Source organism: Dorea sp. 210702-DFI.3.125, from assembly GCF_020560945.1.
GTDB lineage: Bacteria > Bacillota > Clostridia > Lachnospirales > Lachnospiraceae > Dorea > Dorea formicigenerans.
In genome coordinates this window covers 1-57,671 of record NZ_JAJCNF010000020.1, presented here as the reverse complement: position 1 = coordinate 57,671, position 57,671 = coordinate 1, and the positions used below count along the sequence as shown (strand labels likewise).

Below are 57,671 nucleotides of genomic sequence, written 5' to 3'. Positions count from 1 at the left end.
TGGCTCAGGGATACAAAGACGTAAAAGAGCGTTCAGCAATCGTTCGTTTTAAAGTTAAAGACGAGGATGCATATATTCTTGCATGGACAACAACTCCATGGACTTTGCCATCTAACATTGCACTTTGTGTAAATCCGGAAGAGGATTATGCGAAGGTAAAAGCTGCTGACGGATATACTTACTACATGGCTGTTGCCCTTCTTGATACGGTTCTTGGTAAACTTGGCGATGAGGAGAATGGTGTAAAGGCTTATGAAGTTCTTGAGACATACAAAGGTCAGGATCTTGAGTACAAAGAGTATGAGCCGCTTTATCAGTGTGCTTATGACTGCGCCGCAAAGCAGAATAAAAAAGCATTTTATGTAACATGTGATACTTATGTAACATTGACAGATGGTACCGGAGTTGTTCATATCGCTCCTGCATTTGGTGAGGACGATGCGAAAGTCGGACGTAAATATGACATGCCATTTGTTCAGTTAGTAGATGAAAAAGGTGAGATGGGCAAGACAACTCCATTCGCCGGATTATTCGTGAAGAAGGCAGACCCGGAAGTGTTAAAAGACCTGGACGGACGAGGACTTCTTTTCGATGCACCGAAGTTCGAGCACAGCTATCCACACTGCTGGAGATGTGACACGCCGCTTATTTACTACGCTCGTGAGTCATGGTTCATTAAGATGACAGCGGTAAAGGATGATCTGATTGCGAATAATAATACGATCAACTGGATTCCGGAGAGTATCGGTAAAGGACGTTTTGGTGACTGGCTTGAAAATGTTCAGGACTGGGGCATCAGCCGTAACCGTTACTGGGGAACTCCTCTGAATATCTGGGAGTGTGAGTGTGGATGCCAGCATTCGATCGGAAGTATTGAAGAGCTGAAATCTATGTCTGATAACTGCCCGGATGAGATCGAGCTTCACCGTCCATATATTGATAATGTGACGATCAAGTGTCCGAAATGTGGAAAAGAGATGCACCGTGTACCAGAAGTGATCGACTGCTGGTTCGACAGTGGATCCATGCCATTTGCACAGTATCACTATCCATTTGAGAATCAGGAACTGTTCGAGAAACATTTCCCGGCAGACTTCATCTCAGAGGCGGTAGACCAGACTCGTGGATGGTTCTACTCACTGCTTGCGATTTCAACTCTGATCTTCAACAAAGCTCCTTATAAGAACGTTATTGTTCTTGGACATGTTCAGGATGAGAATGGTCAGAAGATGAGTAAGTCCAAGGGAAATGCGGTCGATCCGTTCGATGCACTGGAGAAATATGGAGCAGATGCGATCCGCTGGTATTTCTACATTAACAGTGCGCCGTGGCTGCCGAACCGTTTCCACGGAAAAGCAGTGACAGAGGGACAGCGTAAGTTCATGGGAACTCTGTGGAATACTTATGCATTCTTTGTACTGTATGCGAATATTGATGAATTTGATGCAACAAAATATACATTAGAGTATGAGAAGCTGTCTGTCATGGACAAATGGCTTCTGTCAAAGCTCAACTCTGCGATTAAAGCAGTAGATGAGGATCTGGCAAACTACAAGATCCCGGAGGCTGCAAAGGCACTTCAGAGTTTTGTTGATGACATGAGTAACTGGTATGTAAGACGCAGCCGTGAGCGTTTCTGGGCAAAGGGCATGGAGCAGGATAAGATCAATGCTTACATGACACTTTACACAGCACTGGTAGAGATCTGCAAGACTGCAGCTCCGATGATTCCGTTCATGACAGAAGACATTTACCAGAACCTCGTAAGAAGTATTGATGCAAATGCTCCTGAGAGTATCCACCTGTGTGATTTCCCGAAGGTAAATGAAGCACACATCGACAAAGAGCTTGAGGAGAATATGGACCGTGTTCTGAAACTGGTTGTTATGGGACGTGCCTGCAGAAATACTGCAAATATCAAGAACCGTCAGCCGATCGGACAGATGTATGTCAAAGCTGATTTTGAGCTTTCCGAGTTCTTTGATGCCATCGTTGCCGATGAATTGAATGTGAAAAATGTAACATTTACACAAGAAGTACGTGACTTTACGTCCTATTCTTTTAAACCTCAGCTAAAGACAGTCGGACCCAAATATGGTAAACTGTTAGGGGGAATCAAAAATGTACTCAGCGGACTGGATGGAAATGCTGCTATGGATGAGCTGAATGCAAATGGTTGCCTGAGATTTGAGGTAAATGGTGAAGAAGTAGTCCTGAACCGTGAAGATCTTCTGATCGATACTGCACAGATGGAAGGATATGTATCTGAGGATGACAACGGAATCACAGTTGTTATTGATACGAACTTATCCGAGGAACTTCTGGAAGAGGGATTCGTGCGTGAGATCATCAGCAAAGTACAGACGATGCGTAAGGAAGCTGATTTCGAGGTCATGGATAAGATCGTGATCACATATGAAGGAAGTGAGAAGGCAGAAACTGTATTTGCGAAAAATGCTGATGAGATCGGAGCTGAGACACTGGCTCTGGAGGTGAAAAAAGCGACACCTGCAGGTTATGTGAAAGAGTGGAAGATCAATGGTGAGGCAGTAACTCTTGGAGTAGAGAAGCAATAACAGATGTGAACAGGTCTGCTCCGGCAGACCTGTTCTTTTATCTTACATTTCCTGAAACAAGAGCAAGAAAGGATCAAAACAATATGATTAATCCGAGATTTGAAAAAAAAGCATTTAAGAAAGAAGTAGAACAGAATGTTAAGCAACTGTTCCGAAAAACTGTAGACGAAGTATCTCAGCAGGAGCTTTATCAGGCAGTTTCCTATGTCGTAAAAGATGCAATTATCGATGACTGGATCGCAACTCAGAAGCAGTACGAGAAAGATGATCCGAAAATCGTGTATTACATGTCCATGGAGTTCCTACTTGGAAGAGCTCTTGGCAATAACCTGATCAATATGACGGCATATAAAGAGGTGAAAGAGGCTCTGGAAGAAATGGGTCTGAACCTGAATGAACTTGAGGATCAGGAGCCGGACCCGGCACTTGGAAATGGTGGACTTGGTCGTCTCGCTGCATGTTTCCTAGATTCACTGGCATCTCTTGGCTATGCAGCTTACGGCTGTGGTATCCGCTACCGTTATGGTATGTTCAAGCAGAAGATCAAAGATGGCTATCAGGAAGAAAAACCGGATAACTGGCTGAAGAACGGCAATCCATTCGAACTTCGCAGACCGGAGTATGCAAAGGAAGTACGTTTCGGTGGAAATATCCGTGTAGAGTACGATGATAAGACCGGAGATATCCGTTTTAAACAGGAGAATTATGAGTCTGTTCTGGCAGTTCCGTATGATTATCCGATCGTAGGATATGATAATCATATTGTAAATACACTTCGTATCTGGGACGCAGAACCAATCGTAGATTTCCAGTTAGATTCATTTGACCGTGGTGACTATCACAAAGCGGTAGAGCAGCAGAATCTGGCAAAAACGATCGTAGAGGTCCTGTACCCGAACGATAACCACTATGCAGGAAAGGAACTGAGACTGAAACAGCAGTATTTCTTTGTATCTGCCAGTCTTCAGGCTGCGCTTGAAAAATATAAAAAGAACCATGATGATATCCATAAACTGCCGGAGAAGATGACGATTCAGATGAATGATACACATCCGACGGTAGCAGTTGCCGAGCTTATGAGACTTCTTCTTGATGAGGAAGGACTTGGCTGGGATGAGGCATGGGAGATCACAACAAAGACCTGTGCTTACACGAACCACACTATCATGGCAGAGGCTCTGGAAAAATGGCCAATCGATTTGTTCTCCAGGCTGCTTCCTCGTGTATACCAGATCATCCAGGAGATTGACCGCCGCTTTGTGGCTAAGATCCGTGAGATGTATCCGGGAAATGAAGAGAAAGTAGCAAAGATGCAGATTTTAAGAGATGGTCAGGTAAAGATGGCTCATCTTGCAATCGTAGCCGGATACTCTGTCAATGGAGTTGCAAGACTTCATACAGAAATCCTGAAAAAACAGGAGCTTCGTGATTTCTACGAAATGATGCCGCAGAAATTCAATAATAAGACAAACGGAATTACGCAGAGACGTTTCCTGATGCATGGAAATCCGCTGCTGGCTGACTGGGTAACAGATAAGCTTGGAACAAAGGACTGGATCACAGATCTGTCTCTGATGTCAGGATTGAAAAAATGGGTGGATGATGAGGAAGCTCTGAAGGAATTTATGAGCATCAAGTATGAGAATAAAGTCCGCCTGGCAAAATACATTAAAGAGCACAATGGCATTGAAGTGGATCCAAGATCTATCTTCGATGTACAGGTCAAGAGACTTCACGAGTACAAGAGACAGTTTCTTAACATTTTACATGTGATGTATTTGTACAACGAGATCAAGGAACATCCGGAAATAAGCTTCTATCCGAGAACATTTATCTTCGGAGCAAAAGCTTCTGCAGGATATATCCGTGCAAAACAGATCATCAAACTGATCAATTCCGTTGCGGATGTAGTCAATAACGACCGCAGTATCAACGGCAAACTGAAAGTTGTATTCATCGAAGATTATCGTGTGTCAAATGCTGAGATCATCTTCGCAGCAGCTGATGTAAGCGAGCAGATTTCCACAGCTTCCAAAGAGGCATCAGGAACCGGTAATATGAAGTTCATGCTCAACGGCGCACCGACACTTGGAACGATGGATGGAGCAAATGTGGAGATTGTTGAAGAAGTTGGTGCAGAGAATGCATTTATCTTCGGACTCAGCTCTGACGAGGTCATCAATTACGAGAACAATGGCGGCTACAATCCGATGGATATCTACAATAGTGATGCCGATATCCGACGCGTTGTGAACCAGCTTGTGGATGGAACATATTCACAAGGTGATAAGGAAATGTACCGTGACCTGTATAATTCACTTCTGACAGCTCAAGGTGGAAGCAAAGCCGATACGTATTTCATTCTGAAGGATTTCCGTTCTTATGCGGATACACAGAAGAAGGTTGAAGAAGCTTATCACGACAAAGACAGATGGGCTAAGATGGCACTTCTGAATACTGCAAGCTGTGGAAAATTCTCATCTGACAGAACGATTCAGGAGTATGTGGATGATATCTGGCATCTGGATAAAGTGACAGTAGAAGTTTAGTTCATGCAGAAACAATGCAAAGGCATTCTTGAAGAATAAAAAAGAACGTCTTCTCATATTTTATATGGGAGGGCGTTTTTTATATGAGATTTGCATATTTGAAATATAGATTAAAGAAACTGGGGTGCTATCTTCTGATTATTATATTGCTGCCCTATATTATCACCGTGCTCTTAAGCGGACCGGGAGCTTATGGAGCTTCCAGAGTGGACGAGACTATGGTAAATGTGAAGGCAGACGGGGAAAAGTCCGGCAGTGATGGTGGAAAACAGGAAGATTCTAATGCTGAAAATGTGGATAAAATTCAGATGCCGCTCAGTGAATACTGTATTGGAATTATGGCCAGAGAAATCCCTGCGGTTTATGAGGAGGAAGCTTTAAAAACCCAGGCAGTTCTTGTGCGGACCCAGGTATGTCTGGCGCTTGGCGCAGGGGCAGATACTATATTAGAAGAGAGATACTGGACAAAGAAAGATATGCAGGATTCCTGGGGAGCAGATCAATATTCCAAGTATTATAAGCGGCTTGAGCATGCATGGGAGGAGACCAACGGACAGGTGCTGACTTATGAAAATGCGCTGGCAAAGACACCATTTTGCAGACTCAGTAATGGAAGTACAAGGGATGGACGGGAGGCGCTGGGGAGCGAAGATTATCCGTATCTGAAGATTGTGGACTGTCCGTTAGATATTGAGTCGAAAGAACAAATTCAGACAATTACTATAGACGATATGGATGCAGAAGTGACTGGGGTAGACACTGCAGGATATGTACTTAGCGTCCGGGTTGGAAATGACACCGTGAGTGGAGAAGAATTCCGAACCAATTATCATCTCGCATCAAGCTGCTTTTCTTTTCAGAAATATGACGGAAAGCTGCGGATCACGACCCGGGGTATCGGGCATGGACTGGGCTTAAGCCAGTACACGGCAAATCAAATGGCAAAAGAAGGAAAAAGCATGGAAGAGATACTGGCACATTTTTTCGAAGGGACAGAACTGAAAGAAGGCGTGGAAATCGTGCAGGTGGAAGGCGGAGCAGGAGAGTAGCAAAATTTGTAAAGTCATAATAGTATTGTACAAAAAGCCGAGGCATTCTTGAAATTTCCATATAAGAAAGGCTAGAAAAAGTCAAAGACAATATTTTATATGTAGTTTGTATAGTACCATTACAATCTGGCAAGAATAGAGTCAGAGGTGGTGATGAAAATGAACGATAATAATAAGATGGATCGCGGCAAAGAACATGCCGGTCCGAAAAAAATGACGCCAAGGCAGAAGCAAAAGAGAAATCGTAAGGCGACACTGGCGGCAGTTCTGTGCTTTGTGGCAGCCATAGCAATTGTTGGAACATACACAATGCGGGATTACAAGACAGTGAAAAAAGAAGGGGAGCTCGCAAAAGCACAACTGGAGGAACAGAAGAAAGCACTGGAGGAAGCCAGTCAGGAAGCAAGTGGAAATGCACAGAAAGACAGTGCTTCCGAGTCAGGCACGGATGGTGCCGGAACCGGTGGAAAAGCCGAAAAGAGTGGCTCTGGTGCAGGAACGGCAGGGACTGCAAGCAAAAATGCTGCAACAGCCGGAAACACAGATGGATCCGGAAATAATGGCAACCAGGACGGCAATAGTCAGACTAACGGAAGTCAGCAGGCGGCAAGGACAGCGGGCAGTGCATCTTCCGCAAACTTTACAAGCGACAGCAAGATGATCTGGCCTGTAAGCGGCACGGTGCTTATGAATTACAGCATGGACAAAACAGTTTACTTTGCGACACTAGACCAATACAAGTATAATCCGGCATTGGTTATCAGCGGAGCAGAAGGAGACCAGGTTCTGTGCGGTGCACCGGGAATAATTAAATCCATTGATGTGACCGCACAGACAGGAACAACCGTGACCGTAGACCTTGGAAATGGTTACGAAGTCCTTTACGGACAGTTAAAAGAAGTGCCAGTAAAAGTCGGCGACCAGGTAGAAGCAAAAAGCATTCTCGGCTATATCGGACAGCCGACAAAGTATTACAGCGTGGAAGGATGCAACGTATATATGGAATTACGAAAAGATGGAACACCAGTAAACCCTGTAGATTATATGACAAAAAGATAAAGAATGTGTATAATTGGGGGCGTAGTAAAATGAAGTTTTGCTACGTCCCCAATTAAAGGAGAAATCATGAATTATACATATATTGTGGAGTGTGGGGATGGTAGTCTCTACACTGGCTGGACGAACAATCTGGAAAAAAGAATACAGGCTCATAATGCGGGAAAAGGCGCGAAATATACGAAGAGCCGTCTGCCGGTGAAACTGGTGTATTCGGAAACATTTGCCACGAAGGAAGAGGCAATGAGCCGGGAGTATGCGATTAAGCATATGAAAAGGAAAGAGAAGTTACAATTGATTGAGAATAGAGCTGAAATATTTAATATTTAAGGACTTGCTTTTTTGAAAATAACGGTTATAATATTGATATAAGAACAAGTAGTAATCAAAACTACGTATGGAAATACGAAAGAAGAATATAACATTATTTTCAGGAGGGGTAAGTTATGGCAAAAGTAATAGAAGAACATGTAAAAGATCCGGGAAGTGCGATCACACATTTTATTGGAATGCTGATGGCAATATTTGCAGCAATTCCGTTGCTTATCAAAGCAGCTCATGAGCCTGGCAGGATTTATCTTGTATCTATTGCAGTTTATGCGGTAAGTCTGATCCTGCTTTATGCAGCCAGCACGACATACCATACATTTAACATTTCCAAGAAGGTAAATACGATTCTGAAGAAAATTGACCATATGATGATCAGCGTATTGATTGCCGGAAGTTATACACCAATTTGTCTGTTAGTGCTCGGCGGACGTATGGGATGGATTCTATTGGCAATTGTATGGGGATTCGCAATTGCGGGAATTCTGATAAAGGCGTTTTGGGTATTTTGCCCGAAGTGGGTATCTTCCGTACTTTATATCGGAATGGGGTGGACTTGTGTACTTGCATTTACACAGCTGCTCAACTCCCTGTCACCGGCGGCATTTGGATGGCTTTTAGCAGGCGGAATCATTTATACAGTCGGCGGAGTGATCTATGCACTGAAACTTCCGATTTTTAACAGCAAGCATAAAAATTTTGGAAGCCATGAGATTTTTCATCTGTTCGTGATGGGAGGAAGCCTGTGCCACTTTGTAGTGATGTACGCATTTGTGCTGTAGCAGATGAAGATGAAGGAGCCGTGCAGCAGACATAATTTTCCTGTCAAAACAGCGAGGAAAGCAAAAAATAGCAGAGAATAAGAAACAGTCTGAGAGGAAAACTTTCAGGCTGTTTTTCGTATACGCAGAAAATGTAGTTTCCTGCGTATACGAAAGCTCTCTAGAGACTATAGCAGATGAGAGGGAATCTTATCAAGGATATATTAACGAATTATTAATTATTATTACTAAATGTAAAATACGCTTTATTTTTTGAATAATATATGTTATGCTACGTTCATCTTAGGAGAAAATCTAGTCTCCAGATATTCCCAAAGCCGTTAGGCGTTCATCTCGGTGTTTCGATTTCTGAAACAAATACCCGATATGAAAGAACAGATGACAAAATTATGAAGGAGGGTATAGCCTATGACCAACAAATTACGACAGTATTTTCCAATGATTCATACCAGACAAGAGGTATTAGCTGAAATTGAAGCAAAACCGAAATTAAAACAAGAATTTTATAGCTGGGAAAAAAGTACCGAAAGGAATTTTTGGATTTTTGCACGGGAGTAAAAGGTGTAAAAATTATGTATGATTTTATTAGTAAAGAAATCTTGAATCCGGAAACAGTGCCGGAACGAGTAGAAGAATTACTTTCATTATTGATAGGGCAGCAGGTACATATTAAGGAAGTGCTTCCGAACGATGGAACACGGATTTCGGACGAATCTACGCTTGTGATTATGGATATGGTAGTCGAGTTGGAAGATGGAAGTATTGTAAATCTGGAAGTTCAGAAAATCGGATATAAATTTCCAGGAGCAAGAAGTGCATGTTATTCAGCAGATTTGTTGTTACGTCAATACAAAAAAGTACGAAGTAAAAAAGGAAAGAAATTTAATTATACTGATGTAAAAGATGTATACACGATTGTTCTGTTTGAAAAAAGTCCAACCGAGTTTCATGAATTTCCGGACACATATATTCATTATTTTGAACAACATTCAAATACAGGAATCCAACTGAATCTTTTGCAAAAATATTTATTTATTTCTATTGACATATTTTTAAAATACCAGCAAAATATAGGTATACAACTGGAAACTAGACGAGATGCATGGCTTGCATTTATGGGTTCAGATGATCCGGATATTATTTTGAAGGTTATTGAAAAATATCCGGATTTCAAGGGAATGTATCAGCAAGTCTATGAAATCTGTCAGAATATTGAAGAGGTGATGAGAATGTTCTCGAAAGAATTAGCAGAAATGGATCGGAACACGGCACAGTTAATGATTGACGAGATGCAAGAAGATATAAAACAGAAGGAAGAAATACTTAAGGGACAGGATGATAGAATTAAAGATCAAATTAACAAACTTAAAGAACAGGACGATAGGATCAAAGAACAGGATGATAGGCTCAAAGAACAGGATGATAGGCTCAAAGAGCAGGATCAAGTAATTAGAGAATTAATGAAGAAAATTGAACAGTTAGAAAATAAATAATGAAAACAGGTATCTCCGCTCATTGGCGGAGATGCCTGCTTTGAGACTTAACTTTCAATAAGTGAAGAAAAATCGGTAAGTTCTTCCATCAAATTATGTACGGTAGTCATTTGATGAATTCTGCCAACATTGCTTCCGCAGAAGATAAGCCCATTTTCAATATCACCTTTTACAGCATTGATCAGCGCCTGAGTAATGCAATAAGGAACAGTGCCAGGATTGCACTGGGCAAGGCAGTTATAGCATTTTTTTATTGGCTGACGCTCTCGTTCTATATTCTTGATGAACTCATTGCGAAGTGCTCTGCCCGGCATTCCGACAGGGCTTTGGATTATTTGAATATCCTCTTCTCTGGCATGTATGTAAGCTTGCTTATATGCATCTGATGCGTCACATTCTTCTGTTGCAACAAAACGGCTTGCAATTTGAACACCATCTGCGCCAAGTTCCAATGCGTGGGCAATGTCTGCTGAGTCAAAGATACCACCGGCAACAATGACTGGTATTTTTTTGTTGTATTGTTTTTCATACTCTTTTTTACATTCAATTATATTTTTGATTTCTTCATCATAATTAAGAGAATTAATATCAACAAGTTCTTCCGTAGAAAATCCAAGATGTCCACCTGCTTTTGGACCTTCAATTACAATAAAATCAGCGGTTCTGTCATATCTGTGTGCCCAGCGTTTTAAAATAATCTGTAATGCTCTTTTAGACGATACAATTGGTGCAATCTTTGTACGGCAAGTTTCACTGACAAGAGCCGGAAGTTTCATCGGTAGTCCGGCACCACTGATAATGACATCGGCGCCAGCGGCAACGGCCTCTTTTACGTGTTCTTCATAATGCTTTAGAGCCACCATGATATTTACTCCGATAAGTCCGTTGCCACAGGCGATTTCTTTTGCTTTTTGGATATGTTTCCGTATAGCAAGACGATTACATCCTGCCTGATCTTTCTCGAAGCCTTCCTCGTCATAACCAATCTGGGCAGTGGAAATGATGCCGACTCCGCCTTCTTTTGCTACAGCTCCGGCAAGTTTACTCAGGCTGACACCGACGCCCATGCCACCTTGTATAATTGGGAGTCTGGCAGTCAGATCACCAATTTGAAGATGTTTTAATTTTGTATTCATAATATTTATCCTTTCCAGAATCATTTATGCTTGAAATTAAATAGTTTGAATTTCAAACTATTTAATTATAAAACACAATGTTTTCGATGTCAATATCTTGTAGTAATCTATTCTTTTATATATAGTATTAAATACTATATGCAAAAGGCGAGATTAAACAATAATAACTATGTTACAATAGAATAAAATGTTTCGAATGGATTGATGGAGAAGAAAATGAAAAAACATAAAGTTATATTTAGAATACTGTTAATTGTTATATGTTGCATGTGTTTTACGGTTACAGGATATGCACGGGCCGGTGGCGGAGGTTCCAGTGGAGGATCTGGGGGAGGATCTGGAAGCAGTTCGGGCAGTGGATCGCATAGTCATTATTACGGGCAAGGCGGAAGACGCGGAGGACCGGTTGAAATGATTATCTGGTGGGGCACATTTATTTGTATGGCCGGAGCCGGAACGATAGTATTTCATTATGGAATTCAAAAAGCAAAGCGAAAGAGCCTGCGTTCTATGAAATCATTTGAAAAACCAGGAGAAGAATGGAATCCGAAAAAGATGAAAAAATATGTGAAGCATGCATATTTTGTTATTCAGGAATGTTGGAGGCGTCAGGATACATCTTATGCGGAAAAATACCTGAGCAAAAATCTTATTCAAAATTGGAATTCGAAACTGGGTTGGATGGAAGTAAATCATGAAAAGCCAATACAAGAACGAGTCAGATTTTTAAATGCGGCTCCGGTATTTGCCTTTGATAAAGAAGGCGAAGAACACGATCGGGTGATTTATCTGATTCATGGAAGAATGATTGGATATTATATAAATATCGATACAGGAGAAGTTGTACGTGGAAAAACATCTCCGGAAACATTTTATGAGTATTGGGTATTTATCCGTGAAGATGGAAGATGGGTTCTGGATGAAATCCGGCAGAAAGATGAAGTGGATGTGAAGCGGTTGTAAGGCTGCGCCATGCCATTCGGAATCCGCTGGCGCTACTTCCTCATGTAGGGCTGTCGCCGTATAACTCAACGAGGCTACGCCGAGCCATTCGGAATCCGCTGGCGCTACTTCCTCATGTAGGGCTGTCGCCGCATAAGTTAATAAGGCTGCGCCATGCCCATTCATAGACCTGCGGTCTATTTCATGGACGGCTGTCGCCGTATAAGTCAACGAGGCTGCGCCGAGCCATTCGGAATCCGCTGGCGCTACTTCCTCATGTAGGGCTGTCGCCCAATAAGTCTAAAAAGAAAAGCTGACAGTCTGGTGAATAAATTCCCCATCCTGCCAGCTTTCTTTTTATCCTTGCTCAGCTTGTAGCTTAGCCAAAGTATCTCTTAAGCAGGCCTTCGAATGCTTTTCCGTGACGTGCCTCGTCTCTTGCCATCTCATGTACTGTGTCATGGATTGCGTCAAGGTTAGCTTCTTTTGCTCTTCTTGCGAGGTCGAATTTACCTTCTGTTGCACCGTGCTCAGCATCTACACGCATCTCAAGGTTTTTCTTTGTGCTGTCTGTGACAACTTCACCAAGTAATTCAGCGAATTTTGCAGCGTGCTCAGCTTCTTCATAAGCAGCTTTCTCCCAGTATAAACCAATCTCTGGGTATCCTTCTCTGTGTGCAACTCTTGCCATTGCCAGGTACATTCCTACTTCGGAACACTCTCCTGCGAAGTTTGCACGAAGATCCTCTAAGATATCCTCGCTTACGCCCTGTGCAACGCCTACTACATGCTCAGCAGCCCATGTTCTATCGGCTGACTGCTCTTTGAACTTAGAAGCTGGTGCGTGACAGACTGGACATTCAGCTGGTGCAGCCTCTCCTTCGTAAACATATCCACATACTGTACATACAAATTTTTTCATAATGATAATCTCCTTTTCTTTTTATTAAAATTTTTTGTTGTTCAAGTTAGTTTTGTGATTCAGAGCTTCGTTTGCATTTTTTGTAAATGAATTTATTTTTAAAACTCTAAATCGATATTAGTAATTGTTACTGATATTAAGATAGCATAATTACTTGTCATTGTCAATAATATTTTTTATTAAATTTATCTTTTTGATAAAATAGACTGACAAGCTTGTTATGACTCACGGGATGTTTTCCGTGTGAGACAGTCTTGACAAGTTCCATAGAATAATGTTGCATGTGAATCAATCGTGCCATCAAAATGCTCCTCGGCCAGTTTATTCATGGTATTGATGTGAGCTTCGTCGATATGCAGATCAAATACCCGGTTGCAACAAGTGCATACAACGTGATAGTGTGGGTGAGTATTGCCATCAAATCGGTCCCCACCGTCAGGAGTGGTAATCTTAATTGCTTCGCCCATGTCAGCAAGCAGATTCAGATTCCGGTAAACAGTTCCAAGACTGATACGGGGGAATTCTTCTCTTACATGAAGATATACAGTATCAGCAGTTGGATGCTCAGTTGTATGATCGAGATATTCTTTAATGGATGCTCGCTGTCTGCTGTATTTCAATGTAGCCATGCGATAACCTCCTTGATAATAATAATTGTTACTATAATTAGAATAATAGAAAATGTTCCATTTGTCAACTTTTAATTTATAAATGTAATACTTTTGTAACAATTGATTGTAAAATTTTGTAAAAAAAGTGAAGAAATGGATGTAATATGATGAGAAAAAGTCGGGATAATAGCCTTGACATGGGATTGTTGCGTGATATAATAAACACGTAACATATGTAACAATTCTGTAATATTTACAAAAGATAAGAAAAGAAAACATAAGGAGGGAGTTTATGGATTCGATTCTTAGAAAAGGATTGTTCCTAGTTACCTTGACAGGAGCTATTGGAGTTTTCCCAGCTACGGCATATGCTTCTGATATCGAGGATAATCAAACTATGCCAGGAGTGGGAATTGAGCAGGTGCTGAATGATTGTTATTCTTCACAGAAAGAGATTCAGGTGGAAGATTATCTGGCACCAGAAGATAAGGGTGAGTATTTAGATATGGCTTTTGCAGATGTTGAATCATTTTTATATATAAGAAGTGAACCGACAAAGCAGAGCGAATGGGTGGGTAAATTATATCCCGGTTATGCAGCAAAAATCGTAGGACCAGTTGGAGAATGGACGAAGATTGAATCTGGTTCGGTTACAGGGTATGTGTATTCGCAGTATATAATAATAGGAAGAAATGCTCAACAGAAGGCAGAGGAAGTCGTAGAAGCTTCTGCAAGCGCAGATCCAAAAGAAGCTTTTTCTTATGCAGAATCCAGAGAAGAAGAGGAAGCACGTTTGGCTGCGGAGGCAGAAGAAGCGGCCAGGAAAGCAGAGGAAGAGGCTCAGGCTGTGAGAGAGGCTGCCGGAAGTGGTCAGGCAGTGGTGGATTATGCATGTCAGTTTATCGGCAATCCATATGTCTGGGGAGGCACAAGCCTGACAAATGGAGCTGACTGCTCTGGTTTTGTGCAGTCTGTCTACGCACATTTTGGAGTGAATCTTCCAAGAACATCTTCAGAAATGCGAAGTGCCGGCAGGGGAGTCAGTTATTCGGAAGCACTTCCTGGGGACATCATTTGCTATGATGGACATGTCGGTATTTACATGGGAGACGGACAAATTGTAAATGCAATTAATAGCCGAAAAGGAATCGGGATATTGCCTGCCACGTATAAAGGAATCCTGACAGTAAGAAGATTACTTTAAATTGGTGCATATTGAACAGAAGCATAAAAGAACAGATTAAGTAAGTGAAAAATTGCCGGATGTACAAAATAGACAAAAATGTATAAAAAATTTGATTGCTGAAAAATAGTTAAAAATTTATCCACATTGAGTTATCCAAGTTTTCCACACTAAAAACGTGAAAAAAGGTGGAAAAATACATGATTTCTAAAAGTTTTCCACATTATCCACATAAAAAGGTGTGGAAACTGGGGATAATTCAAGGTAAATAAAAGAACGAATGTTTTGTGGAGTTATGATAAAAATAGTATTTTGTCGAAAAAAATCGGCAAACGTATTGACTTTTAAAAAATCAAATTTTAATGGAAAATTGTCATAAAATGTTTACACAATGGTGAAAAGCAATTATAATAAGAAAACGTAAAAGAAAAGGAGGTGCACACATGGCACGAGTTACAAAGGAAATGACTATGGGAGAACTGCTTCAGACATATTATGAGCAGTGCCCTGAAATTGTAGATGTTCTTACAGGATTAGGAATGCATTGCATCGGATGCCCAAGCTCTATCGGAGAATCACTTGCAGATGCTGCATATGTTCACGGAATTGATTCAGATCTTCTTGTTGAGAAACTGAATGCAACAATTAATGCAAAACTTGGTGAGTAATATTAGATTTGCAGAACAACAGAAAATAGAACAATAAAAAGCGGACTCCAATTGGAATCCGCTTTTTATTGTCAGGCATAAACCTGAATGATTTTTCTTAGTTTTGTTTAAACATTAGCCAGTTGCTGTACTGCATCATTTTCCAGTAGTACTTTGCAATGCTCTCCGAGGAAAGCAATTGTAGCGCCGGAGGTCTTCTCTAATGTACCGTATTCAGATAACATATTACAGAGTCGACTGAAATCCTTTCGTGTATGTTCTGACTGAGTCATCGCAAGGATATAAATATTTTCGGCAGTATCTTTATACAAAGTGTTCGCACCAAAGTACATATTTCCAAGTAATCGTGAGGCCGCAAGGACATTATCCATAGAGGCAAATGAAATCAGACGGATTGCAGGTTTCTTAGGTGCAGCGTCTTTTGGTATTTCATTCTCCAAAGCTTCAGTTTCAGGATCATCTAGAGATTCTGATGAAGAGCTGACTGGATTTTCCGGTTTGGAAGAACTTTGTGCAGCATTAATCTTCTCTTTGACTTTGCCAAGCAGATCAAGAAGAGATTCAGCACCTTCCAGTTTGTCCGGGAGTCCCTGACGGGAAGAATCTCCATCCTGCCCCGGAAGAGGTGCGAATTTCGAAAAACGCGTGTCGAGTTCCTCTGGATCCTCGACTTTAGTAATGATCAGCACGATTGAATCTGAGGAAGAAGGGATTGCCTCAATCATCAATGGCATATTCTCTGCTTCAAAACCAAATTCCTGTGCTGCCTGTTGCATCATATCGTGGAAAAGTGATCTCGCTTTTTCTGTACCATAAGCCAGTTCGCTGAGTTGGAGCTGACGTTCGGCCAGATCTGCGCGTGTTAATGTACAGCGTATCTGATTGTCACTTAATTTTTCAATCTTCATATTTATCACTTCCTTTCACATAGTATAGCATAGAAAAAGTTTTTTGTTCAATAAAATAAATATAAAATCAAAAAAGTGCTTGCTTTTAAAAAGAGTATCCATTATAATGACCGTACTAGAAAATAGTTTTCCCTGGTAACTATATTTTTAGAACATATTTCTTAAAAAGTAATTCTTAACAGTATCTAGCCAATCAGAATAAGAATTCGAGAAATAGCGCGAATTCCGCGCAAAGATTCAAGAGTAATAACAATCAGATAAAAACAACAATCAGAAAAAATCAGATAACAATTAGAGTACAATCAAATAACAATTAAATAACAACAGATCATGAAAAAATCAATCAGATAAGTAACAAAGCAACAGATAGTTGAATAGTAATGCACGGCTGTTTTCTAGCAGAAAAGTGGACGTGTCTGGATATGTGGGATAATGTATCACGGCATTTTATCCTTCTGGTTTGTCATATACAGATTTCGAAGACAATGCGACCGGGGAAGTGCATTATTGAGGAGGAGGTAAAGTCATGGGGGACCCCAGAGAAAGGAATTATCAAAGTCTTTTTTCAGAGTTGGCAGGTTATGAAAAAAAGGGAGTATATATGTTAATGAACGGGGTGCCGGCAAGTCCCATGCAGATTGTGCAGGCTCACATTGTGAGGGAGGATGCAGTCTATATGCGGGATTATGTGTTGAATGATAATGGAGATATAAAAGAATTGTGTTTTGATGACGTAGAGATGCAGGAACAAGATAGATGATATAGCCTCCGGCAGGGCGCACATTGTCCGGTGGACAATGGTTTTGCGCCGACCGAAACGGAGTGTAGACTTGCAGAGGTGCGCAGTAGAAGTATGTCATGCAATTGCATGACGCGCACCTCGCAGCAAGAATGCCGAGGCATTCTTGAAAAAAAGTGTGTAAGTACCCTCATAAGCAAGGCCTGAATTTGTCGAAAAAGGATGACGCATGTCCACTCGTTTGTTATAATAGCGAGTAGGAGGTGCAGCATGGACGAAAAGGAAATCAAGAGAACCACAGATCCGCGAAAAAAAACGGAGTGGGCAAAAAGCGCCAGCAATCTGCAGAATCAGCGACGCCAGGAGTCATCCGGCCGCACGGAGACTGAGGGCGGAGCGAGAGGACAAGTAAGTCGGGAGAATGCGGAAACTTTGTCAGGAAAGGCAGCCGTAGAAGATAGAGAACGCCGCAGAGCGAGAAATGCAGGATCGTCAGCGGGAAAATCTAAGGTGAGAAAAAGACCGGCGGTATCGGAAGACGGTCAGGAGAGACCGAAGAAGAGACGCCCGGTATCGGAAGATGGTCAGGAGAGACCGAAGAAGAGACGTCCGGTATCGGAAGACGGTCAGGAGAGACCGAAGAAGAGACGTCCGATACCAGAAGATGGTCAGGAGAGACCTAAGAAGAGACCGCAGAAGGCAGAAAAGATCTCTAAGAATCAGAAAAAGCAGGCGGCACGGCCGGCAGCAAGAAAAGCGCAGACAAAACGCAAGCGAAAAAGACGTGTAGGATTGATGATCCTATTATTGATCATACTTGGGATAGCCGCAATTGCAGGAGCATTTCTGTGGAAGAAGTACAGTCCGTCAAAGGAACGGATGGATGTAAAAAAATATTATGGAATTGAAAACGATAGTCAGATGGCTATTACGGTAGATGATCAGATTGTGGAACCTCACGGAATGATATCGGATGGGAAAGCGTATGTGCAATATGAAGTTGTAAGAGATTATATCAACAGCCGTTTTTACTGGGATGCCAATGAGAACAAGCTTTTGTACACACTGCCGACAGATATTGTAACTGTGGAAATCGGAAGCAAAGATTACAGTGTTTCCAAAGAAAAGAAAAGTGAAGATTATGTTATCCTGAAGACAGAAGGAAACACAACTTATGTCGCATTAGATTTTATTCAGCAATATACGAATATAGATTATGAAGTATATGATAGTCCGAACCGGGTGATGATTACTTGTGACTGGGGAAAGAAACAGGTTGCAACAGTGAAGTCAGATACACAGGTTCGATATCGCGGCGGGGTTAAGAGCCCAATCGTGACAGATGTGAAGAAAAAAGATGAAGTGATCGTTCTGGAGAATGAACAGAACTGGAAAAAGATTCTTACAAAAGACGGGTATATCGGATATGTGAAGAAAAATGCATTGAAGAATGAAAAAACTAAGAATGTTACTCGCGATTTTACGGAACCGGAATACACCAGTATCAAGAAAGATTATACCATTAATATGGCATGGCATAATGTAACCAACAGTACCGCCAATAGCGGTTTGCAGCAGAGACTTGCAAATAGTAAAGGGTTAACGACAATTGTGCCGACATGGTTCCATGTGAAAGATACAGAAGGGAATCTTGAATCGATTGCTTCAACAGATTATGTAAATTATGCACATCAGGCAGGCCTGGAAGTGTGGGCCGCTATCAGGGATTTCGATGGGGGAATCGGATCCAATGATGAATCACTTCAATTACTCAGCTATAGCTCGAGAAGAGAGAATCTTATCAATCAATTGATAGGAGCGGTGATGCAGGTCGGAATAGACGGCATCAATGTAGATTTTGAAAAGATTTCAAAAGATTGTGGAGTTCATTATATACAATTTATCAGAGAACTGTCTGTAAAATGCAGACAAAATGGTATCGTACTTTCGGTGGATAATTATGTTCCTAAGGGATATAATCAACAGTACAATCGCAAAGAACAGGGCGTTATGGCAGACTATGTCATTATTATGGGATATGATGAGCATAATGGAAGTTCACTGGAAGCAGGTTCAGTATCTTCTTATGAATTTGTAAAAGAAGGAATTGAGGAGACGATCAAAGAAGTACCGGCAGAGAAAGTGATCAATGGGATTCCGTTCTTTACAAGACTGTGGTCGGAAACGCCGAAAACACAGGAAGAACTGAATCAGGAGGCAGGAACAGAAGCAGCAGATTATCCGATGAAGGTGACAAGTGAAGCACTGGGAATGTCTACAGCCAGAGATAAGATCAGCCAGGCAGGTGCAGAAACAACATTAGATGAAACAACCGGGAATAATTATGCGACCTGGGAAGCTGACGGTGTAACATATGAAATCTGGCTGGAGGATGCAACCTCGATTGAGCCGAAGCTTCAACTCATGAAGGAGAATAAGCTTGCAGGTACTGCCGCATGGGCATTAGGACAGGAAAGTTCAGATATCTGGGATTTGATTTTGAAGTATGTAAATTAGAGTGATGAAAGATCAGAGAGTGAGATTACTTTCTGGTCTTTCTTTTTTTGAATGAACAGATGGGAAAATTCATATACTGAAACAAACAGGTGCTTTGGTGAAATATACGAAGTTTTGGAGGTTTCAGGAAGTGCGCAAGAAAATTGAATTATTAGTATTACTTCTGGCGCTGGCAGGAATCTATACCGTCAGCCGAAATCTGGAAAAATATGTACAATCGGATCAGGTGAAAAGTGAACAAGAGCGGAAGATGGATCTTGTTGTTATAGATAGTGGTCACGGGGGAAGTGATCCGGGAAAGGTTGGTATCAATGAAGTCCTGGAAAAAGATATCAACCTTAAGATTTCAAAACAAGTGGAAAAAGAACTGAAGAATAAAGGTTATCAAGTTGTTATGACCAGGGAAAAAGATCAGATGCTCGCAGGAGAAACTTCCGGAAATTCCAAAATACAGGATATGAAAGCGAGAGTTGATCTGATAAATGAAAAGGCTCCGGGGCTTGCGGTCAGCATTCATCAGAATAGTTATCACGAAGAGGAAATACATGGTGCACAGGTATTTTATTATTCCCATTCAACAGAAGGGCATACAGCGGCAAAGCTGATGCAGCAGGCGCTTCTTGGCGCGGACAGTGAGAATACGAGGCAGGAAAAGGCCAATGATACATATTACCTGCTCAGGAGGACTCAGGTGCCGACAATCATCGTAGAGTGTGGTTTCCTGAGCAACCAACAAGAAGCAGAGCTTCTGGCGGGAAAAGATTATCAGAAAAAAATCGCCAAGGCAATCGCAACAGGAATTGACGAGTATCTGAGAAATGCTGCCGATGATACATAGAATGATAAATAGCCAGACAGACGTGATTTGGTTCGAAAAAATATTTGGAAAGTGATAACAGGTGTAGTATAATAAAAAACATGAAGACAATAGTAGAAAAAATTACAAAAGAACAACTTAATACAGAGGAAGGAAAGAAGATTATTGGTCAGGCCGGAGACTTTTTAAAAGAAGGTGGACTGGTAGCGTTTCCAACGGAAACAGTATATGGTCTCGGTGCTGATGCTTTGAATAAGACCGCTTCAACCAAGATTTATGCGGCAAAGGGCAGACCTTCGGATAATCCTCTGATCGTGCATATTACGAATATGGGAGCACTGGATAAGATTGCAGATATTATTCCGGAAGTTGCTTATAAAGTGGCTGATGCTTACTGGCCGGGACCGCTTACAATGATTTTCCAGAAGACAGAGGAAGTGCCATATGAGACAACAGGAGGTCTGGATACAGTTGCAGTACGTATGCCAAGTGATGAGATCGCAAGAGCTTTGATCGATGCGGGCGGCGGGTATATTGCTGCGCCAAGTGCGAATACTTCAGGACGTCCGAGCCCGACGAAAGCTGAGCATGTAGAAGAAGATTTAAGCGGTAAGATCGAGATGATTTTAGATGGAGGAGCAGTAGATATCGGAGTTGAATCTACCATTCTGGATATGACCGTAACACCGCCTATGATTTTACGCCCTGGTGCGATTACAAAGGAGATGCTCACGGAACTTATCGGTGAAGTAGACATTGACAGAACATTGATCACGCCGGACAGCAAAGTGAAACCGAAAGCTCCGGGGATGAAGTATCGACATTATGCTCCGAAAGCGGATCTTAGTATTGTGGAGGGACCGATGGAACTTGTGATCGATGCGATCAACCAGATGTCTGCAGAGCGTATGGCTAAAGGACATAGAGTCGGTGTGATCGGAACACAAGAGACTGTAGGACGATACAAGGCAGACGTAGTGAAAAGCATAGGAACAAGGGCAGACGAAGCAACTATCGCCAATCATTTGTATGCGGTATTGCGCGAGTTCGATGATGCTGAAGTAGAGTATATATATAGTGAATCATTTGCAGCCGGAGGAATCGGCAGTGCAATTATGAATCGATTGCTAAAGGCAGCAGGACATCATGTGATAGAGGCTTGATGGCTCTTTATGTGGTGCAGATCAAATCAGATGTGTGCCGGATATTAAAAAATCTGATAAACATGTCATGAGATGGAGGAGAAAAACATGTCTAAAGTACAGGTTATGGATCATCCGCTGATCCAGCACAAAGTGAATTATATCCGCAGAAAAGAAGTTGGTTCCAAGGAGTTCCGTGAGATTGTTGGGGAGATTGCGGCTCTTATGTGTTATGAGGCAACAAGAGATCTGAAATTACAGGATGTAGAGATCGAGACACCAATCTGTAAGATGGTTGGAAAAGAATTAAGTGGGAAGAAATTGGCAGTTGTACCGATCTTACGTGCAGGACTGGGAATGGTCGATGGAATGCTGAGCATGATCCCGGCTGCAAAAGTAGGTCATATCGGTCTTTACAGAGATCCGGAAACGTATGAACCAGTGGAATATTATTGTAAGCTTCCGGCAGACTGTGATGAGAGGGAAGTATTTGTTGTGGATCCTATGCTGGCAACAGGAGGTTCAAGCGTAGCAGCAATTCAGATGTTGAAGGAAAAAGGTGTGAAACATATTCGTTTCATGTGCATTATAGCAGCTCCGGAAGGCGTAGAACGTATGCAGAAAGAGCATCCGGATGTAGATATTTATATCGGTGCTCTGGATGAAAAACTCAACGAGCATAAGTATATCATTCCGGGACTTGGTGATGCTGGAGATCGTATTTTCGGAACGAAATAGGAGGAAGCAGCAGTGAGTGATAAACGTAAAGACTATATCAACTGGGATGAGTATTTTATGGGAGTAGCAAAGCTATCCGGACTTAGATCCAAAGACCCGAATACTCAGGTTGGGTGCTGTATTGTCAGTCAGGATAATAAGATTTTATCTATGGGATATAATGGACTGCCGAAGGGCTGTTCAGATGATGAGTTCCCGTGGGTGAGAGAAGGAGAAGATCCATTAAAGACAAAATATGTCTATACAGTACACAGTGAACTGAATGCGATTCTGAATTTCCGTGGAGGAAGTCTGGAAGGAGCAAAGCTCTATGTGTCTCTTTTCCCATGTAATGAGTGTGCAAAAGCAATCATTCAAAGTGGAATCAAAGAAGTTATCTACGACTGTAACAAATATGATGGAAGCACAGCTGTACAGGCATCTATGCGTATGTTCGATGCAGCAGGAGTGGCTTATCACCAATACAAGAGATCGGATCGCAAGATAGAGATTGAATTGTAAATTAGATATTCTTAAAAAATCGGCAGAATAAAGAAGCAGATGAGAGGATTTCCGGGAGGAGATCCTCTTTTTTAAATAGAAAAACATGTGGGATAAAAATAGTATGCTATATAAATAATACTGATTTTTAAGATTAAACCTATGAAATGAAACAGCATTTCTGAATAAAAATCAGGCGGGGATATTTTAAAATATGTCATATGGTAAGCTTAACAAGGATATATATGAAAATAGAAGGAGGCTTGGATATGTCACAGAGATGTTCGAATTTTATGATAAATTTTCTGATTCGTATGGCAGTCGGGGTGATGTTGATTCTTGTGATAAATGGATTCTTCGTGTCAAAAGAGATTCCGGTAAGGGTGGGGCTGAATCCAATAACAATGGCCGCCTCCGGAACATTAGGAGTCCCGGGGGTTGCCCTGCTATATGGTGTGGCCTTTTATGAGAGCCGGTAAGCAACACTGCAGATAAACCCTTTGGGAGCAAGAATGGAAGTGATTCTCCAGGATGAATATTCGTCCTGGAGTTCTTTTTTATCCGGAGTGACGTAAAATGTACGTTCGGATTCCTTCGTAAGATAAAAAGAAGTGAAAGAAGTTGTCATACCCGTTCCAAGTCCCTTTACGAAGGATTCTTTCAAAGTCCAATAATGGATAAAATGTTTTACACGCTCTTCGTCAGAGTAATCAAGGAATTTTTTGATTTCCTCCGCGTGAAAAAAACGTCCCATCAGCGATTGAAGCCTGACATTTCTGTCAACTTTTTCAATATCAATACCTAGTGGTGTAGAGGTTGACATTGCAAATGCAAGGTAGCCTTCGGTATGAGAAATATTAAAATAAAGATTCCGTCCGATTGCTGGAGAGGCAAGATAGGGTTTGCCATGCCTGGATTCATGCAGGCATACCAGACCTTTGTCAATACACAGATAATAAGAAAGGATTTCTCTGATCATGGCACGCCCGGCACCTGCTTTGTGCAAGTTGCTGTCATCCGGTTCCGGCACATAGATAATGTGTACTTCGCCCGCAGCAGGAAATGAAGGAGTTTTACCTTGTAAATCGCGTAATTTTAAGAATTTGAACTCCATAATATGGACTCCTTTCAAGTGAGATAAAGTCGGTAAGTTTTAAAATTCTATGGATATATTATAACTGTTTCCAGATGATTTTCAATGATTGATAAAAACAAATCTATCTATGTTGCACAAAGTTTTACATTTTCTAAAAAAGGGATAGACAAAAGGGGAAAGCCTGTCTATAATCCAAGACATCTGATTGTTATATTCTAGTTGGCAAGACATAACCATTCAAGTTATTCAAAGTAATTCAATGTTATTCGACCATTTATTCTGGTCATGAATTCCTAAGAAGATAACGAGAGAACACACAAGAAGAGGAGGGATAATATGTGGAGAGCAAAAATCTGGTAATCTGTGATCCAGAGACAAAATTTGCTTCCGCGTTTGCACAGTATCTTACAAGACAGAAAGAATTGGCGGTCCGTGTCAGGACATGCAGTGATCTTTCTTATGTATTGGCTATACAGGAGAAAGAGAAGATCGATTTTCTGTTCATATCTTCGGAGTATCCGGAAGATTCCAGAAAACAGGTAAAAGCCGGTATGGTATTTGTAATCGCACCAGAAAGAGAGGTGGCGTTGGAAAACCGGGAGGTGCCGATCTACAAATACCAGCCGGGAGATCAGATCCTGGCGAAAATGATTCGTCAGTGCAGCATGTCAGGAGACGAGAAGCAGATATTTTTAAAGATTACCGGTAAAAAGAACTGCAGAGTAATTGCGGTATATTCTCCGGTGAGAAGAATTGGAAAGACAACCTATGCAATCCGGCTTGGAAGAAAACTGGCAAAGGAGGCAAATGTATTGTATCTGGGAATGGAAACTTACGGTGGAGAAGGTGGACATTTTCCGGAAGGAACACAGACACTGGCAGATGTCCTGTACTATGCAAGGCAGGAACAGAGCAATATCGGAACGGTACTTACAACTATTGTGAGACACTCGGAAAATCTGGATTATATAGTACCGATGCCTGTATCCGAAGACATTAAGGAGATTGACTCGGAAGAGTGGATCAGGCTAATACAGAAAATTATAGAACAAAGTATTTATGAAATCGTGATTCTGGATATGGATGAAGGCGTTCGGGACATTTACCGGGTGCTTCGAATCTGTAATGAGATTCACATGCTTACGATTGATGAGCCGGTCGCAGAGGCGAAGGTGGCGCAGTTCGAGGCAGAACTGGAACTTCTGGGCTACGAGGATGTCAGACGTAAGATCATACGAAAGGAGCAACGCACATGATACAGGCGGAACAGCTTCATGCGAGGATTCTGGAGGAACTGGATCTGTCCAGAGATATTCCGGATGAGGAGCTGACGGAGTTGATTCACCGCGTGCTGGACGAGGCATCCGGCAGAGAATATATACCGCTTGGGAAAAAGGCGGAGCTTGGCAGAGAATTATTTAATGCATTCCGGAAATTTGATCTTCTTCAGGAATTTCTGGAAGATGATAAGATCACGGAGATTATGATTAACGGGACTGAGAATATATTTCTGGAGAAGGAAGGAAAACTGATCAGATCCGGGAAAAGGTTTGTTTCGCGGGAGAAGCTGGAAGATGTCATTCAACAGATCGTTGCAGGATCCAATCGAATCGTAAATGAAGCATCTCCAATCGTGGACGCAAGACTTCCGGACGGGTCGAGAGTAAATGTGGTACTGAGGCCCATCGCTTTAAATGGGCCCATAGTAACCATAAGAAAATTTCCAAAAGAAGCAATTACAATGAAACAGTTGATCCGGTGGGGTTCTATCTGCCGGGAAGTAAAAGAATTTCTGGTAAAGCTTGTTAGGGCAGGCTACAACATATTCATCAGTGGAGGAACCGGATCAGGCAAGACCACATTCCTGAATGCTTTATCGCAATACATACCAAAGGATGAAAGAATCATTACAATTGAGGACAACGCAGAACTACGGATTCTAGATATTCCAAACCTGGTAACTCTTGAGGCGAGATGCGCCAATCTTGAGGGAACAGGTGAGATTACTATACGCGAATTAATTCGGACGGCGCTTCGGATGAGACCAAATCGCATCATTGTCGGGGAAGTTCGCGGAGCCGAAGCAATTGATATGCTGCAGGCACTTAATACCGGTCATGATGGAAGTCTTAGTACCGGTCATGCCAATAGTCCTAAGGATATGCTTTCTAGGCTGGAGAGCATGGTGCTGATGGGAATGGATCTTCCTCTGGGGGCAGTTCAGAGACAAATCGCATCAGGAATCGACATTATTGTGCATCTTGGAAGACTCAGAGATAAAAGCCGTAAAGTACTGGAGGTTTCAGAAATCCTGGATTATCAGGACGGTGAGATTCTGGTGAGTCCACTGTACAGATTCGAAGAGGCAGGAGAAAAGGATGGGAAAATTCAGGGAACTTGGAGAAAAATGGACGACCTGGTTCATACACAGAAGTTACTGGCAGCAGGATATAAAGAAGTGTGAATATGTAAAAATGATCTTGAAGGTCATCATTATTGTGACAGGAACGGCATGGATATATTATCGCTCATGGGTGGCAGTTATATTGTTGATTCCGGCAGGCGTGTGGTATTACATACAGCTTCTGGACGAATGCATTAAGCGAAAAGAACAGGAATTTCTAGTACAGTTCAAAGAACTGATACAGACATTTTCCTCTTTACTGAATACAGGATATTCTGTGGAAAATGCAGTGAAAGAGAGCCTGAAAGAGATGCAGGTTTTTTACTCTGATGATGCGGCAATTCTACGTGAGCTGGAAATTATGGTCAGGCAGATTCGGGTACAAGTACCGGTGGAACAAGCAGTAGAAGAACTGGCCGAGAGAACAAAGCTTCCAGATGTGGAAAGCTTTGCCGGAGTCTTTGTCACGGCCAAGAGAAGCGGAGGAAATCTGATGTCTATTATCCGCAATACAGCGGATCAGATTGGAGACAAAATTGATGTAAAACGGGAAATTGATACAATGCTGGCGGCGAAAAAATATGAATTTCAGGTGATGTCGGTCATTCCTTTTGGAATTGTACTTTATATGACTGTCAGTTTTCCGGAATTTATGGGAAATCTTTACGGAAATATAGCAGGAAGAGGAGTGATGACAGGATGTCTGATCATATATTTGGGCGCATACGGGCTTGGGCGAAAGATCATCGAGATCGAAGTCTGAGTATCGGGATCATGTTAGTGGTGTTTTCGGTGGGCGTTGCAGCTCTTATCTGGGATTACAATGGTGCCTACAGAAAAAATGTAGAGGAGATCACAAGAAAAACTTATGGCAAAGGGAAGAAGACGGAAGAACTGCGTGTAGAGGGAAAAGACCGAGTATTGGGGGAAATTCCGATCGAAGTAACAGAGCAGGTCTATGGAGAACAGGAAATCAGTCAGGTATTAAAGCAGGCAGTAAAGAAAATGGATTCGTTGATTCTGGGGGAGAATGTAAGTCTGGATCATGTGGACCGGGATTTGAATCTTCTGACCGAGATTCCAGGAAAGGCGATCGACGTTACATGGAAGCTTGACCGCTATGATGTGATCAATATTTACGGAAAATTAAAGGAAGATAAGCTTGTAAGTGAAGGGACACCGGTGAAGCTGACAGCCATATTGACGTATCGGGAAGATGTAGAAAAACAGGTACTGTATGAATGTATGGCAATGGTCTATCCACGAATGACCGGAAGTAATGGAGCGTTATTAGAAAAGGTGCGCCGGACAGTGGCAGAAAAAGATCAGGATACCAGAGAATCTGGAACGTTAACATTGCCGAAACAGGTGGACGGACAGGAAATACATTTTTATACGGTAATGAACTGGAGAGGTGCAGTAATTATGGCGGCTGCAGTTGTGATTTCCGTGCTGTTTTTTGCGCTGGACAAGCAGAACGAGATAAAAGAAAAACAGGCAAGACAAAAACAGATGTGTCTGGATTATCCGGAAGTCATCAGTAAGCTGACATTACTTTTAGGCGCAGGAATGACGGTCCGCAAAGCATGGAGAAAGATTGTAAATGATTACGATTCGCGGATAAAGCAGCAAGGGAAGCGTGCAGTTTATGAAGAAATGAAGTATACATGCCGACAGATGGATGGCGGTGTTCCGGAAGCAGAATGTTATGAGAAATTCGGAAGAAGATGCGGGACACAGGAATATATGAGATTTGGTGCATTGCTGTCACAAAACCTGAGAAAAGGTACAAAAGGTCTAAATGACCTGCTTCGGCTGGAAGCAATCCAGTCTTTTGAAGAGCGAAAAGCAAGAGCAAGACGGCTCGGGGAAAAAGCAGGAACAAAGTTATTGCTTCCGATGTTTCTGATGCTGGCAGAGGTGCTTGTGATTGTTGTAGTCCCAGCATTTTTTACCGTACAAATGTAGGCATTGTAAAAATATAAAAATATGCCACAGAAGATATGACGGAATAGAAAAGCGGGTGTAGAGAAGCAAGAATAGAAAAAGCGGGAGGATTAATTATGTGGAGAGTTTGGTATTTAAAACACAGAGTGAGAGAAATATTGGAAAACAAAGACGGAGTCGGAGTTGTGGAAATTATCTTAATTTTGGTTGTACTGATTTCACTTGTCGTTATATTCAAATCTCAGCTCACGAGTCTGGTCGAGACGATTTTCGAGAAGATTACAAGCGAGAGCAGCGGTATTTAAAGGGGGAAGTCACAGTGTATTTAAGTCTGGTATTTATTTTACTTATTTCATTTGCCGGAGCAATGCTGGAAAGTGCCTCTTTACAGAATGTAAAAAATTACAGAAGAGCAGATATGACACGGGCGGTGGAAAGTATATTTGCAGAGTATCAGAAGGAACTCTGGGAAGTCTACGGAATTTTTGCACTGGAAGGAAGTTATGAGACGGGCAGTTACAGTGAAGAATTGTTAAAGGAACGGCTGGCCTATTACGGAGCAAGTGGGATGGATCAGGAAATTACAAGAATTCAGCTATTGACGGACCAAGGTGCCAGTGCATTTTACGAGCAGGTGACGGCATATATGGAAAATAAATACGGACTGGATAAGGTGAAGAAACTGGTTGGACAGACAGATACATGGAAAGCAGGAGAGGAGGCTTTACAAAATTATGAAAGGGACGGGGCAAAAACGGAACAGGAATTACAGGAGCTGTTGTCGCAGAAGGAGGAATTTCCAGAGGAAGAAAATCCCTTATCGCATGTGGCGAAATTAAAAAGCATGCCTCTTGTAGATCTGATTATGCCAAAGGGACGTGTAATGTCAAAGAAAAGTATTACGTTATCGGAAATGGTATCTCATAGAAAACGAAATCAGGGATATGGAGATTTCTCAGATGTAGCAGGATCGGGAAGTACAATCAGTAAATTACTGTTTGGAGAGTACGTGCTGGAACATTTCAAGATGGCTTCAGATAGCCTGCAATCTGGCAATGGAAATTATAACAGTGGAGAGTTTGTCAGTGGAAATTCTGCTAATGAAGACTTCAGCGATGGGAATCGGGGTGACATGGCAGGTGAGGGGAGTCTGGACTATGAACTGGAATATATTCTGGAAGGTCACGCCAGCGACAGAGAAAATTTGGAGACGGTTGCCAGTAAGCTTCTTATGGTCCGATTTGTGCCAGATTATGCATATATCCAGACGGATCCGGAAAAGAAAGCAGAAGCCGAGGCGGCAGCGCTTACATTATGTACGGTGATCGGACTTCCGGAACTGGCAGAGGGTGCCGCGCAGGGAATTTTACTTGCATGGGCTTATGGTGAAGCAATCATGGATATTAGAACGCTGATAAGTGGAGGAAAAGTACCACTTGTAAAGAACGCAGAGGATTGGAAACTAAGCCTTTCCGGACTGATGCAGCTTGGCGGTGCAGGAGAAAATGTGGCAGCAGATAATGGTAAAGATATGGAAAGCGGACTTGCTTATCGGGAATACCTTCGCATGCTGTTGTTCCTGAAATTCCAGGATGAAGTTGGGATGCGTACATTAGATATGGTGGAACAAAATTTAAAGATACGATATGGACAGACATTTTTTCGGGCAGATGCTTGCATCAGCAGAGTAGAATTTCACAGCACATGCAATCTGCGTCGTGGGATTATGTACGATTTTCCGACATATTTTGGATACAATTAAAAACGAAATGAATCGATAACGAAATGAATCGATAACGGGTGGGTGCAGATGTCCTTCCGCTCCCCCTACCGGGAGTTATAAAATTTCTGCTAACTGAAAACATAAAAAATGAAAGGAGAAAGATTCGATGAACTCAGATAAAGATATCCCTTTATTATCCAGCATATACAAATCCAAGCATACAGGAAGGGCATCTGCATCCACCCGAAAAAAAGGAAGCATTACCGTGGAGGCTGCCATGGCAGTACCAATCTTCTTTTTTGCGACGCTGGCATTGGTATTACTGCTGGAGCTGTTATCCGTGCAGACGGCTGTGCGAAGCGGACTTCAGGAAGCGGGAAAGAAGCTTGCAGTGCAGGCAGTAGAAGTCCCGGCAGTGATTCCGTCAAATCTGGAACGTGATGTTGTAAATTCTATTGGAGCAGAACGGTTAGAGAGAAGTATTGTAGAAGGTGGCAGCTCAGGAATCGACTGCAATCAATCTTATCTGTCGCCGTTTACGGGAATTGGAGAAATTCAGGCATCTTATCAGGTGCGGATTCCGGTTCCGGGCTTTTCTATAGCGCCGATTTCTTATAAGGAAACTATGAGGATCAAGGCATGGACCGGCTATGAGGCAGGAGGGTTTGGTGAAGAAGATGATCAGATTGTATATGTAACGGATACAGGAGTTGTCTATCACAAAAATCCACATTGTACGCATCTGGACCTGTCGATCCATGCGGCGGCGTCATCGGAGCTTAATAGCCTTCGCAATGAAAGTGGCGGAAAGTATCATGCCTGTGAGAAATGTGTTCATGGCAGCAGTATGGGTGGAAGTGTGTATATTACGGATCAGGGTGACCGGTATCATAATTCACTGACATGCAGCGGATTAAAGCGTACCGTATATACAGCGAGAATTTCTGAAGTACCGGGAAAGCGCGCATGCTCAAAATGTGGTGGAAAGTAGAATGCCGGGAATGACAAGTAGAATGAGAAGAGGTACAAGATGTGGGAAATATAAATAGAATGGTCGATATAGTTGTGCTGTTAATTCTAACCGGGCTGTCTGTGTCAGATATTAGAAATAAAAAAGTTTCCAGAAAAGTTCTGACGTTGTGGGGAATATTGACAGTCTTCTGGAAAATAGTGGATTTTTATCAGATTAGAGTGTTCCTGGAAAAGATGGAACAGACGAATGTAGGTGATCTTGCTGGAATCTGTGCAGGAATCGGAGTGGGAGTGCTGTTCCTTCTTATCAGTAAAGTGACAGAAGAAGCAATCGGTTATGGGGACAGCGTGGCAATTATGATTCTTGGAGGATATCTGGGGTTTTGGAAAGTTGTGGGAGTGCTGGCAGTAGCATTTTTTACAAGTGGAGTCTGTTCGGTGATATTGGCATTTCGCGGACGGGTGAAGACGATGCCATTTTTCCCTTTTTTGACTCTTGGATATATTCTGATGCTGGCAGAGCAGGGAGGTGCAGCGTGAGAGGTTATACAGTAGAGATGTCTTTTTTAACGCCAATCATTATGTTGCTGGTCATGAGCAGTATCTATGCATTTTTTTATTACCATGACAAGAATATAATTGCGGGAGCAGCTTATGAGACAGCGGTAGTCGGCAGTAATAAGGCGAGAGAAAAACCGGATTCACAGACTGGATCTGGAGATAGAAGCGGGACAGATGTGGCGGAACTGGAAACACTTTTTCAAAGTCGTGTGAATGGAAAGTGTATCTTATTATCTACAATCCAGGGACAGGTTACGGTGGAAGGAGATGAGGTCTGTGTCCGGGCACAGGGAACATGGAGGAAGATGAAAGTCAGTGTGGAAAAACGTGCAGCAATTACAGAACCGGAGAAAAAGCTTCGGGATATTAAGAAAATAAAGGAGTTCGTCAATGGAACGTAAGATTACGATAGAAGAGTCAGTCCCTTATACAGAGGACTATCAAAATAAAATGCTGGAAGAAAATCAGGTGGAAGGACTGCTGGAAATGCATGGACGGGGAATGGATGACAAAAGCTGTTATGATTATGATGTGAGTGGAAAAGTGTCCATGAAAGCGCTCTATGAAAAGCATACGATGAGTGGAGAAGAAATAAAAATATTGCTAAAATCTATTTTGCGTGTCGTGAAAGAAGTAGAAAGGTATCTTCTCAATGTGAATTGTATTCTGATGGATCCGGAGTATATTTTTTACACAGAAGAAAAGTATTATTTTTGCTATTATCCACCGAAAGAAAAAAGTCTGTGGGAAGGATTTCATCATCTGAGCGAATATCTGGTGAAATGTGCAGATTATCAGGATAAAGAATGTGTCCAGATCGTGTTCCTTTTGCATAAAGAGACTATGAAAGAAAATTACAGTCTGGAACAGATTATAAAGGAGTGTGTAAAAGAAGAGGAAGAAAATGTTTTGGCAGAGGATAAAAATACAGATTTGGGAACAGAGGAAGAAAAGGAAGGAAGCACATATTTTGACCGGACAGAACATGACTGGATCGCAAGCCAGGAAATGGGAAGTACGATACTCCGTGAGACAGAAAACCTGTGGACACCGATGAAGCGTTTTCTTCACAGACGTAGAAAACCAAAGTGGGGAGACTGGGACGGGCTGTATATTGAAGAAGAAGATCTCTAGTGTTATACTGTACTGACAGGAATGATGCCGGAAAAAATCCCGGCTGGAATATCAGAGACAGGAGGCGGTTTGTCGTGAGACAGGAACGGTTTAAAATGGAAAGACAAGGGCTGGTGGAAGAAGGCCAGCAGGTGGAAGTAACAGAGAGAAGTCCGAATACGAACCTGTTTACTTATGTAGTGGAACCAGCAGTTGCAATGTCTGGAATTTACAAGACATCTGAGCGTATTCATGCAAGACAGGGCGTGATCAAAGAAATACAACATACGGACAGAGGATACTATCTGATTGTAGAGTTTGATGAGTAAAATCTTGCAGAATAACGTTGACATTACAGAAAATTAATGAGAGAATTTTCCTATGAGAAATTACAAGAAATTACCAATTTGTACAATTGCAATCGCAACGGCGAATGTTCTGATCTTCCTCGGACTGTCTTTTATGGGTATGACTGAGGATTCCGCATTTATGATGGAACACGGAGCAATGTATGTTCCATATCTCATGAACGGAGAACGATATTATACACTGATTACCAGTATGTTTTTGCATTTTGGATTCAGTCATCTGATGAACAATATGGTGATGCTGCTGGTCATCGGTTACAGCCTGGAACCAGAGATTGGAAAGATCCGTTTTCTGCTCATTTATCTTGGAAGCGGACTGATGGGAAATCTCGTATCGGCATGGTTTGATGTGAGTCAGGGAAGCTATGCGGTATCAGCGGGTGCTTCCGGAGCAATCTTTGGAATTGTGGGAGCACTTCTTTATGTTGCAATCCGTAATCATGGACGAGTCGGAGAGATTTCAACAAGAGGACTTGTTCTGATGGCAGGCTTAAGTCTCTATTATGGATTCACCGCACAAGGGGTGGATAACGCAGCCCACATTGGCGGGCTGGTATCCGGATTTTTACTGGCGGTACTCACATATTGGAAACATAAGCCGAAACATTATTAAAAATGTTTTAAGGGATTGGAATTGTAAGGGTGAATGTAGTTTTTAGCTGGCAGTCCGGCAAATCTGGTTCTGAGTGGACAGTCAGTGTTCCACCATGTGCTTCGATAATTCGGCGGGAAAGTGGCAGGCCTAAGCCTGTTCCGGACGATTTGTACGTGACAAATGGTTCGAAGATTGAAGATAGATGTTCTGGTGCAATACCACAGCCGTTATCGGAGACGGAGATAATCAGATTTGAATGCTCTTTCCATGCGTGAAAGTGAATTTGCGGAGAATAAGTAAGTGCTTTGCTGGTATCCAAAGATCTGTTACTTTCACAATTACAGGCAGAATCAAGATGATTAGAGCATGTAGATTGTTGAATCAGTACTGCATCACGCGCATTTCCAAGAAGATTCAGAAGAACTTCCCGAAGTTTGATGGAATCTGCAGACATAACAGGGAGTCCCGGCTCTATCCGGGAGATAAATTCAATATCGGTTTCAATGATGGAGGAAGCAAAGGATAAGGAAATTTTCTTGAGGAAGATGTCGAAATCTGTCGAAGAAGGTGACAGACGTTGACCGTTGTTGTATGCTGATAGCTCTTCCAGTAGTTGTTTCATATATTCGATGTCGCTATGTAAGTCTGACCAGTGCCGGATATTCAGAACTTCCGGATTGGATGCTTCGATCATCTGTAAGGTACTGTATATAAGAGTCAGCGGGTTGCGAATCTCATGGCTGATGGTACTGATATCCATACGGTGGGAGTGAAGAAGTCTGGTGAGAAGCTCTTCTTTCTCAGGACTTTCTGCCATGATCTGGTGTAATTTTTCATAATCAGATTCTGTGAACATAATGATTACCGCCCTTTATGAATTTATTTTTTCATAGTGTAGCATTGGCGGATAAAATAATCAACAATTTTTAAAATGACTTTTTAAAGGAAAGAAGGACATGAAAATGAAAGATGATAACTGCATTTTTTGTAAACTGGCAAATGGAGAAATTCCTACAGCAACATTGTATGAAGATGAAGATTTCCGCGTGATTCTGGATGCCAGCCCGGCTTCGAAAGGACATGCACTGATTATTCCAAAAGAACACTATGCCAATTTGTATGAGTTGGACGATGATAAGGCTGCAAAAGTTATGGTGCTGGCTAAGAAAATGATCACAAAGCTTACAGGCATCTTACACTGTGACGGGTACAATATCGTGCAGAATAATAACGAAGCAGCAGGACAGACTGTATTCCATTTCCATTTACATATGATTCCGCGTTATAAAGGTGACGAAGTTGGACTTGGCTGGAAGATGGGCGAGCTTACCGAAGAGGATAAGCAGGATATTCTGTCTAAATTATAAACTTGAAAGTGATGGAAATTAAATGGTGGAATCTGAAGATGTAAAGAAAGCTGAAATCGACAGGCTTTACAAAGAAAATGTAAGTAAAGTGTACCGAACGGCATTGTACTACGTCGAAGATCACTATGTGGCAGAAGAGATTGTGCAGGAAGTTTTCCTGAAATTATACGACAACCTGGGAGATATATGTATGGAGTCCGTGCCTGCATGGCTGATCACTACCGCAAAGAATATGGCAAAGAACTATCTAAGAGATAGTAAATGGGAGACACCGATGGAAGAGGTTCCGGAGCAGGAGGTGCCATATTCGTCAGAAGGACTGGATGCTCAACTCATAGAAGTATTTCGCCAGAAAGAATGCCGCGAGCTACACGATACGATTTTTGCAGATTTATATGAGAGAAATTCAAGATGGTATGAGGCAGTTACCGTTTCATATACTTTGGATAAACCACAAAAAGAAGTTGCAGAGAAAATGGGGATATCTGTGGATACGCTGTATAGTACATTATACAGGGCAAAGCAATGGATTAAGAAGTACTACGAAGAACAGTTTCACCAACTGGATGGCAAATAAAAAACAGGTGCCGAATATGACACCTGTTTTCTTCTATCAGATATCTGTGTCAGAATCAGATAGTTTTGTAAGTATCTAAGCAGTTACCGATTCAATCAGATCAATGATGGTATCGATAGAATCCTGCTGGGAAGAATGCTTCATTGCATCGATGTATTTCTCGCGGTTATCATAGAGATTATGAACTGCACTGAGAAGTGTTTCGTTCGTAAGTTCCTCTTCCTCAAGCACCATACTGAATCCCTGACGCTCGAAAGAACGGGCGTTGAGAATCTGATCACCACGGCTTGCATTGGCAGACAGCGGAATCAGAAGATTTGGTTTGTGCAGGGCGAGAAGCTCGCAGATAGCATTGGCTCCGGCTCTGGAGATTACAATGTCGGTCAGTGCGAAGAGGTCACGCAGCTCTTCTTTGATATATTCGAACTGTGCGTAGCCTTCTGTTCCGTTCAAAGAAGGATCGAGCTTGCCGCGGCCACATAAGTGAATGATCTGGAAGTCTTTCAGAAGCTCCGGGAGAATCGCACGGATGGCATTGTTCACGGCAACGGCACCGAGGCTTCCGCCGACAACCAGAATGACCGGTTTGTCGGAAGTAAAGTGAAGGAATTCTCTGGCGCGGTACTTATCTCCGCTTAAAAGTTCCTGACGGATCGGAGATCCGGTGAGAACAGCCTTGCCTGCCGGGAGAGAAGATAATGTCTCCGGGAAGTTGCAGCAGACCTTCGTTGCAGAAGGGATGGAAATCTTGTTGGCAAGACCCGGAGTCATATCAGATTCGTGGATAATGACTGGTACATGTTGTCCCTTACCGGCAAGGACTACTGGTACAGAGACAAACCCTCCCTTGGAAAATATAACATCAGGCTCCAGAATCTTAATCAGTTTACGTGCTTCACCCATTCCCTTGATAACACGGAATGGATCTGTGAAGTTCTGGACGCTGAAATAACGTCTGAGTTTACCGGTTGAGATGCCATGATATGGTATACCGAATTGAGAGATAAGTTCCTTCTCAATTCCGTTATATGAGCCGATATAGTGGATGTCGTATTGTAATTCTTTAAGACGTGGTAACAGGGCAATGTTAGGTGTAACATGACCGGCAGTACCGCCGCCGGTTAAGATAATACGTTTCATAAAAAGCTCCTTTCGATAATATATGTTACAATAAGAATGCCGTACGGATTATTCTGCTTCGTATATACTGTACGAAACAGGGAAAGATTTTCAACTTTGGCATATAATTATATTATACGTTCCCGGGAGATTTGGTCAAGAGAAAGAGAGGATAGATTTCGTTAAGAGGTAGATTATGAGTGAAAAAAAAGATCAGTTGAAAGAAATCCTAAAAGATCAATTGAATAGAGAAGCGAAACAGATTGAAGAAGAAGTCGGACTTAACGATAATGAAGAGATTCCAGATGAGCTGAAGCTCCGCATGAAAAATGTACTGGATCAAAAAATCCGTGAGCGTGAAAAGCGTTCTGAAGATATGAAACGGACAGATGCGTATGCGAAACTCTCAGAAGAAGACCAGGAAGCACTTCGCCTTGGACGTGAGATGATGAAGAATCAGAGCGAGGAGAAGAAAATCTATACAATACGCCGAAAGAAACGCAATATCCGTAGAATTGTAGCACTGGCAGCAGTACTGATTCTCGTAATGGCAGTTGGAATGACAAGCATTGGCGGACCAGAGAGAATGCTGCAGTTTGTAAAAAGCTCCGTAGGTGGTAGACAAGTATCCAAAGTCAATTCCAGCGATAAAAATAAGATTATTGAGGAAGAAGATGAAGAGAAGGCCTATGAGAAGATAGCTGAAGAGTTTGGTTTGGGGCCGGTAAGAATTACATGGATACCTGATGGAATGAAATTTAAAAAAATGGAACTAGATAAAGGTATTCAAGTAGCTGAATTAGATTATCAATACAAGGGGAAAAAAATAGAATACTTTGTTAGCTCTGCTTATGGCCAAGTGTCATGGGGGTATGATAACGAGGATAAGCAAGTGGAGCATTGTTATTATAAAGTAAATAATGTTGATATTGAAGTGACTTGTTATGAAACGCCAGAAACAGAAAGAAATAGATATGTGGCAGAGTTTGAATATCAGAAGTTGCATTATAGTTTAACAGGAGAGTTAAACAAAGAAGAAATAGAAAATATTTTAAAAAATTTATATTTTATGTAAAAAATGCGTCAGTTTTTCTTATCTCATGTGTCTATTATATAGGGAACCCTAAATAGAGAGAGATGGGAGGTAGATAAATGAAGCGATGTATGTCCATATGCTGCGTATTTGCTATGGCTTTAGGATTAAGTTTTGGAGTATCGACGGATACACAGGCGGCATCGAGTGTAAAGGTGATCGACGGATCCCAACTTACAACAGATGCAGAATCCATTGGTTATAAGCAAAAAACTGCCAGAGGCGAGGATCTTTTAACTGGATATTCTAAAATTGTTCGGATGGGTCCTGGAGAGATTTACGCTGGAGGCACAACGCTTGCAGAACGTGAAGTGCCGAGAATAGGAATAGGTGTTATCATTGAACGTGCAAAAGAAGAAGATACGGAGTGGTCTTTTTATGATACATGGCAGAAATTCAATGAAAATACAGACCGAGTTTCATCTAAAAAGTATTTAGATGTAGAAGGAGATTACTATTATCGTGTTCGCTGTATTCATTCTGCTGGTAATGATATGGGAAGCAGTTTCACAGATGGAGTTTACATTGAGGAACCATAAGTAAGATTTTGTAGAAAAGAAAAAGAATTTAACAAATTTATAATTACAATCAGATTAGTGGGCAAGGCCATTATAATGATGGGAAAAACAAATTTCGGGTAAAGTTAGTAGGTTGGATCATAATACTTTAGAAATTTTATAACAACTGAATATTGAAACAATTAGACGCTCTTCCACAGCAATCTACATATTTCATGGCCCTTACGTTGGTTCGCAGGGCTTTGGAAGGGCGAAGGAACTGGAGACAGTTCAAAGAAAATTTAAAAGAAAAAATATTATAACAATCAAGAGAAGTAAGTTTAGGTAAGTTTAGTTTTAGGACACGCAAGCTATTAAAAGCTGCGTGTCCTTTTCCATGTGACTTACTTTGCAATTGAATCAATTTACTGAGCGATTGCTTCGCGGAGCGCTTTGGCAAGCTGATCCGGGCAGGAAGTTGCTTTGGAACCGCATTTGATTCCGGAAAGTCTTTCGATGGCATCTTCCACTTTCATTCCTTTTACAAGGCTTGAGATTCCCTGAAGATTACCGTTGCATCCACCTACAAAATCTACATCTTTAATTTTATCGCCGTCCAGCTCTACGTGAATCATGCTGGAACAGACACCATGTGTTTTATAATCCATGTTAAATACCCTCCTATGTGTTATACCAGATATATGAATATCAGAAGCCATTCTAACAGAGAAGAATCTACTTGTAAAGAAAAATTAAGATTTCCAATAATATGAAAAAGAGTACATAGAGGAATGCACAGGTACAGTAAAGAGCATCAATGCTTGACATTTGTGCATGGGGTAGGGGATAATGTACAGGATAACAGGAAATGTTTGTAATGATAGCGAAAAAGGCAGTCGGATAAAGGAAATGTGCGGGAATCGCACAGTAAAAATGCATAGCAGGAGGAAAATCGGATGATAGGTATTATTGGAGCAATGGAAGAGGAAGTTGTAGCTCTGAAAAGTGAGATGGCAGATGCTAAAGTGACAGAGTTTGCTTCCATGACATTTTATAAAGGAACTCTTTGTGGGAAGGACGCGGTTGTCGTAAGAAGTGGAATCGGTAAAGTTAATGCGGCAATCTGCGCGCAGATCCTGGTGGATAAATTTGGCGTAGATACGCTGATCAATACAGGTATTGCAGGATCCCTGGATGCAAGAATTGACATTGGTGATATGGTGATTTCTACAGATGCGGTACATCATGATATGGACGCAACCATATTTGGAGATGCAATCGGGCAGGTGCCAAGAATGGATACACGCACATTCCCGGCAGATCCGCATCTGGTAGAGCTTGCAGTGAAGGCAAATGAAAAAGCAAATCCGCAGATCCATACATTTACAGGAAGGGTCGCAAGTGGAGATCAGTTCATTTCTTCCGGAGAAGTGAAAGCACGTATCGTGGAGAATTTTCAGGCTCTTTGCACAGAGATGGAGGGAGCCGGAATTGCGCACGCGGCTTACCTTAACAAAGTTTCGTATGTCATCATTCGAGCAATTTCTGATAAAGCTGACAACAGTGCAACGATGGACTATCCAGAGTTTGAAAAACAGGCAATTGCCCACAGCGTGGCACTTGTAAAGGAATTGCTCCCGATGATTTAAAACCAGAGAATAAATGATTCGATAAAATATAAGAAAAAATACCATAATCTGCGGTGTGCAGATGTCGCTTTATGGGGAACGGTTTTTCGCCCTTCTTTTGGAAAATCCATTATAATTGGTGCCAAAAGGAGGGCTTTTATCATGTTAGAATTAATGTTAGACAGACATGTGATCTATGTACTGATGGGGATGAGTGCATTTGCCGGAGTTGTGTCAAAGGTGGTCGTTGGAAGAACACTTAGGAAGCTGGTGGCAGCAGCGGAAAGTATGGGGAAGAGTAATCATCCGTTGATGCGGCTTGTGCGGGCGAAATTCGAGCACACCTGTATGATCAGTGAAAAGGTGGAAAACGTAGGCGTATTTGTGGACAAGTATCTCTATGAATACCGGGTTGGTGGAGTCAGGCTCCATGCATGGCGGCGGTTACAGATGGCGGGTGCCGGACTTTGTCTGATTCTTGGCGGAGTCGGTGCAATCATAAGTTATCGGATTAAAGGGGCGACAGAGCAGACAGCTATGATCGGCGGAACTGGCGTGGCGCTGGCGTTAATCGTATTCTTGGTACATATGCTGACGGATGAGGAGTACCGGCTGGAGGCAGTACGAAATTATATGGTAGATTACTTGGAAAATATTTATCAGCATCGCTATGAAAAAACATACAAGAAAGAAGTTTTGGCAGAAGAGGCAAGATCAGAAGAAGCGAGAATAGCGGAGAGTGCCAGAACACAAGAAAATGCAGGAATGACGAAGGATACCAGAATGCCAGAAGAAGCGAAAATGGGTGAGAATACCAGAATGCCCAAAGATACAGGAATTGTGAAGAATACCAGAATGCCAGAAAATACAGGAATTGTGAAGAATACCAGAATGCCAGAAAATGCAGGAAGGGCAGAGGGTGATAACTTGCCAGACGAATCTGTGAATCAGAAGAAGCAGGAACCAAAGCAGGAATTTCCTGGATCTATGGACAGTCTGCTTTGGGCGATGTATAAGACAGAACCGCTGCAGGTGGAAGATGACCGGAAAGTCAAAAAGACAGCTATATCGCAAAAACCAGGTAAAACAGAAAAAATAGAAAAAACAATAGAATCGGAAGAGACAAAGGCGCAGGACGAGGCAAGCAGAAATCAGCGTATCCGAGAAATCCTGGAGGAGTTTATGGCTTGATAATAAGAGACTGATTTGTTAAAATATAGATAACGGCTCAAAGTTAGTTTTGTGAAACAAGGACTGTCTGTGAGCTGTCACATTTATAAGAAGAAAATTATACAGATTTCTTCGAGACAAGAACTAGAACGTAACAGGTAGCATAAGGAGGACGAGTCCAATGGGAAGTAAAGTAACATTTGATTATTCAAAGGCAGATGCGTTTATCAGCGCACATGAGATGGAATCTATGAAGAAGATTACCGAGGCTGCGAAAGCTGAACTCCTGGGAAGGGAGGGAGCAGGAAATGATTTCCTTGGCTGGATCGATCTTCCGGTTGATTATGATAAAGAGGAGTTCGAGAGAATCAAGAAAGCCGCTGCAAAGATCCAGTCAGATTCAGAGGTGCTGGTAGTAATCGGTATCGGAGGATCTTATCTTGGCGCAAGAGCAGCAATCGAATTTCTTGGACACAGCTTTTATAATGTAGTATCAAAAGAGATCCGCAAAGCTCCGGAGATTTATTTTGCCGGTAACAGCATCAGCAGTACATATCTGAAACACCTGATTGAAGTGATTGGAGACAGAGATTTCTCAGTTAATATCATTTCCAAATCCGGAACAACAACAGAGCCTGCAATTGCATTCCGTATTTTCAAGGAGATGCTGGAGAAGAAGTATGGCAAAGCTGAGGCTGCTAAGAGAATCTATGCAACAACAGACAAAGCTCGTGGAGCTCTGAAAGGACTTGCTGATGAGGAAGGATACGAAGAGTTCGTAGTACCGGATGATGTTGGAGGACGTTTCTCTGTACTGACAGCTGTTGGACTTCTTCCGATCGCAGTCAGCGGAGCTGATATTGACAAGCTGATGGAAGGTGCAGCAGAAGGAAGAAAATTCGCACTTGAGAATCCATTTGAGGAAAATGACGCAATGCTCTATGCAGCAACACGTAACATTCTGCTCCGTAAGGGAAAAGCGGTTGAGATCATGGCAAATTATGAGCCAAGCCTGCATTATGTATCTGAGTGGTGGAAACAGCTCTTCGGAGAGAGTGAAGGCAAGGATAAGAAAGGAATCTTCCCTGCATCTGTAGACCTTACAACAGATCTTCACTCTATGGGACAGTTCATTCAGGATGGAAGCAGAATTATGTTCGAGACTGTTATGGAAGTGGAGGAGCCGACAGAGCAGATCACAATCGGTGAGGAGCCGGTGGATCTGGACGGACTGAACTACCTTGCAGGCAAGACAATGGATTTTGTAAATAAGAGTGCTATGAATGGTACGATTCTTGCACATACAGACGGACAGGTTCCGAATCTGAAAGTGACAATTCCGGCGCAGGACGAGAAGTCACTTGGACAGTTATTCTATATGTACGAGTTCGCATGCGGTGTCAGCGGATATATTCTTGGAGTAAATCCATTTAATCAGCCGGGTGTTGAGAGCTACAAGAAGAACATGTTCGCACTTCTTGGAAAACCAGGATACGAAAAAGAAAGAGAAGAACTTCTTAAGAGATTATAAGAATGGCAACGATATACGAAAAATTAAAAGCGTATAGCGATTCTGACTATTATGGATTTCACATGCCGGGACATAAGCGTAAGATGCATATGTCCTGGGATGCGGATCCTTATACTGTAGATATTACAGAGATTGAAGGATTTGATGATCTTCATCACGCAGAAGGAATCCTGAAAGAGGCTCAGGAACGGGCAGCCAGAATCTATCATGCAGATGAGACACATTTTCTGGTAAATGGAAGTACAGTTGGAATTCTGAGTGCTATCGCGGGTGTGACGAATAAAGGAGATCAGATTCTTGTGGCGCGCAATTGTCACAAATCGGTCTATCATGCAATCTACATGAATGAGTTGAATCCGGTGTATCTCTATCCTAGGTTTGATTCAGAGTTACAGTTGAATATTGAGATATCCGCAGAGGATGTGAGGAGGGCCCTTAATCGGTATCCACAGATCCGAGCAGTCATGATTGTATCTCCGACTTACGATGGAATTGTGTCGGATGTGGCCGAGATAGCAAAGGCCGCACATGAAAAAGGACTGCCGCTGATCGTGGATGAAGCACACGGGGCTCATTTTGGTTTTCATCCCTATTTTCCGGAAAATGCAAATCAAAAAGGCGCAGACATTGTGATCCACAGTGTTCACAAGACACTTCCGGCATTTACCCAGACAGCGCTTCTCCACATGAATGGAAATCTGGTGAACCGGGAAAAGGTGAGACGATATCTGCATATGTTACAGAGCAGCAGTCCGTCTTATATTCTGATGGCGGGAATCGATCAGTGCATGGAGATGCTGGATCATCACTGCGAGGAAGTTTTTGACCCGTATGTGGAGCGTTTGAAGAGATGTAGAGAAGAACTTGGAAAATGTGAACATATCCGGCTGGCAGAGACCAAACATTATGATAAGTCAAAGCTTGTATTATCAGTAGCAGGACTTACGAAAGGACTTGCGGATACATATGGTGCAGAAGCAACAGGTATTCAATTGCAGGAAGATTTATTAAATCAGTACCACCTGCAAATGGAGATGGCCGCGGGGACTTATGTAATTGCCATGACTTCGGTCGGAGATACCGATGAAGGAATGAAACGGCTTATAAAAGCAATTTATGAGTTGGATAAGAAATATAAACCTTTACAGGGGGCTTATAACACTGTAGATTCAGACATAGTGCCGGAAGAAATCAAAAAGTCGCAAAAGAAAGAAAAAAATTATGATATAGAACCGGGACATCTGCCACAGGCGGAAGTAATCTATTCACCGGCGCAGGTCATCAGCATGAAAGACGCAGGGGCAGATGGGTTTCAGGTTGTGCCATTGACACAGAGCGAAGGCTACATTTCCGCGGAGTACGCGTATCTCTATCCACCGGGGATCCCGATGCTGGTGCCGGGGGAACGGATCACAGCGCAGATCCGGGAACATTTTCAATGGTATATGGAAAGAACATATGAGATACAGGGAGTAGAAAAAGAAGGATACATAGAGGTATGGACGCATGGGTAAGATATATTATATAATGGGCAAGAGTTCATCTGGAAAAGATACATTATTCCGGAAGATCAAGCAAGAGCTGCCGATGCTTCAGACAGTGACGCTTTACACGACCAGACCGAAGCGGGAAGGTGAAAGAGAAGGCGTCGAATACCATTTTGTGACAGATGAACAGATGCATATTTTCGAGAGACAGGGAAAGGTTGTTGAACTTCGTACTTATAATACTGTTCACGGAGCATGGAAATATGCTACAATAGAAGATGGACAGGTCAATCTGGCAGAATCCGACTATCTGATGATCGGAACGCTGGAGTCCTATGGAAAGTTAAAGAAATATTACGGAGCGGCGTATCTTGTTCCGGTGTACATCGAAGTAGAGGACGGCGAGCGGCTGAACCGTGCACTTACGAGAGAGCGGCAGCAGGAAGTGCCACGTTACGCGGAGATGTGCAGAAGATTTCTCGCAGATACGGAAGATTTTTCCGAGGAGCATCTGAGAGCTGCGGGAATAAAGAAGCGTTATTACAATGATGACCAAAAAAGATGCTTAGATGAAATTATAGAGGACATACGATATGGGAAGTTTTAAAGATGTAGTAGGACACAGAGATGTAATTCAATATTTGCAGAATGCAGTTGCCGAGAATCGGGTATCACAGGCGTACATTGTGAATGGCGAGCGCGGAACCGGAAAGAAGATGCTGGCAAAGTTATTTGCCATGGCACTTTTATGTGAAGAACATGGACCGGAACCATGTAATAAATGTCATTCCTGTGTACAAGCAGAATCGAATAACCATCCGGATATTATCTGGGTGACACATGAGAAGCCGGGATCCATCGGAGTCGATGATGTGCGCACACAGATCAATAATACAGTTGCGATCAAGCCATATCAGGGTCCGTATAAAGTTTATATTATTCCGGAAGCTGATATTATGACGGTACAGGCACAGAATGCGTTATTAAAGACGATTGAAGAACCGCCACAGTATGCAGTATTTATTCTGCTGACGGAAAATGCAGACGTATTGCTTCCGACAATTAATTCCAGATGTGTCATGTTAAAACTTCGCTACATCAAAGATGCACTGATTAAAAAATATCTCATGGAGAGAATGGAAGTACCAGATTACAAGGCTGAAGTCTGCGCTGCATTTGCACAGGGAAACCTTGGGAAAGCTATCAAACTGGCAGGTTCCGAGCATTTTAATGAGCTCAAGGACGAAGTCCTGAACCTGATGCGCCATATAAATGAGATGGATATCAGTGAGCTTGTGGAGGCAGTGAAACGCTGCACTCTTTATAAAGTTGAAATCAACGACTATCTTGACCTGATCATGGTATGGTACAGAGATGTCTTGTTATATAAAGCGACAAGGGAAATAGATAAGGTTGTATTCAAAGATCAGATCGACTGCATGCGTGAGCAGGCAAGACGCAGTTCTTATGAAGGAATTGAGACGATTCTGGACAGCCTTGACAAAGCAAAAGCCAGATTAAAAGCAAATGTTAACTTTGATCTGGTCATGGAGCTTTTGTTCCTGACGATAAAGGAGAACTAGATTTATGACAAAAGTAATCGGAGTAAGATTCCGTCAGGCGGGAAAGATCTACTTTTTCTCACCGGGGAAATTAGAGATTAAACCCCAAGACCGTGTCATCGTAGAGACGGCTCGCGGTGTTGAGTTCGGAAAGGTTGTGACAGGTCCGAAAGAAGTAGAAGACGACAAGATCACACAGCCTTTAAAATCTGTGATTCGAATTGCAAACGAAGAGGATTACAAAAAAGAAGAGAAAAACAGAGAAAAAGAAAAAGAAGCATTTAACATCTGCTTAGAGAAGATTCGTAAACACGGTCTGGAAATGAAGCTTATAGATGCGGAGTATACATTTGATAATAATAAAGTGTTATTTTACTTTACCGCAGATGGAAGAATTGATTTCCGTGAGCTGGTAAAAGATCTGGCAAGCGTGTTCCGTACACGTATTGAGCTTCGTCAGATTGGTGTCCGTGATGAGACGAAGATTCGTGGAGGCATTGGTATCTGTGGAAGACCACTTTGCTGTCACACGTATCTGTCTGAGTTCGCACCGGTATCGATCAAGATGGCGAAAGAGCAGAACCTGTCTCTGAATCCGACAAAGATATCCGGAGTTTGTGGCAGACTGATGTGCTGTCTGACTAACGAAGAAGAGACCTATGAAGAGCTGAACCGTCAGCTTCCGGGAGTTGGAGATCATGTGACGACGCCGGAAGGACTTCATGGTGAAGTTCAGGCCGTTCACGTACTGCGTCAGATTGTAAAGGTTATTGTGACGCTGGATAACGATGAAAAAGAAATCCGTGAATATCCGGCAGGTGAGCTGAGATTCAAATCAAGAAAGAAGAAAAAAGATGCAAAGCTTTCGAAAGAGGAGTTTGCACAGTTAAAAGCTCTGGAGGAGAAAAATGGCGCCTCCAAGTTAAATGATGACTAATAAGAAGCCCGATGAACGCCTGGATGATCTCCAGGTGAAGGGCTATGAGATTATACAGAAGCCCGGTCGGTTCTGCTTTGGCATGGACGCCGTGCTTCTGTCTTCCTATGCAAAAGTAAAACGTGGGGAACAAGCACTGGATCTTGGGACCGGAACCGGAATTCTTCCGATTTTACTGGAAGCAAAGAATCCGGGACTTCATTATACAGGTCTGGAAGTTCAGGAAGAAAGTGCTGATATGGCAAGAAGAAGCGTGGCACACAACGGGCTGGAGAACAAGATAGATATCGTTACCGGTGATATCAAAGAGGCAAGTCACATATTTGGAAATGATTCGTATGAAGTCATTGTATCCAATCCACCGTATATGATTGGAGAACACGGTCTGAAAAATGATAACGAGGCTTTGTATATCGCAAGACATGAAGCGTTATGCACATTAGATGATCTTCTGCGAGAAAGTGCAAAAGTACTGAAAATGAAAGGACGTTTCTACATGGTGCACCGTCCTTTCCGCCTGCCGGAAATCTTTACAAAAATGTGCAATTACGGAATCGAGCCGAAACGCATGCGTCTCGTCCACCCATATGCAGACAAAGAGCCAAACATGGTTCTTATCGAAGGCCTCAAAGGCGGAAAACCACGCCTCGCCGTAGACCCGCCGCTTATAGTCTACACGAAAGACGGGGAGTATACGGAAGAAGTACTGAAATTGTACGGGATGAAATAAAAGGAGAATTATATGTCAGGAACATTATATCTGTGTGCAACTCCGATCGGTAACCTGGAGGACATGACATTTCGCTGTGTCCGTATTTTAAAAGAAGTTGATCTGATCGCAGCAGAGGATACCCGCAATAGCATTAAGCTTTTGAATCATTTTGATATTCACACACCGATGACCAGTTATCATGAATATAACAAGATTGCAAAAGCGCATACGTTGATTGAGCACTTGGAAAATGGTGAAGATATTGCACTGATCACGGATGCGGGAACACCGGGAATCTCCGATCCGGGTGAGGAGCTGGTGGCAATGTGTCAGGAAGCAGGAATCACTGTGACAGCAGTTCCGGGGGCAGCAGCTTGCATCACAGCGCTGACCATTTCCGGATTGTCCACAAGAAGATTCGCGTTTGAAGCATTTCTTCCGACAGATAAAAAAGAACGACAGGCAGTGCTGAACGAACTGATGGAAGAGACAAGAACTATGATTATCTACGAAGCACCGCACAGACTGGTCCGGACATTAGAGCTTCTGCTTGCGACCTTGGGTGACAGAAGAATCCGCATTTGCCGGGAGCTTACGAAAAAGCATGAGACCGTCTTTGCAACAACGATCAGTGCGGCAGTGGAATATTATAAAGAGCAGGAACCAAAAGGGGAATGCGTGCTTGTCATTGAGGGTAAGAGCCGTCAGGAACAGATAGAAGAAGAACGCCAGAAATGGGAAGAAATGTCCATTCAGGAACATATGGATTATTATATGGATCAGGGGATTCAGAAAAAAGAAGCAATGAAAATGGTCGCGAAAGACCGGGGAGTCGGAAAGAGAGACATTTACCAGGCGTTGTTGTAAAAAAGTAATGATGGATAAAAAGCCTGAATTACAGTAGTCAGGGGAAGACAAAGAAAGGGGCTGATCAGATGGCAAGTCTGACATTAAAACATGTAGATCGCGCATTTCCGAATGGATATGAGGCAGTAAAGGATTTAAATTTCCAGATTGAAGACGGAGAATTTGTAATATTGACTGGCCCATCCGGGAGTGGAAAAAGTGCTGTTATGCGCATGATCGCAGGTCTTGATGAAGTGAAAAACGGAGAGATATGGATTGGAGACAAGCTGGTCAACAGTCTTCCACCGGAGGAGCGTGGAATTGCTATGATTTTTCAGAATTATACTGTGTATCCGCGAATGACAGTTCTGGAAAATGTAGAACTGGGCTTAAGACTTCGCGGCATAGATGAAAAAGAAATAGGAAAACGGACACTGGAAGTGATGGAACTTCTGGATCTTGTAGAAGTCCGATTTGCAAAAGTAAAAAACTTGTCAGATCTGTGGAAACATCGGACCGCGCTGGCGCGTGCCATGATTTTGGAACCAGATGTAATTCTTATGGATGAGCCGCTTCGCAATGTAAGTCCCAAATTTCATAATCAGTTGACTCAGGAGCTGGTGGAATTGCAGGAGAGAACCGGAGTTACGATACTGTATGCTACAAAAAATGTGGAAGAAATGGCACTATTGGGAAAACGAAAAGTGATGGTGTAAAATAGACGAGAAGAATTTAGAGAATAGAGGAAAGATTACGTGAGAAACACTTGCGAAATCTTTCCTTTTGTGTTATCCTATGAATACTTTTAGAAAAGATTCTATATTTAAAAAAGTTCTAAGCCGTAAGGTATCTCATTTCGGTGTTTCAGATTTCGAGACAGTAATCCGACATGAAGAAAAAATGTTACTATATTAAGTTGTTTGTACTATGAGTACAGGAAGGAGTATAATTATTGAACAAACATACAAAAGAAATTATTGGAACCATTGGCATGAAAGCGCAGTATGACGAGAATGCCAAAAAGCTTTTAAGTAACAAAATTTTTCTGGCACATATTTTAAAAGGAACAGTAACGGAATTTAAAGATGCGAATCCAAGAGATATCATTTCTTTGATTGAAGGAGAACCATATGTATCTACGGTTTCGGTAGAACCGGGAATGACTAATCAAGTGTTGGAAAATCCGAAAAGTAAAATTAAAGGTAGTAATACGGAAAATACGGAAACAAAAGAAGGGGCTGTTCGCTTTGATATTATTTTTTATGTTCGAATGAAAGATGGAATTTCTCAGATTATTGTGAATATAGAAGCTCAAAAGAATAGTTCGCCGGGGTATGCTTTGATGAATCGGGCTATATTTTACACTTGCAGAATGATTTCTTCACAAAAAGAAAGAGATTTTACAAATTCTAATTATGATGATATGGTAAAGGTATATTCCATATGGATTTGCCCGGGCGTAAATAAAAATTGTTTGAATCATTTTCATATAACAGACAATGCATTAGTTGGAAATTATAAGTGGCCTGGAAAGAAGGATTTATTTAATTTCATTATGATTGGACTGGATTGCGAGTCAAGTCAAAAGCTGTCTCAAAGCAAAACTGAGAGTGAATTACATCAATTCTTAAATATATTATTCTCTAGTAAACTAAGTGGAGAGGAAAAGGTGCGGCTTTTAGATGAAGAGTTAGATATTCCAGTCGATGAAAAAATCAGGGAGGAGTTGAATGATATGTGTAATTTATCAGAAGGTATTGAAGAAAAGGGAATGAAAAAGGGAATGAAAAAGGGAATAGAGACGGGACGATTAGAAACAATTGCGGAATGCCTGCGAAATGGAACGATGAATGATGCAAAAAGGCTGCTGAAAGCGACAGGAGAAGAGATTGAAAAAGCAACAGAGTTATTCTTGAAAAAGGGTGAATAAATGGTTGGACATATGTCATGTGATGTGCTAATATATACATGTATACAATCTGGAAATAAAGGTAATTATTAAGAAGAATATAATTACAGGTAATCAGGAGGACTAGACATGTTGAAATTATATGACGGCGGTGCGTATCTGGTAAATGGCACCGAGATCATTACGGACGAAGCAGAAGTAAAGGCAAAGACAGGCCGTGAGGTATCCAAGGAGGAAGCCAGAACGCAGACAATGGCTTATGGAATTCTGGACGCTCATAATACATCAGGCAATATGGAGAGACTGCAGATCAAATTTGATAAGCTGACATCTCATGACATTACATTTGTCGGAATTATTCAGACAGCGAGAGCTTCAGGACTGGAGAAGTTTCCAATTCCATATGTATTGACGAACTGTCACAACTCACTCTGCGCGGTCGGCGGAACGATTAATGAAGATGACCACATGTTTGGACTGACTTGTGCGAAGAAATATGGCGGTGTCTATGTACCGCCGCATCAGGCAGTTATTCACCAGTTTGCCCGTGAGATGCTGGCAGGCGGCGGCAAGATGATCCTTGGATCCGACAGCCATACCCGCTATGGAGCACTTGGAACGATGGCTATGGGTGAAGGCGGACCGGAACTTGTAAAGCAGCTCCTGAATAAGACATATGATATTAAGATGCCAGGTGTGATTGGAATTTATCTGGACGGAGAGCCGGTCAAAGGCGTCGGACCACAGGACGTGGCACTGGCAATTATAGGTGCAACATTTGCAAATGGTTATGTAAACAATAAAGTTATGGAATTTGTCGGACCAGGTGTGGAGAAGTTAAGTGCTGATTTCCGTATCGGAATCGATGTTATGACAACGGAGACAACATGTCTGTCTTCTATCTGGAAAACAGATGATAAGATTAAGGAGTTCTATGAGATCCACGGCAGAAGTGAAGATTACAAAGAACTGAATCCTGGTGCAGTTACATATTATGATGGTATGGTCTATGTGAACTTAAGCGAGATACGTCCGATGATCGCAATGCCGTTCCATCCGTCAAATGTATATACAATCGACGAAGTGCGTAAGAATCTGAAAGACGTGCTTCACGATGTAGAGCAGAAAGCACTGGTGAGCCTGGATGGTGCGGTGGATTATTCACTTCAGGATAAAGTGATTGATGGAAAACTTTATGTGGATCAGGGAATCATCGCAGGATGTGCCGGTGGTGGATTTGAAAATATCTGCGCAGCAGCAGACATCATAAAAGGTCATTACATTGGCTCAGATGAATTTACATTTAGTGTATATCCGGCAAGTACACCAATCTATATGGAACTTGTGAAAAACGGTGCAGTTGCGGATCTTATGGAAGCAGGAACAATTGTAAAAACAGCATTCTGCGGACCATGCTTTGGAGCTGGAGATACACCGGCAAATAACGCATTTTCTATTCGCCACTCTACAAGAAACTTCCCGAACCGTGAAGGTTCCAAGCTTCAGAGTGGACAGATTGCATCCGTTGCACTTATGGATGCCCGTTCAATTGCAGCAACAGCAGCAAATAAAGGTTTCCTGACACCTGCAACAGATATGGACGTAGAATACAAGGGACAGAAATACCACTTTGACCAGAAGATTTATGCAAATCGTGTATTTGACAGTCATGGTGTGGCTGATCCGGATACAAAGATCAAGTTCGGACCGAATATCAAAGACTGGCCGGCAATGTCAGCACTTCCGGAGAATCTGGTATTGAAAGTTGTATCAGAGATTCACGATCCGGTTACAACAACAGATGAGCTGATCCCATCTGGAGAAACATCTTCTTACAGATCCAATCCACTTGGACTGGCAGAGTTTGCACTTTCCAGAAAAGATCCTGCATATGTAGGACGTGCAAAGGAAGTACAGAAAGCACAGAAAGCAATCGAAGCAGGCGAATGTCCGTTAGAGGTATTGGAAGAATTAAAACCGGTTATGGCAAAGATCCAGGAGAAATATCCGGAAGCAGGAAAAGGAAATATCGGAGTCGGAAGTACGATCTTTGCAGTAAAACCAGGTGACGGTTCAGCAAGAGAGCAGGCAGCTTCCTGTCAGAAGGTGCTCGGTGGCTGGGCGAATATTGCAAATGAATATGCGACAAAAAGATATCGCTCCAATCTGATCAACTGGGGAATGCTTCCATTTATCACAAAAGAAGACGACAAGAAATTAAGCTTCAAAAATGGCGATTATATCTTTGTACCGGAAATCAGAAAAGCAGTGGAAAACAAAGATGCAGAGATCAAAGCTTATGTAGTCGGAGATACATTGAAAGAAGTCACATTTACACTTGGAGATATGACAGACGCAGAAAGAGAGATTATTCTCAAAGGTTGTCTGATTAATTATTATAAGGGCTAAATAATCCGATAGGTAAAATTCACGTTCTATGTTCCGTTGCACTGGGAATTACGCTGAATTTTATCTTGCGCAGTATTTTCGGCGGTAATATAATTGAATAAACGAATGTAAATAAAAGGCGGCACTTATGAAAAAAAGTGACGCCTTTTTGTAACACTTGGGATATTTTGGGACTCTTATATGTAGAAGAAGTAATAATACTTTTTACACTGGGTATTGGGAACGGCAGTTGGATAAGTCAATGGAGGAGTGTGGAGAACTTCTTGAGAAAAACAAATTGAGGAGGAAAAAGAATGAAATGTGATGCAAAAGCATTTTCAAAGCTATATGAGCAGGTCTATCAAGACCTCTATCGCTACGCGCTTTGTCTGATGCGTGATCCGCATGAGGCAGAAGACGCGGTGAGTGCGGCAGTGTTATCTGCTTATGAACATATACATAAACTTCGAAAAGAAGAAGCTTTCAAGAGCTGGATTTTTACAATTTTGTCAAATATATGTAAGAAAAGATTGAAACAGGTGGCGAAAGAAGGAATACAGCAGACAGAAGATTTTTTCCCGGAAGGACAGGTGGAAGGAATTCATGAAGAAGATGTGGGACTTGCGATGGATGTGAGAAATGCATTTTTTATTCTTTCAGAAGAAGAGCAAATGATAGTCGGGCTGTCAGTGTTTGGCGGTTATAACAGCACAGAAATCGGGAAGACCCTAAGCCTGAAGCCGGGAACTGTCCGGGTAAAACGAAGCCGGGCGCTGGAGAAGATGCAGTGTGTGTTGGATGGGAGGACATTTTATGAATAAGAATGAGCAGGACATGATTCGGAAAATAAAGGAAAAGTCAGAACAGGTTCCGGTGCCGAAAGCGCTTGAACCGAGGCAGATTGAAGCAAAGCTTGCAGGAAAGAAGAAAAAAGTGTGGACTCCGGCGAGAATCGGTGGGCTGGCAGCAGCATGCCTGGTGCTGATCGTAGGAGTGATGGTATACCAGAATTATTTTAAAATGGAAGACGCGACTCGAGATGATAAGATAGCATGCAGTGATGTGACAATCAGTGACAGTACGAAAGTAGAAAGTGCGGCGGAATATAAGGATGTCTATGCATATTTGGAAAAATATAAGAAAGATCAGGAAAGAGACAGTGCATACACTTCAAGCTGGGCAAGATCATTGAATGATATAAGAGTCGATGAATCAGCTGACAGTAAGGCAAGTGGAGATGCAGCACAGAATATTGAAGAAAGCAGTACTGCAGCAGCGGACACCGGAATGGCAAGCGGTTCTTATTCTGAGACAAATGTACGTCAGGAAGGTGTAGACGAGGGGGATACAGCTAAAACAGATGGAACATACCTTTACGTGTTAAAAGATAAGAGCGATCAGATTGCCATTATAGATACCCGCGATAATCGGATGAAGCAAACGGCTACTATAACAGTGGAAGATGTTTCTGAAATCCAGGAAATGTATCTGGATATTGAAAGAAATCAATTAATTGCAGTGTGTGACGGTTATGTGGGCGGCAAATGGAATGATGATGATTATGGATATGGTCAGAGGGCTAATACGACCGCAGTAACTTATGACATTTCAGACCGGGAAAATCCAAAAGAAGTTGGCAGGGTCAGTCAGAGTGGATATTACAATTCTTCAAGAATTGCAGATGGATACTTATACTTATTCAGTGATTATTATGTAACACTTGATGGTATAACGGCGAAGAATCCGAAGTCCTATATACCACTTGTAAACGATAATCTGATCAAAGAAACAGATATTTGTCTTCCGTCCATTTCAAAGGCAGATATGTATTCGATCATCACATCAGTTTCTCTGGAAAATCCAAATGAGACAGCGCACAGTAAGGCACTTTTGGCAGACGGTGGCAATTTATATGTGAGCAACGATAATATTTATTTTTATGAAAATGTGTGGCAATATTCCGGAAAAGATGTGACGACAATCCGAAAAGTTTCTTATGAAAGTGGGAAATTGACGGCTGGGGCACAGTGCAAAATAGACGGCTATATTAATGATTCATTTTCTATTGATGAATATGATGGATATCTGAGAGTTGTAGTGACCGATGGCGACACGAACAGTGTTTATGTTTTGAATCAAGAACTGAAAGAAACCGGCTCCATCAAAGGTCTGGCAGAAGAAGAGAGGGTGTACTCCGCAAGATTTATGGGAAAAGTAGGATACTTTGTAACATTTAAAGAGACGGATCCGTTATTTTCCGTTGATCTGTCGGATCCGAAAAATCCAAAGATCATAGGAGCGTTGAAGATACCTGGATTTTCAGATTATCTGCATCCGTATGGGAAAAATAAGCTTCTGGGTATTGGGATGAATGTTGATGAAAAGACTATGTCAACAGATGGCGTGAAATTGACGATGTTCGATATTTCCGATCCGGAAAATGTGAAAGAGGAGCAGACTTATGTCATTGAAAATGTGTACTATACAGATGTTTCTTATGATTATAAGGCAGCTTTAGTAGATGCAGAGAAAAATCTGATTGGTTTTGCTGCAGACAGCGAAGGCGGCCGGGAGTACTATACATTTTCTTACGACGAAAAACAAGGATTTACATGTACGATGCATGAGGAAATCAATGGAAATAGTATGAGGATCACAAGAGGTATTTATATAGAAGATACGCTTTATGTTATCCAGGGAAATATTATAGAAGCGTATAGCCTGAAAGATTTCAAAAAAGTGGACGATATCATTTTGTAACATTTTTGTAACAAAATCTCGTATGTTTTTGACAATAAGACTGGTGTATGATAAACTTGTATCTGTAGAATTGTCAAAAAATTTGAGGTGAGAATATTGGATAAATATGAATATCGGGTAAAAACCGAGCAGATGCTCGAACATTACGAAAAGAAACAATTTAGAAAAGCAATGGAAATTGCCGATACAATAGACTGGAGAAGGGTGAAGAGCCCGGCAATGTTAAATACAGTAAGCGAAATCTACGAGAATAACGGGGAGTTTCAGAAGAGCCGTGATACGCTTATGATCGCATTTGACAGAGCACCGTCCAGCAGAAAGGTTGTGTATCGTCTGGCAGTACTTGCCCTGAAACTGAATGATATTAATGAGGCTTCGGACTGTTATGAGGAATTTGTAAAACTGGCACCGAGAGATCCGAATCAATTCATTTTGAAATATCGGATTTTGAAGGCACAAGGGTCCGATCTGTCAGAACAGATTTCGGCACTGGAAGAATTTAAAAAGGCAGAATATATTGAAAAATGGGCGTATGAGCTCGCAAAGCTATATCATGAAGCAGGCATGACCTCAAAGTGCCTGGAAGAATGTGACGATTTGATCTTGTGGTTCAGCGAAGGAAAATATGTATATCAGGCAATGGAATTGAAGATGAAGTACAAACCACTGACACCACTCCAACAGGAAAAGTACGATGAGTATAAAGGTGTACCGAAAAAAGAGCCTAAGAAAGCAGCGGATAAAAAACCTGAGCGAGCTGCGCTTAAGGATGTAAAGAGTATTCCACAGGATACTGTATCACTTCCAAAAGAACAGATTAAAGCAGCGCAGGAAGCAGCAGAAGCTGCGGAGGCAGAACAGCAGGAATCAGGAGCCAATACAACAGAAACTGTGGATGGTCTGGATGCAACGAGAAGAATTCCGACAGCAGAGCTTGGAGAAGCATTGAAGGCAATGGAAGAAAATGCCAAGGCAGACAAAGAAGTTCCGATAGAAGAACCGGTTTTAGAAGAACCAGTTTCAGAAGAACCAGTTTCAGAAGAGCCGGAAGCACTAGCTGAGGAACCAGTCCTGGAACCGGAAGAAGCTGTTTCAGAAGAACCAGAAGTTGTAGAAACAGAAGCACCAGTCATTGAACCAATCGGAAAGGAAACTCCGGAAGAAGCTCGGAATGTCAGAGAGTTAGAAGGAATTCTTCAGCATGCGGCAGAAGGACCAAAAAAGTCTATTACGACAGTTGTGAAGGGTGCGACACTTCAAGAAGCACTGGCTAATGGCGTGGCTATGGCGAGTGGAATTAATCCGGAAGACCAGAAGAAGATGGAGGAACGAGAAGAAGAACTCCGCATTGAAGGTCAGATGAAGATTGAAGACATCTTGATGGAATGGGAAGCTAAGCAGAAGGTAAATGCTGAGGCGATCGCAAAGCAAAAAGCATCCGATGAAGAACGACTTAGAAAAGAGAGAGAAGCACTGGAAGCCCGCCGAGAGGCGGAAAGACTTGAGGCAGAGAGACGCGAGGTAGAAGAAATAGCAAGACGGAAAGCAGAAGAAAAAGCCCGTCAGGAAGCAGAAGAGAAAGCCCGCCGTGAAGCGGAAGAGAAAGCTCGTCTTGAAGCAGAGGAGAAGGCTCGTCTTGAAGCGGAGGAGAAGGCTCGTCGTGAAGCGGAAGAGAAGGCTCGTCTTGAGGCAGAGGAAGCAAGAAGAAAGGCATTGCTTTCTGATGATATCAGACAGCTTGTGGAAGAGCTGGAAGATCGTGTGACAGCACAGGAGAAAGAAGAGGAAAATTTTGATATAGAAGAGGAACTGGAGCTTGCAAAAGCAGAAGGGGAATCTGTTGAAGAAGAAATTGTAGATCAGTTTATTTCAGAAGAAGAGCTGGACGATATTGTGGAAGAACCTGAAGAGTCTGAAGAAGAACCTGAAGAAGAGATTGTTGAAGCAGTTTCGGAAGAAGAGGAGACGGAGGACGAGGATTCTGAGGATGAAGATGATTTCGAAGAGGAAGAGTTTGAAGACGAAGACTTTGAGGGTGAGGACGAAGAGTTTGAAGCAGAAGATGAAGTTGACGCTGTAGAAGAAATCGAAGAAGTACAAGAAGATGAAGAAATTCCGGAAACAGAAAACCAGGATGATTCGGAAGACAATTCCGAAGACGAGGATGATTTCGAAGACGAGGAATCCGAAGACGATGATTTTGAAGAGGAAGATGGATTCGACGAAGACGATTTTGACGAAGATGGTTTTGCAGATGAATTCCCGGAGGAAGATGAGGAAGAAGTAGAGGAATTCGATGCAGAGTGGAATGAATTCCCGGAAGATGAATCCGAGGACGAAGACGATTTCGAGGACGAGGATGATTTCGAGGAAGAGGACGACTCCGAGGAAGAGGACGACTTCGAGGAAGACGATTTCGAGGAAGAGGATGACTTCGAGGAAGAGGACGACTTCGAGGAAGAGGATGACTTCGAGGAAGAGGATGATTTCGAGGAAGAGGACGACTTTGAGGAAGAGGATGACTTTGAGGAAGAAGACGACTTTGAGGAAGACGATGACTTCTATGAAGATGATTATGTAGAAGACGACGATTACGAAGAGGATGACTTTGAGGAAGAGGACGATTTCGAGGAAGAGGATGACTTCGAGGAAGAGGACGACTTCGAGGAAGAGG

General features: G+C 42.2%; 57 protein-coding genes (1 of these 57 running past the window's edge). 49 read left to right on the top strand and 8 right to left on the bottom strand.

Going from position 1 to position 57,671, the window contains the following annotated elements:
* The 8 genes from ileS to LI164_RS10415 all read left to right on the top strand — a co-directional run.
* Positions 1-2,576, top strand: partial view of an isoleucine--tRNA ligase gene (gene ileS, locus LI164_RS10445; RefSeq protein ID WP_227087102.1) — the 3' portion only. It extends 580 nt beyond the left edge of the window; the window shows 2,576 of its 3,156 coding nt (coding positions 581-3,156); its start codon lies off the left edge, out of view; it ends in the stop codon at positions 2,574-2,576.
* Positions 2,577-2,659: 83 nt separating this feature from the next.
* Positions 2,660-5,125 carry a glycogen/starch/alpha-glucan phosphorylase gene (locus tag LI164_RS10440; RefSeq protein WP_227087101.1) on the top strand — a complete coding sequence of 822 codons (2,466 nt, stop codon included), beginning with the start codon at positions 2,660-2,662 and terminating at the stop codon, positions 5,123-5,125.
* 83 nt (positions 5,126-5,208) lie between these two features.
* Entirely contained in the window at positions 5,209-6,174 is a 966-nt protein-coding gene (locus LI164_RS10435; protein WP_173794272.1) for a SpoIID/LytB domain-containing protein, read from the top strand.
* Positions 6,175-6,333: 159 nt separating this feature from the next.
* A complete protein-coding gene (locus LI164_RS10430; RefSeq protein ID WP_227087100.1) occupies positions 6,334-7,233 on the top strand; it encodes a murein hydrolase activator EnvC in 900 nt (299 codons plus the stop codon).
* 66 nt (positions 7,234-7,299) lie between these two features.
* Positions 7,300-7,560: a GIY-YIG nuclease family protein gene (locus LI164_RS10425; protein WP_005341915.1), complete on the top strand. Its 261-nt coding sequence runs from the start codon at positions 7,300-7,302 to the stop codon at positions 7,558-7,560.
* Between the two features lie 116 nt (positions 7,561-7,676).
* A complete protein-coding gene (locus LI164_RS10420; protein ID WP_117657347.1) occupies positions 7,677-8,339 on the top strand; it encodes a hemolysin III family protein in 663 nt (220 codons plus the stop codon).
* 408 nt (positions 8,340-8,747) lie between these two features.
* The gene (locus LI164_RS16160; protein ID WP_319796234.1) at positions 8,748-8,897 is read left to right on the top strand and encodes a hypothetical protein; all 150 of its coding nucleotides are present in this window, start codon (positions 8,748-8,750) and stop codon (positions 8,895-8,897) included.
* A gap of 14 nt (positions 8,898-8,911) precedes the next feature.
* A complete protein-coding gene (locus tag LI164_RS10415) occupies positions 8,912-9,832 on the top strand; it encodes a PD-(D/E)XK nuclease family transposase (RefSeq protein ID WP_319796233.1) in 921 nt (306 codons plus the stop codon).
* Positions 9,833-9,879: 47 nt separating this feature from the next.
* Here the strand turns inward: LI164_RS10415 and LI164_RS10410 are convergent, their stop codons facing one another.
* Entirely contained in the window at positions 9,880-10,968 is a 1,089-nt protein-coding gene (locus LI164_RS10410; RefSeq protein WP_119209945.1) for a nitronate monooxygenase family protein, read from the bottom strand.
* Between the two features lie 216 nt (positions 10,969-11,184).
* Here LI164_RS10410 and LI164_RS10405 point away from each other — a divergent pair, with 216 nt between their 5' ends.
* Positions 11,185-11,931: a Tim44-like domain-containing protein gene (locus LI164_RS10405; RefSeq protein WP_181975163.1), complete on the top strand. Its 747-nt coding sequence runs from the start codon at positions 11,185-11,187 to the stop codon at positions 11,929-11,931.
* A gap of 358 nt (positions 11,932-12,289) precedes the next feature.
* Here the strand turns inward: LI164_RS10405 and LI164_RS10400 are convergent, their stop codons facing one another.
* Together LI164_RS10400 and LI164_RS10395 are read right to left on the bottom strand one after the other, a co-directional pair.
* Positions 12,290-12,832 carry an NADH peroxidase gene (locus LI164_RS10400; RefSeq protein WP_005334966.1) on the bottom strand — a complete coding sequence of 181 codons (543 nt, stop codon included), beginning with the start codon at positions 12,830-12,832 and terminating at the stop codon, positions 12,290-12,292.
* Positions 12,833-13,050: 218 nt separating this feature from the next.
* Positions 13,051-13,461: a transcriptional repressor gene (locus LI164_RS10395; RefSeq protein ID WP_227087099.1), complete on the bottom strand. Its 411-nt coding sequence runs from the start codon at positions 13,459-13,461 to the stop codon at positions 13,051-13,053.
* Positions 13,462-13,735: 274 nt separating this feature from the next.
* Between LI164_RS10395 and LI164_RS10390 the strand changes: the two genes are divergently transcribed.
* Positions 13,736-14,647, top strand: a complete 912-nt coding sequence (locus tag LI164_RS10390; protein ID WP_005334969.1) for a C40 family peptidase — start codon at positions 13,736-13,738, stop codon at positions 14,645-14,647.
* 422 nt (positions 14,648-15,069) lie between these two features.
* Complete coding sequence (locus tag LI164_RS10385) at positions 15,070-15,294, top strand: DUF1858 domain-containing protein (RefSeq protein WP_005334971.1); 225 nt, start codon at positions 15,070-15,072, stop codon at positions 15,292-15,294.
* Positions 15,295-15,401: 107 nt separating this feature from the next.
* Here the strand turns inward: LI164_RS10385 and LI164_RS10380 are convergent, their stop codons facing one another.
* Positions 15,402-16,202, bottom strand: a complete 801-nt coding sequence (locus LI164_RS10380) for an adaptor protein MecA (protein ID WP_005341884.1) — start codon at positions 16,200-16,202, stop codon at positions 15,402-15,404.
* 526 nt (positions 16,203-16,728) lie between these two features.
* Here LI164_RS10380 and LI164_RS10375 point away from each other — a divergent pair.
* The 7 genes from LI164_RS10375 (at position 16,729) to LI164_RS10345 (ending at position 23,114) form a co-directional block, all read left to right on the top strand.
* Positions 16,729-16,962 carry a hypothetical protein gene (locus tag LI164_RS10375; protein WP_005334973.1) on the top strand — a complete coding sequence of 78 codons (234 nt, stop codon included), beginning with the start codon at positions 16,729-16,731 and terminating at the stop codon, positions 16,960-16,962.
* 249 nt (positions 16,963-17,211) lie between these two features.
* A complete protein-coding gene (locus LI164_RS10370; RefSeq protein ID WP_227087098.1) occupies positions 17,212-19,458 on the top strand; it encodes a glycosyl hydrolase family 18 protein in 2,247 nt (748 codons plus the stop codon).
* A 130-nt stretch (positions 19,459-19,588) separates the two neighbouring features.
* On the top strand, positions 19,589-20,296 hold the full coding sequence (locus LI164_RS10365; RefSeq protein WP_227087097.1) for an N-acetylmuramoyl-L-alanine amidase: 708 nt from the start codon (positions 19,589-19,591) through the stop codon (positions 20,294-20,296).
* A gap of 80 nt (positions 20,297-20,376) precedes the next feature.
* Positions 20,377-21,438: an L-threonylcarbamoyladenylate synthase gene (locus tag LI164_RS10360; protein ID WP_005334977.1), complete on the top strand. Its 1,062-nt coding sequence runs from the start codon at positions 20,377-20,379 to the stop codon at positions 21,436-21,438.
* Positions 21,439-21,525: 87 nt separating this feature from the next.
* Entirely contained in the window at positions 21,526-22,155 is a 630-nt protein-coding gene (upp, locus tag LI164_RS10355; RefSeq protein ID WP_029730612.1) for a uracil phosphoribosyltransferase, read from the top strand.
* 12 nt (positions 22,156-22,167) lie between these two features.
* Positions 22,168-22,656 (top strand): dCMP deaminase family protein, encoded by a 489-nt coding sequence (locus LI164_RS10350; RefSeq protein ID WP_005334985.1) that lies wholly within the window; start codon positions 22,168-22,170, stop codon positions 22,654-22,656.
* A 248-nt stretch (positions 22,657-22,904) separates the two neighbouring features.
* Positions 22,905-23,114: a pro-sigmaK processing inhibitor BofA family protein gene (locus tag LI164_RS10345; protein ID WP_005341864.1), complete on the top strand. Its 210-nt coding sequence runs from the start codon at positions 22,905-22,907 to the stop codon at positions 23,112-23,114.
* On the opposite strand, the gene LI164_RS10340 is transcribed toward LI164_RS10345, so the two are convergent.
* On the bottom strand, positions 23,099-23,749 hold the full coding sequence (locus LI164_RS10340) for a 4'-phosphopantetheinyl transferase superfamily protein (RefSeq protein WP_117606188.1): 651 nt from the start codon (positions 23,747-23,749) through the stop codon (positions 23,099-23,101). The genes LI164_RS10345 and LI164_RS10340 overlap by 16 nt on opposite strands.
* A 320-nt stretch (positions 23,750-24,069) precedes the next feature.
* Between LI164_RS10340 and LI164_RS10335 the strand changes: the two genes are divergently transcribed.
* The 12 genes from LI164_RS10335 (at position 24,070) to LI164_RS10280 (ending at position 33,432) form a co-directional block, all read left to right on the top strand.
* Positions 24,070-24,987, top strand: a complete 918-nt coding sequence (locus LI164_RS10335; RefSeq protein WP_227087096.1) for a hypothetical protein — start codon at positions 24,070-24,072, stop codon at positions 24,985-24,987.
* Positions 24,984-26,195, top strand: coding sequence for a CpaF family protein (locus LI164_RS10330; RefSeq protein WP_227087095.1), 1,212 nt, complete (start codon positions 24,984-24,986; stop codon positions 26,193-26,195). Before LI164_RS10335 ends, LI164_RS10330 begins: the two co-directional genes overlap by 4 nt.
* Positions 26,110-26,898 carry a type II secretion system F family protein gene (locus LI164_RS10325; RefSeq protein ID WP_331464372.1) on the top strand — a complete coding sequence of 263 codons (789 nt, stop codon included), beginning with the start codon at positions 26,110-26,112 and terminating at the stop codon, positions 26,896-26,898. Before LI164_RS10330 ends, LI164_RS10325 begins: the two co-directional genes overlap by 86 nt.
* Positions 26,835-28,103: a type II secretion system F family protein gene (locus tag LI164_RS10320; protein ID WP_227087094.1), complete on the top strand. Its 1,269-nt coding sequence runs from the start codon at positions 26,835-26,837 to the stop codon at positions 28,101-28,103. The genes LI164_RS10325 and LI164_RS10320 overlap by 64 nt, the downstream gene beginning before the upstream one ends.
* 95 nt (positions 28,104-28,198) lie before the next feature.
* Complete coding sequence (locus tag LI164_RS10315; protein WP_040015622.1) at positions 28,199-28,387, top strand: Flp1 family type IVb pilin; 189 nt, start codon at positions 28,199-28,201, stop codon at positions 28,385-28,387.
* Positions 28,388-28,401: 14 nt separating this feature from the next.
* A complete protein-coding gene (locus LI164_RS10310) occupies positions 28,402-29,844 on the top strand; it encodes a DUF5702 domain-containing protein (protein WP_227087093.1) in 1,443 nt (480 codons plus the stop codon).
* Between the two features lie 127 nt (positions 29,845-29,971).
* Complete coding sequence (locus LI164_RS10305) at positions 29,972-30,796, top strand: pilus assembly protein (protein ID WP_227087092.1); 825 nt, start codon at positions 29,972-29,974, stop codon at positions 30,794-30,796.
* A 41-nt stretch (positions 30,797-30,837) separates the two neighbouring features.
* A complete protein-coding gene (locus LI164_RS10300; RefSeq protein WP_227087091.1) occupies positions 30,838-31,317 on the top strand; it encodes a prepilin peptidase in 480 nt (159 codons plus the stop codon).
* Positions 31,314-31,739 carry a TadE family protein gene (locus tag LI164_RS10295; protein ID WP_227087090.1) on the top strand — a complete coding sequence of 142 codons (426 nt, stop codon included), beginning with the start codon at positions 31,314-31,316 and terminating at the stop codon, positions 31,737-31,739. The genes LI164_RS10300 and LI164_RS10295 overlap by 4 nt, the downstream gene beginning before the upstream one ends.
* Positions 31,729-32,472, top strand: a complete 744-nt coding sequence (locus LI164_RS10290; RefSeq protein ID WP_005337511.1) for a DUF6382 domain-containing protein — start codon at positions 31,729-31,731, stop codon at positions 32,470-32,472. Before LI164_RS10295 ends, LI164_RS10290 begins: the two co-directional genes overlap by 11 nt.
* Before the next feature lie 74 nt (positions 32,473-32,546).
* A complete protein-coding gene (locus LI164_RS10285; RefSeq protein ID WP_117606195.1) occupies positions 32,547-32,780 on the top strand; it encodes a hypothetical protein in 234 nt (77 codons plus the stop codon).
* Positions 32,781-32,832: 52 nt separating this feature from the next.
* A complete protein-coding gene (locus LI164_RS10280) occupies positions 32,833-33,432 on the top strand; it encodes a rhomboid family intramembrane serine protease (RefSeq protein ID WP_227087089.1) in 600 nt (199 codons plus the stop codon).
* Between the two features lie 7 nt (positions 33,433-33,439).
* Here the strand turns inward: LI164_RS10280 and LI164_RS10275 are convergent, their stop codons facing one another.
* A complete protein-coding gene (locus LI164_RS10275) occupies positions 33,440-34,270 on the bottom strand; it encodes a PAS domain-containing sensor histidine kinase (RefSeq protein ID WP_227087088.1) in 831 nt (276 codons plus the stop codon).
* Positions 34,271-34,370: 100 nt separating this feature from the next.
* Here LI164_RS10275 and LI164_RS10270 point away from each other — a divergent pair, with 100 nt between their 5' ends.
* Both LI164_RS10270 and LI164_RS10265 read left to right on the top strand, forming a co-directional pair.
* The gene (locus tag LI164_RS10270; protein ID WP_005335028.1) at positions 34,371-34,781 is read left to right on the top strand and encodes an HIT family protein; all 411 of its coding nucleotides are present in this window, start codon (positions 34,371-34,373) and stop codon (positions 34,779-34,781) included.
* A gap of 22 nt (positions 34,782-34,803) precedes the next feature.
* Positions 34,804-35,358, top strand: coding sequence for an RNA polymerase sigma factor (locus LI164_RS10265; protein WP_227087087.1), 555 nt, complete (start codon positions 34,804-34,806; stop codon positions 35,356-35,358).
* Between the two features lie 75 nt (positions 35,359-35,433).
* Here LI164_RS10265 and LI164_RS10260 read toward each other — a convergent pair whose 3' ends face one another.
* Complete coding sequence (locus LI164_RS10260; protein ID WP_227087086.1) at positions 35,434-36,498, bottom strand: undecaprenyldiphospho-muramoylpentapeptide beta-N-acetylglucosaminyltransferase; 1,065 nt, start codon at positions 36,496-36,498, stop codon at positions 35,434-35,436.
* Between the two features lie 175 nt (positions 36,499-36,673).
* Between LI164_RS10260 and LI164_RS10255 the strand changes: the two genes are divergently transcribed.
* Complete coding sequence (locus tag LI164_RS10255; protein WP_227087085.1) at positions 36,674-37,552, top strand: DUF4367 domain-containing protein; 879 nt, start codon at positions 36,674-36,676, stop codon at positions 37,550-37,552.
* A gap of 77 nt (positions 37,553-37,629) precedes the next feature.
* Positions 37,630-38,109 (top strand): DUF6147 family protein, encoded by a 480-nt coding sequence (locus LI164_RS10250; protein WP_227087084.1) that lies wholly within the window; start codon positions 37,630-37,632, stop codon positions 38,107-38,109.
* Between the two features lie 383 nt (positions 38,110-38,492).
* Here the strand turns inward: LI164_RS10250 and LI164_RS10245 are convergent, their stop codons facing one another.
* Positions 38,493-38,735 carry a TIGR03905 family TSCPD domain-containing protein gene (locus LI164_RS10245; protein WP_040015626.1) on the bottom strand — a complete coding sequence of 81 codons (243 nt, stop codon included), beginning with the start codon at positions 38,733-38,735 and terminating at the stop codon, positions 38,493-38,495.
* A gap of 288 nt (positions 38,736-39,023) precedes the next feature.
* On the opposite strand from LI164_RS10245, the gene LI164_RS10240 reads away from it, so the two are divergent.
* The 15 genes from LI164_RS10240 to LI164_RS10170 form a co-directional block, all read left to right on the top strand.
* Entirely contained in the window at positions 39,024-39,716 is a 693-nt protein-coding gene (locus LI164_RS10240; protein WP_005335039.1) for a 5'-methylthioadenosine/adenosylhomocysteine nucleosidase, read from the top strand.
* Positions 39,717-39,857: 141 nt separating this feature from the next.
* Positions 39,858-40,886 carry a hypothetical protein gene (locus tag LI164_RS10235; RefSeq protein WP_005335040.1) on the top strand — a complete coding sequence of 343 codons (1,029 nt, stop codon included), beginning with the start codon at positions 39,858-39,860 and terminating at the stop codon, positions 40,884-40,886.
* 160 nt (positions 40,887-41,046) lie between these two features.
* Entirely contained in the window at positions 41,047-42,396 is a 1,350-nt protein-coding gene (locus LI164_RS10230) for a glucose-6-phosphate isomerase (protein ID WP_005335044.1), read from the top strand.
* 2 nt (positions 42,397-42,398) lie between these two features.
* Positions 42,399-43,910, top strand: a complete 1,512-nt coding sequence (locus LI164_RS10225; protein WP_005335047.1) for an aminotransferase class I/II-fold pyridoxal phosphate-dependent enzyme — start codon at positions 42,399-42,401, stop codon at positions 43,908-43,910.
* Positions 43,903-44,490, top strand: a complete 588-nt coding sequence (locus LI164_RS10220; protein WP_005335048.1) for a guanylate kinase — start codon at positions 43,903-43,905, stop codon at positions 44,488-44,490. The genes LI164_RS10225 and LI164_RS10220 overlap by 8 nt, the downstream gene beginning before the upstream one ends.
* Complete coding sequence (gene holB, locus LI164_RS10215; RefSeq protein ID WP_005335050.1) at positions 44,477-45,466, top strand: DNA polymerase III subunit delta'; 990 nt, start codon at positions 44,477-44,479, stop codon at positions 45,464-45,466. The genes LI164_RS10220 and holB overlap by 14 nt, the downstream gene beginning before the upstream one ends.
* A gap of 4 nt (positions 45,467-45,470) precedes the next feature.
* Complete coding sequence (locus LI164_RS10210; protein WP_005335051.1) at positions 45,471-46,382, top strand: stage 0 sporulation family protein; 912 nt, start codon at positions 45,471-45,473, stop codon at positions 46,380-46,382.
* On the top strand, positions 46,372-47,112 hold the full coding sequence (locus tag LI164_RS10205; protein ID WP_005335053.1) for a tRNA1(Val) (adenine(37)-N6)-methyltransferase: 741 nt from the start codon (positions 46,372-46,374) through the stop codon (positions 47,110-47,112). Before LI164_RS10210 ends, LI164_RS10205 begins: the two co-directional genes overlap by 11 nt.
* Positions 47,113-47,124: 12 nt before the next feature.
* Positions 47,125-47,961: a 16S rRNA (cytidine(1402)-2'-O)-methyltransferase gene (rsmI, locus tag LI164_RS10200; protein ID WP_005335054.1), complete on the top strand. Its 837-nt coding sequence runs from the start codon at positions 47,125-47,127 to the stop codon at positions 47,959-47,961.
* Positions 47,962-48,029: 68 nt separating this feature from the next.
* Complete coding sequence (locus LI164_RS10195) at positions 48,030-48,656, top strand: ABC transporter ATP-binding protein (RefSeq protein WP_005335055.1); 627 nt, start codon at positions 48,030-48,032, stop codon at positions 48,654-48,656.
* Between the two features lie 395 nt (positions 48,657-49,051).
* Positions 49,052-49,870 (top strand): Rpn family recombination-promoting nuclease/putative transposase, encoded by an 819-nt coding sequence (locus LI164_RS10190; protein WP_227087083.1) that lies wholly within the window; start codon positions 49,052-49,054, stop codon positions 49,868-49,870.
* A 108-nt stretch (positions 49,871-49,978) separates the two neighbouring features.
* On the top strand, positions 49,979-52,258 hold the full coding sequence (locus LI164_RS10185; RefSeq protein ID WP_005335062.1) for a hydratase: 2,280 nt from the start codon (positions 49,979-49,981) through the stop codon (positions 52,256-52,258).
* Between the two features lie 293 nt (positions 52,259-52,551).
* Positions 52,552-53,058 (top strand): RNA polymerase sigma factor, encoded by a 507-nt coding sequence (locus tag LI164_RS10180; RefSeq protein ID WP_005335066.1) that lies wholly within the window; start codon positions 52,552-52,554, stop codon positions 53,056-53,058.
* The gene (locus tag LI164_RS10175; protein WP_005335067.1) at positions 53,051-54,997 is read left to right on the top strand and encodes a beta-propeller domain-containing protein; all 1,947 of its coding nucleotides are present in this window, start codon (positions 53,051-53,053) and stop codon (positions 54,995-54,997) included. The genes LI164_RS10180 and LI164_RS10175 overlap by 8 nt, the downstream gene beginning before the upstream one ends.
* 87 nt (positions 54,998-55,084) lie before the next feature.
* The coding region (locus LI164_RS10170; RefSeq protein ID WP_227087082.1) for a lipopolysaccharide assembly protein LapB at positions 55,085-57,671 on the top strand (2,587 nt) is incomplete at its 3' end.

Coding starts and splice junctions, on each gene's coding strand:
- LI164_RS10220 (WP_005335048.1), top strand. CDS start 43,903: ATGGGTAAGATATATTATATAATGGGCAAGAGTTCATCTGGAAAAGAT.
- LI164_RS10245 (WP_040015626.1), bottom strand. CDS start 38,735: ATGGATTATAAAACACATGGTGTCTGTTCCAGCATGATTCACGTAGAG.
- LI164_RS10385 (WP_005334971.1), top strand. CDS start 15,070: ATGGCACGAGTTACAAAGGAAATGACTATGGGAGAACTGCTTCAGACA.
- LI164_RS10425 (WP_005341915.1), top strand. CDS start 7,300: ATGAATTATACATATATTGTGGAGTGTGGGGATGGTAGTCTCTACACT.
- LI164_RS10305 (WP_227087092.1), top strand. CDS start 29,972: ATGAACTCAGATAAAGATATCCCTTTATTATCCAGCATATACAAATCC.
- LI164_RS10180 (WP_005335066.1), top strand. CDS start 52,552: ATGAAATGTGATGCAAAAGCATTTTCAAAGCTATATGAGCAGGTCTAT.
- LI164_RS10420 (WP_117657347.1), top strand. CDS start 7,677: ATGGCAAAAGTAATAGAAGAACATGTAAAAGATCCGGGAAGTGCGATC.
- LI164_RS16160 (WP_319796234.1), top strand. CDS start 8,748: ATGACCAACAAATTACGACAGTATTTTCCAATGATTCATACCAGACAA.
- LI164_RS10395 (WP_227087099.1), bottom strand. CDS start 13,461: ATGGCTACATTGAAATACAGCAGACAGCGAGCATCCATTAAAGAATAT.
- LI164_RS10390 (WP_005334969.1), top strand. CDS start 13,736: ATGGATTCGATTCTTAGAAAAGGATTGTTCCTAGTTACCTTGACAGGA.
- LI164_RS10290 (WP_005337511.1), top strand. CDS start 31,729: ATGGAACGTAAGATTACGATAGAAGAGTCAGTCCCTTATACAGAGGAC.
- LI164_RS10415 (WP_319796233.1), top strand. CDS start 8,912: ATGTATGATTTTATTAGTAAAGAAATCTTGAATCCGGAAACAGTGCCG.
- LI164_RS10430 (WP_227087100.1), top strand. CDS start 6,334: ATGAACGATAATAATAAGATGGATCGCGGCAAAGAACATGCCGGTCCG.
- LI164_RS10275 (WP_227087088.1), bottom strand. CDS start 34,270: ATGTTCACAGAATCTGATTATGAAAAATTACACCAGATCATGGCAGAA.
- LI164_RS10280 (WP_227087089.1), top strand. CDS start 32,833: ATGAGAAATTACAAGAAATTACCAATTTGTACAATTGCAATCGCAACG.
- LI164_RS10210 (WP_005335051.1), top strand. CDS start 45,471: ATGACAAAAGTAATCGGAGTAAGATTCCGTCAGGCGGGAAAGATCTAC.
- upp (WP_029730612.1), top strand. CDS start 21,526: ATGTCTAAAGTACAGGTTATGGATCATCCGCTGATCCAGCACAAAGTG.
- LI164_RS10360 (WP_005334977.1), top strand. CDS start 20,377: ATGAAGACAATAGTAGAAAAAATTACAAAAGAACAACTTAATACAGAG.
- LI164_RS10320 (WP_227087094.1), top strand. CDS start 26,835: ATGTCTGATCATATATTTGGGCGCATACGGGCTTGGGCGAAAGATCAT.
- LI164_RS10270 (WP_005335028.1), top strand. CDS start 34,371: ATGAAAATGAAAGATGATAACTGCATTTTTTGTAAACTGGCAAATGGA.
- LI164_RS10345 (WP_005341864.1), top strand. CDS start 22,905: ATGTCACAGAGATGTTCGAATTTTATGATAAATTTTCTGATTCGTATG.
- LI164_RS10325 (WP_331464372.1), top strand. CDS start 26,110: ATGGGAAAATTCAGGGAACTTGGAGAAAAATGGACGACCTGGTTCATA.
- LI164_RS10340 (WP_117606188.1), bottom strand. CDS start 23,749: ATGGAGTTCAAATTCTTAAAATTACGCGATTTACAAGGTAAAACTCCT.
- LI164_RS10225 (WP_005335047.1), top strand. CDS start 42,399: ATGGCAACGATATACGAAAAATTAAAAGCGTATAGCGATTCTGACTAT.
- LI164_RS10375 (WP_005334973.1), top strand. CDS start 16,729: ATGGGGGACCCCAGAGAAAGGAATTATCAAAGTCTTTTTTCAGAGTTG.
- LI164_RS10265 (WP_227087087.1), top strand. CDS start 34,804: ATGGTGGAATCTGAAGATGTAAAGAAAGCTGAAATCGACAGGCTTTAC.
- LI164_RS10250 (WP_227087084.1), top strand. CDS start 37,630: ATGAAGCGATGTATGTCCATATGCTGCGTATTTGCTATGGCTTTAGGA.
- LI164_RS10185 (WP_005335062.1), top strand. CDS start 49,979: ATGTTGAAATTATATGACGGCGGTGCGTATCTGGTAAATGGCACCGAG.
- LI164_RS10205 (WP_005335053.1), top strand. CDS start 46,372: ATGATGACTAATAAGAAGCCCGATGAACGCCTGGATGATCTCCAGGTG.
- LI164_RS10410 (WP_119209945.1), bottom strand. CDS start 10,968: ATGAATACAAAATTAAAACATCTTCAAATTGGTGATCTGACTGCCAGA.
- LI164_RS10405 (WP_181975163.1), top strand. CDS start 11,185: ATGAAAAAACATAAAGTTATATTTAGAATACTGTTAATTGTTATATGT.
- LI164_RS10230 (WP_005335044.1), top strand. CDS start 41,047: ATGGGAAGTAAAGTAACATTTGATTATTCAAAGGCAGATGCGTTTATC.
- LI164_RS10435 (WP_173794272.1), top strand. CDS start 5,209: ATGAGATTTGCATATTTGAAATATAGATTAAAGAAACTGGGGTGCTAT.
- rsmI (WP_005335054.1), top strand. CDS start 47,125: ATGTCAGGAACATTATATCTGTGTGCAACTCCGATCGGTAACCTGGAG.
- LI164_RS10380 (WP_005341884.1), bottom strand. CDS start 16,202: ATGAAGATTGAAAAATTAAGTGACAATCAGATACGCTGTACATTAACA.
- LI164_RS10330 (WP_227087095.1), top strand. CDS start 24,984: ATGATACAGGCGGAACAGCTTCATGCGAGGATTCTGGAGGAACTGGAT.
- LI164_RS10175 (WP_005335067.1), top strand. CDS start 53,051: ATGAATAAGAATGAGCAGGACATGATTCGGAAAATAAAGGAAAAGTCA.
- LI164_RS10370 (WP_227087098.1), top strand. CDS start 17,212: ATGGACGAAAAGGAAATCAAGAGAACCACAGATCCGCGAAAAAAAACG.
- LI164_RS10235 (WP_005335040.1), top strand. CDS start 39,858: ATGTTAGAATTAATGTTAGACAGACATGTGATCTATGTACTGATGGGG.
- LI164_RS10400 (WP_005334966.1), bottom strand. CDS start 12,832: ATGAAAAAATTTGTATGTACAGTATGTGGATATGTTTACGAAGGAGAG.
- LI164_RS10195 (WP_005335055.1), top strand. CDS start 48,030: ATGGCAAGTCTGACATTAAAACATGTAGATCGCGCATTTCCGAATGGA.
- LI164_RS10240 (WP_005335039.1), top strand. CDS start 39,024: ATGATAGGTATTATTGGAGCAATGGAAGAGGAAGTTGTAGCTCTGAAA.
- holB (WP_005335050.1), top strand. CDS start 44,477: ATGGGAAGTTTTAAAGATGTAGTAGGACACAGAGATGTAATTCAATAT.
- LI164_RS10255 (WP_227087085.1), top strand. CDS start 36,674: ATGAGTGAAAAAAAAGATCAGTTGAAAGAAATCCTAAAAGATCAATTG.
- LI164_RS10260 (WP_227087086.1), bottom strand. CDS start 36,498: ATGAAACGTATTATCTTAACCGGCGGCGGTACTGCCGGTCATGTTACA.
- LI164_RS10440 (WP_227087101.1), top strand. CDS start 2,660: ATGATTAATCCGAGATTTGAAAAAAAAGCATTTAAGAAAGAAGTAGAA.
- LI164_RS10315 (WP_040015622.1), top strand. CDS start 28,199: ATGTGGAGAGTTTGGTATTTAAAACACAGAGTGAGAGAAATATTGGAA.